The sequence below is a fragment of the Nitrosomonas europaea genome (assembly GCF_900167395.1).
Classification (GTDB): domain Bacteria; phylum Pseudomonadota; class Gammaproteobacteria; order Burkholderiales; family Nitrosomonadaceae; genus Nitrosomonas; species Nitrosomonas europaea.
In genome coordinates this window covers 1-56,145 of sequence record NZ_FUWK01000012.1, presented here as the reverse complement: position 1 = coordinate 56,145, position 56,145 = coordinate 1, and the positions used below count along the sequence as shown (strand labels likewise).

Annotated in this window: 50 protein-coding genes, 2 tRNA genes and 2 pseudogenes; 29 read left to right on the top strand and 25 right to left on the bottom strand. The window is 51.9% G+C overall.

What is annotated here, in order from left to right:
* From B5D58_RS05750 to B5D58_RS14550, 3 genes and pseudogenes are all read right to left on the bottom strand, one after another.
* Positions 1-265, bottom strand: a pseudogene (locus B5D58_RS05750) (IS481 family transposase); the annotation flags it as partial.
* Positions 266-422: 157 nt separating this feature from the next.
* On the bottom strand, positions 423-557 hold the full coding sequence (locus tag B5D58_RS14555) for a tyrosine-type recombinase/integrase (protein WP_425595638.1): 135 nt from the start codon (positions 555-557) through the stop codon (positions 423-425).
* 268 nt (positions 558-825) lie between these two features.
* A complete protein-coding gene (locus tag B5D58_RS14550; protein WP_050731268.1) occupies positions 826-1,062 on the bottom strand; it encodes a phage integrase N-terminal SAM-like domain-containing protein in 237 nt (78 codons plus the stop codon).
* A 208-nt stretch (positions 1,063-1,270) separates the two neighbouring features.
* Between B5D58_RS14550 and B5D58_RS05735 the strand changes: the two genes are divergently transcribed.
* The 5 genes from B5D58_RS05735 (at position 1,271) to B5D58_RS05715 (ending at position 8,341) form a co-directional block, all read left to right on the top strand.
* Positions 1,271-1,924, top strand: a complete 654-nt coding sequence (locus B5D58_RS05735) for a GrpB family protein (RefSeq protein ID WP_011112475.1) — start codon at positions 1,271-1,273, stop codon at positions 1,922-1,924.
* 344 nt (positions 1,925-2,268) lie between these two features.
* Positions 2,269-2,811 (top strand): OsmC family protein, encoded by a 543-nt coding sequence (locus B5D58_RS05730; RefSeq protein ID WP_011112476.1) that lies wholly within the window; start codon positions 2,269-2,271, stop codon positions 2,809-2,811.
* Positions 2,812-2,873: 62 nt separating this feature from the next.
* Positions 2,874-4,058, top strand: a complete 1,185-nt coding sequence (locus B5D58_RS05725; protein WP_011112477.1) for a flavin-containing monooxygenase — start codon at positions 2,874-2,876, stop codon at positions 4,056-4,058.
* 99 nt (positions 4,059-4,157) lie between these two features.
* Positions 4,158-4,724: a TetR/AcrR family transcriptional regulator gene (locus B5D58_RS05720; RefSeq protein ID WP_041357255.1), complete on the top strand. Its 567-nt coding sequence runs from the start codon at positions 4,158-4,160 to the stop codon at positions 4,722-4,724.
* Positions 4,725-5,068: 344 nt separating this feature from the next.
* Complete coding sequence (locus B5D58_RS05715) at positions 5,069-8,341, top strand: mechanosensitive ion channel domain-containing protein (protein WP_011112479.1); 3,273 nt, start codon at positions 5,069-5,071, stop codon at positions 8,339-8,341.
* 142 nt (positions 8,342-8,483) lie between these two features.
* Here B5D58_RS05715 and dnaJ read toward each other — a convergent pair whose 3' ends face one another.
* The 4 genes from dnaJ to purB all read right to left on the bottom strand — a co-directional run bounded on the left by dnaJ (position 8,484) and on the right by purB (position 13,892).
* A complete protein-coding gene (gene dnaJ, locus B5D58_RS05710) occupies positions 8,484-9,593 on the bottom strand; it encodes a molecular chaperone DnaJ (protein WP_011112480.1) in 1,110 nt (369 codons plus the stop codon).
* Positions 9,594-9,796: 203 nt separating this feature from the next.
* Complete coding sequence (dnaK, locus tag B5D58_RS05705; protein WP_011112481.1) at positions 9,797-11,731, bottom strand: molecular chaperone DnaK; 1,935 nt, start codon at positions 11,729-11,731, stop codon at positions 9,797-9,799.
* A gap of 61 nt (positions 11,732-11,792) precedes the next feature.
* Positions 11,793-12,380, bottom strand: a complete 588-nt coding sequence (gene grpE / locus B5D58_RS05700; RefSeq protein WP_011112482.1) for a nucleotide exchange factor GrpE — start codon at positions 12,378-12,380, stop codon at positions 11,793-11,795.
* A gap of 135 nt (positions 12,381-12,515) precedes the next feature.
* Entirely contained in the window at positions 12,516-13,892 is a 1,377-nt protein-coding gene (purB, locus tag B5D58_RS05695) for an adenylosuccinate lyase (RefSeq protein ID WP_011112483.1), read from the bottom strand.
* A 126-nt stretch (positions 13,893-14,018) separates the two neighbouring features.
* On the opposite strand from purB, the gene B5D58_RS05690 reads away from it, so the two are divergent.
* Positions 14,019-14,633 (top strand): glutathione S-transferase, encoded by a 615-nt coding sequence (locus tag B5D58_RS05690; protein ID WP_011112484.1) that lies wholly within the window; start codon positions 14,019-14,021, stop codon positions 14,631-14,633.
* An 85-nt stretch (positions 14,634-14,718) separates the two neighbouring features.
* Here the strand turns inward: B5D58_RS05690 and B5D58_RS05685 are convergent, their stop codons facing one another.
* Positions 14,719-15,459 carry an RNA methyltransferase gene (locus B5D58_RS05685; protein ID WP_011112485.1) on the bottom strand — a complete coding sequence of 247 codons (741 nt, stop codon included), beginning with the start codon at positions 15,457-15,459 and terminating at the stop codon, positions 14,719-14,721.
* A 44-nt stretch (positions 15,460-15,503) separates the two neighbouring features.
* On the opposite strand from B5D58_RS05685, the gene B5D58_RS05680 reads away from it, so the two are divergent.
* The 6 genes from B5D58_RS05680 to B5D58_RS05660 all read left to right on the top strand — a co-directional run bounded on the left by B5D58_RS05680 (position 15,504) and on the right by B5D58_RS05660 (position 20,412).
* On the top strand, positions 15,504-16,331 hold the full coding sequence (locus B5D58_RS05680; RefSeq protein ID WP_011112486.1) for an inositol monophosphatase family protein: 828 nt from the start codon (positions 15,504-15,506) through the stop codon (positions 16,329-16,331).
* A 30-nt stretch (positions 16,332-16,361) separates the two neighbouring features.
* Positions 16,362-17,267, top strand: a complete 906-nt coding sequence (locus B5D58_RS05675) for an MlaD family protein (protein WP_011112487.1) — start codon at positions 16,362-16,364, stop codon at positions 17,265-17,267.
* On the top strand, positions 17,267-17,884 hold the full coding sequence (locus B5D58_RS05670) for an ABC-type transport auxiliary lipoprotein family protein (protein WP_011112488.1): 618 nt from the start codon (positions 17,267-17,269) through the stop codon (positions 17,882-17,884). The genes B5D58_RS05675 and B5D58_RS05670 overlap by 1 nt, the downstream gene beginning before the upstream one ends.
* 90 nt (positions 17,885-17,974) lie before the next feature.
* Positions 17,975-18,100, top strand: a complete 126-nt coding sequence (lptM, locus tag B5D58_RS14420) for an LPS translocon maturation chaperone LptM (RefSeq protein ID WP_143023718.1) — start codon at positions 17,975-17,977, stop codon at positions 18,098-18,100.
* On the top strand, positions 18,097-19,350 hold the full coding sequence (gene lysA, locus B5D58_RS05665; protein WP_011112489.1) for a diaminopimelate decarboxylase: 1,254 nt from the start codon (positions 18,097-18,099) through the stop codon (positions 19,348-19,350). Before lptM ends, lysA begins: the two co-directional genes overlap by 4 nt.
* 9 nt (positions 19,351-19,359) lie before the next feature.
* The gene (locus tag B5D58_RS05660) at positions 19,360-20,412 is read left to right on the top strand and encodes a phytoene/squalene synthase family protein (RefSeq protein ID WP_011112490.1); all 1,053 of its coding nucleotides are present in this window, start codon (positions 19,360-19,362) and stop codon (positions 20,410-20,412) included.
* Here B5D58_RS05660 and pyrF read toward each other — a convergent pair.
* The 6 genes from pyrF to aroA all read right to left on the bottom strand — a co-directional run bounded on the left by pyrF (position 20,407) and on the right by aroA (position 25,765).
* Positions 20,407-21,102 carry an orotidine-5'-phosphate decarboxylase gene (gene pyrF, locus B5D58_RS05655; protein ID WP_011112491.1) on the bottom strand — a complete coding sequence of 232 codons (696 nt, stop codon included), beginning with the start codon at positions 21,100-21,102 and terminating at the stop codon, positions 20,407-20,409. The two genes, B5D58_RS05660 and pyrF, sit on opposite strands and share 6 nt — an antisense overlap.
* 13 nt (positions 21,103-21,115) lie before the next feature.
* Positions 21,116-21,250 (bottom strand): lipopolysaccharide assembly protein LapA domain-containing protein, encoded by a 135-nt coding sequence (locus tag B5D58_RS14415; RefSeq protein ID WP_353681462.1) that lies wholly within the window; start codon positions 21,248-21,250, stop codon positions 21,116-21,118.
* Between the two features lie 217 nt (positions 21,251-21,467).
* Positions 21,468-21,785, bottom strand: a complete 318-nt coding sequence (locus tag B5D58_RS05645) for an integration host factor subunit beta (protein WP_011112492.1) — start codon at positions 21,783-21,785, stop codon at positions 21,468-21,470.
* 8 nt (positions 21,786-21,793) lie between these two features.
* Positions 21,794-23,512 (bottom strand): 30S ribosomal protein S1, encoded by a 1,719-nt coding sequence (gene rpsA, locus B5D58_RS05640; protein ID WP_011112493.1) that lies wholly within the window; start codon positions 23,510-23,512, stop codon positions 21,794-21,796.
* 105 nt (positions 23,513-23,617) lie between these two features.
* Positions 23,618-24,289 (bottom strand): (d)CMP kinase, encoded by a 672-nt coding sequence (gene cmk, locus B5D58_RS05635; RefSeq protein WP_011112494.1) that lies wholly within the window; start codon positions 24,287-24,289, stop codon positions 23,618-23,620.
* A 180-nt stretch (positions 24,290-24,469) separates the two neighbouring features.
* Positions 24,470-25,765, bottom strand: coding sequence for a 3-phosphoshikimate 1-carboxyvinyltransferase (gene aroA, locus B5D58_RS05630; protein WP_011112495.1), 1,296 nt, complete (start codon positions 25,763-25,765; stop codon positions 24,470-24,472).
* Positions 25,766-26,123: 358 nt separating this feature from the next.
* Here aroA and B5D58_RS05620 point away from each other — a divergent pair, with 358 nt between their 5' ends.
* On the top strand, positions 26,124-26,375 hold the full coding sequence (locus B5D58_RS05620) for a hypothetical protein (RefSeq protein ID WP_011112496.1): 252 nt from the start codon (positions 26,124-26,126) through the stop codon (positions 26,373-26,375).
* Positions 26,376-26,419: 44 nt separating this feature from the next.
* On the opposite strand, the gene B5D58_RS05615 is transcribed toward B5D58_RS05620, so the two are convergent.
* From B5D58_RS05615 to B5D58_RS05600, 4 genes are all read right to left on the bottom strand, one after another.
* Entirely contained in the window at positions 26,420-28,918 is a 2,499-nt protein-coding gene (locus tag B5D58_RS05615) for a DNA topoisomerase III (protein ID WP_011112497.1), read from the bottom strand.
* Positions 28,919-29,045: 127 nt separating this feature from the next.
* Entirely contained in the window at positions 29,046-29,504 is a 459-nt protein-coding gene (locus tag B5D58_RS05610; RefSeq protein ID WP_011112498.1) for a Smg family protein, read from the bottom strand.
* An 80-nt stretch (positions 29,505-29,584) separates the two neighbouring features.
* Positions 29,585-30,700 carry a DNA-processing protein DprA gene (dprA, locus tag B5D58_RS05605; protein WP_011112499.1) on the bottom strand — a complete coding sequence of 372 codons (1,116 nt, stop codon included), beginning with the start codon at positions 30,698-30,700 and terminating at the stop codon, positions 29,585-29,587.
* Between the two features lie 105 nt (positions 30,701-30,805).
* Positions 30,806-31,834 (bottom strand): LysM peptidoglycan-binding domain-containing protein, encoded by a 1,029-nt coding sequence (locus tag B5D58_RS05600; RefSeq protein WP_011112500.1) that lies wholly within the window; start codon positions 31,832-31,834, stop codon positions 30,806-30,808.
* Between the two features lie 161 nt (positions 31,835-31,995).
* Here B5D58_RS05600 and def point away from each other — a divergent pair, with 161 nt between their 5' ends.
* The 8 genes from def to B5D58_RS05560 all read left to right on the top strand — a co-directional run bounded on the left by def (position 31,996) and on the right by B5D58_RS05560 (position 39,433).
* The gene (gene def, locus B5D58_RS05595) at positions 31,996-32,502 is read left to right on the top strand and encodes a peptide deformylase (RefSeq protein WP_041356817.1); all 507 of its coding nucleotides are present in this window, start codon (positions 31,996-31,998) and stop codon (positions 32,500-32,502) included.
* A 61-nt stretch (positions 32,503-32,563) separates the two neighbouring features.
* A complete protein-coding gene (fmt, locus tag B5D58_RS05590; protein WP_011112502.1) occupies positions 32,564-33,538 on the top strand; it encodes a methionyl-tRNA formyltransferase in 975 nt (324 codons plus the stop codon).
* Positions 33,535-34,815, top strand: a complete 1,281-nt coding sequence (rsmB, locus tag B5D58_RS05585; RefSeq protein WP_011112503.1) for a 16S rRNA (cytosine(967)-C(5))-methyltransferase RsmB — start codon at positions 33,535-33,537, stop codon at positions 34,813-34,815. The genes fmt and rsmB overlap by 4 nt, the downstream gene beginning before the upstream one ends.
* Positions 34,778-35,428 carry a DUF4390 domain-containing protein gene (locus B5D58_RS05580; RefSeq protein WP_234989009.1) on the top strand — a complete coding sequence of 217 codons (651 nt, stop codon included), beginning with the start codon at positions 34,778-34,780 and terminating at the stop codon, positions 35,426-35,428. Before rsmB ends, B5D58_RS05580 begins: the two co-directional genes overlap by 38 nt.
* Before the next feature lie 11 nt (positions 35,429-35,439).
* The gene (locus B5D58_RS05575; RefSeq protein WP_041356818.1) at positions 35,440-37,611 is read left to right on the top strand and encodes a sensor histidine kinase; all 2,172 of its coding nucleotides are present in this window, start codon (positions 35,440-35,442) and stop codon (positions 37,609-37,611) included.
* Positions 37,612-37,852: 241 nt separating this feature from the next.
* Positions 37,853-39,118 (top strand): sigma-54-dependent transcriptional regulator, encoded by a 1,266-nt coding sequence (locus B5D58_RS05570; RefSeq protein ID WP_011112506.1) that lies wholly within the window; start codon positions 37,853-37,855, stop codon positions 39,116-39,118.
* A 136-nt stretch (positions 39,119-39,254) separates the two neighbouring features.
* Positions 39,255-39,330: transfer RNA gene (locus tag B5D58_RS05565), tRNA-Ala, on the top strand.
* Between the two features lie 27 nt (positions 39,331-39,357).
* A tRNA-Glu gene (locus tag B5D58_RS05560) sits at positions 39,358-39,433 on the top strand.
* Positions 39,434-39,584: 151 nt separating this feature from the next.
* Here the strand turns inward: B5D58_RS05560 and miaA are convergent.
* Positions 39,585-40,538, bottom strand: a complete 954-nt coding sequence (gene miaA / locus B5D58_RS05555) for a tRNA (adenosine(37)-N6)-dimethylallyltransferase MiaA (protein ID WP_011112507.1) — start codon at positions 40,536-40,538, stop codon at positions 39,585-39,587.
* Between the two features lie 156 nt (positions 40,539-40,694).
* On the opposite strand from miaA, the gene B5D58_RS05550 reads away from it, so the two are divergent.
* Positions 40,695-40,886 (top strand): twin transmembrane helix small protein, encoded by a 192-nt coding sequence (locus tag B5D58_RS05550; protein WP_011112508.1) that lies wholly within the window; start codon positions 40,695-40,697, stop codon positions 40,884-40,886.
* Positions 40,887-40,954: 68 nt separating this feature from the next.
* Here B5D58_RS05550 and dnaE read toward each other — a convergent pair whose 3' ends face one another.
* On the bottom strand, positions 40,955-44,464 hold the full coding sequence (gene dnaE, locus B5D58_RS05545; RefSeq protein WP_011112509.1) for a DNA polymerase III subunit alpha: 3,510 nt from the start codon (positions 44,462-44,464) through the stop codon (positions 40,955-40,957).
* Positions 44,465-44,570: 106 nt separating this feature from the next.
* On the opposite strand from dnaE, the gene trhP reads away from it, so the two are divergent.
* The 5 genes from trhP to B5D58_RS05520 all read left to right on the top strand — a co-directional run bounded on the left by trhP (position 44,571) and on the right by B5D58_RS05520 (position 49,855).
* On the top strand, positions 44,571-45,932 hold the full coding sequence (trhP, locus tag B5D58_RS05540) for a prephenate-dependent tRNA uridine(34) hydroxylase TrhP (RefSeq protein WP_011112510.1): 1,362 nt from the start codon (positions 44,571-44,573) through the stop codon (positions 45,930-45,932).
* Between the two features lie 155 nt (positions 45,933-46,087).
* Positions 46,088-46,699, top strand: coding sequence for a shikimate kinase (locus B5D58_RS05535; RefSeq protein WP_050731313.1), 612 nt, complete (start codon positions 46,088-46,090; stop codon positions 46,697-46,699).
* Positions 46,700-46,801: 102 nt separating this feature from the next.
* Entirely contained in the window at positions 46,802-47,911 is a 1,110-nt protein-coding gene (aroB, locus tag B5D58_RS05530; RefSeq protein ID WP_011112512.1) for a 3-dehydroquinate synthase, read from the top strand.
* Positions 47,904-49,028, top strand: a complete 1,125-nt coding sequence (locus B5D58_RS05525) for a deoxyguanosinetriphosphate triphosphohydrolase (RefSeq protein WP_011112513.1) — start codon at positions 47,904-47,906, stop codon at positions 49,026-49,028. Before aroB ends, B5D58_RS05525 begins: the two co-directional genes overlap by 8 nt.
* A 128-nt stretch (positions 49,029-49,156) precedes the next feature.
* Positions 49,157-49,855, top strand: a complete 699-nt coding sequence (locus B5D58_RS05520) for a tetratricopeptide repeat protein (RefSeq protein WP_011112514.1) — start codon at positions 49,157-49,159, stop codon at positions 49,853-49,855.
* A gap of 52 nt (positions 49,856-49,907) precedes the next feature.
* Here the strand turns inward: B5D58_RS05520 and B5D58_RS05515 are convergent, their stop codons facing one another.
* Both B5D58_RS05515 and B5D58_RS05510 read right to left on the bottom strand, forming a co-directional pair.
* Positions 49,908-51,563: a PepSY-associated TM helix domain-containing protein gene (locus B5D58_RS05515; RefSeq protein WP_011112515.1), complete on the bottom strand. Its 1,656-nt coding sequence runs from the start codon at positions 51,561-51,563 to the stop codon at positions 49,908-49,910.
* 7 nt (positions 51,564-51,570) lie between these two features.
* Complete coding sequence (locus B5D58_RS05510) at positions 51,571-51,864, bottom strand: hypothetical protein (RefSeq protein ID WP_011112516.1); 294 nt, start codon at positions 51,862-51,864, stop codon at positions 51,571-51,573.
* On the opposite strand from B5D58_RS05510, the gene B5D58_RS13855 reads away from it, so the two are divergent.
* Positions 51,863-52,009, top strand: coding sequence for a hypothetical protein (locus B5D58_RS13855; RefSeq protein WP_158297469.1), 147 nt, complete (start codon positions 51,863-51,865; stop codon positions 52,007-52,009). The genes B5D58_RS05510 and B5D58_RS13855 overlap by 2 nt on opposite strands.
* 126 nt (positions 52,010-52,135) lie before the next feature.
* Here the strand turns inward: B5D58_RS13855 and B5D58_RS05500 are convergent, their stop codons facing one another.
* The 3 genes and pseudogenes from B5D58_RS05500 to B5D58_RS05490 all read right to left on the bottom strand — a co-directional run bounded on the left by B5D58_RS05500 (position 52,136) and on the right by B5D58_RS05490 (position 55,756).
* Positions 52,136-53,548, bottom strand: a complete 1,413-nt coding sequence (locus tag B5D58_RS05500; protein ID WP_234989010.1) for a TonB-dependent receptor — start codon at positions 53,546-53,548, stop codon at positions 52,136-52,138.
* A gap of 272 nt (positions 53,549-53,820) precedes the next feature.
* Positions 53,821-54,618: pseudogene (locus B5D58_RS14055) on the bottom strand (STN domain-containing protein); the annotation flags it as partial.
* Positions 54,619-54,745: 127 nt separating this feature from the next.
* Positions 54,746-55,756: a FecR family protein gene (locus tag B5D58_RS05490; protein ID WP_011112518.1), complete on the bottom strand. Its 1,011-nt coding sequence runs from the start codon at positions 55,754-55,756 to the stop codon at positions 54,746-54,748.
* Positions 55,757-55,866: 110 nt separating this feature from the next.
* Between B5D58_RS05490 and B5D58_RS05485 the strand changes: the two genes are divergently transcribed.
* A partial coding sequence (locus tag B5D58_RS05485) for a transposase (RefSeq protein WP_078737653.1) occupies positions 55,867-56,145 on the top strand: 279 nt, incomplete at its 3' end.

The following is a 56,145-nucleotide window of genomic DNA, read 5'->3' as shown; positions in this document are numbered from 1 at the left end:
CGTAAAGGCAGTCATCCAACGGCAGCAGCGTATGTTTGCGGAAGGCTACGCAAGCGGCTTCCTGCTCTGGTGTCAGAACCGTGGAACGCGGCTCTTTCGGACCCATCCTGGCATCGTGCGTAAAGTTGCGCTTCTTCCATTTCGCCACCGTCTTGGGATTGATGGCGTAGCGCCTGGCCAGCACATTCAGGCTCTCTTCACTATGTTGTATCGCTCGACGCACCGCCGCTGTCGTGCGGGCGCTCCCGTGTAATATCTGTCCCATAATTCCTCCTGTGTCGGTAGCAAATCATACAATACACCATCACAATGCGGGACCAAACACCTAATTTGGTAACTTCACCAATCATCCAGAACCTGATGCCCCCATGGCAAACGCTAACTGACCAATACCGGCAAAACCAAGCCGAATGAACTTTGCTTCATAAATGATCCAAAGGGCTGATGACGCCTTTGCCACCTTTATTCAAAACATGCGTATAAATCATCGTCGTTGAAACATCACTGTGCCCCAGCAATTCCCGCACTGTGCGAATATCATAACCCGCCTGCAAAATATGCGTGGCAAAGGAATGACGCAGTGTATGAGGTGATGTTGGCTGGCTATCCTCGCCAGCAATGCTGCTTTCTTGACATAGCGCTGTACCTGTTTCTCATCGACATGATGACGTCACTCAGCTCGACTTCGTTGCGCTCCTGGCGATCATCATGATTTTGCCCGCAATGTGGCTCATGAAGGATTCGTGCAGAGGCTCCTTAATACCACAGGCAAGCGTTTTTTTTGATCGTTCAAAGCCATCCCATCCATCCATGGCAGTTTTAGCTCTAAAACCTCTCGATATAAAAAAGGATAGCCAATAATGCCTGATTTTGCGTGGCACTGGACACATACCGTTCATTGGCAAGATAAGACAAAAATTGTTCTACCTCGATTGAACCCATTTCAGTCGGATGACGTTTGCCATGAAAAACAATATAGTGCTTAATCCATGAAATATAAGTTCTTTCTGTACTCAAACTGTAGTGTTTGTACCTTACTTTCTCACGTACCGGATTAAGCATTTTTTATGCTGGTTGCATTGTCGTATCTGCCTGTGAAAATTGTCTTGTTCAACTCACTATTTATTATTAAATACATAATGTTAACTAACCCATCCCAAAGTTATACGGCATCAAACTCAAGATTATTAGATAAAATGTCTTATATATTACGTTAGACGCACAGCCGATCCCGCGAACCTAGAAGAGAGCTGAGCACTGAGATCGAAAAATGAATCGCAAGAGGAAATGGCAGATTCCACCGCCTTCAGAACCTGTGACCGATGAATATCTCACCTCAGTCACAATTGGTGAGCGCAAACCGCTGAACGATCGAATTCAGCTTGCCGAATACGATCTCCGTTGGCCATCAATGTTTTCGGTGGCTGCAGATAAGATTCGGTCAGCCCTCTCGGAAAAGGCATTGTTGGTCGAGCATGTCGGGTCGACGTCTGTCCCAGGTCTTGCCGCCAAGCTGATCATCGATATGCTGCTCGGAGTCACCGATTCAGCGGACGAAAAGTCCTATGTTCTACCGCTTGAACAACAGGGATTTGTGCTGCAGGCGCGCGAGCCTGGCTGGTATGAGCACCGCTTTTTTCGGTTGAAGTCAGGCGATATGGAATGGCATCTCCATGTATTCTCCGCTGAGTGTGAAGAAATCGATCGTATGTTGGCCTTTCGTAACTGGCTTCGGGTGCACGACGACGATCGGCAGCGGTATGAGAATGTGAAGCGCACTTTAGCAGCGCGCACTTGGAAGCACATGCAGAACTACGCTGATGCAAAGTCGGACATAGTTCGGGAGATTTTGGGTCGTGCCCAGGATGATCACGTCGTCGGCATAACGAGCGAAGCGGTGTCCGCGGCGTTCCGATTTCGCTGAGTTGAGGGTGCTCCCCCATCAGCACCCCGGCGCACCCTGGTTGGACTTGACCCGGCACCACACCTGCACCAGGTTATCCCTGGCCCACCCGAGCTTCACTGGCTGGATCAAGGTCAGTCACGTCTGCTCCTTGTGTTTTGTTGCTCGGCCCTTTGGCGGCCCGACACCTGGCCGCCTACTATAGCTTCTGCTGACTTTGTTCAGTTCTTCCCACCAATCTTTTCGGCCTTGTCATTCGATTATTCACGGTATATCATCCGGCCAGAAGAGAACGAACAGTCTACTTCTGATCTGCTGCTTTTGATCTGCTTTTTGACTGCAACATGCTACCTGGAGATTTAACAATGGCTGCCCCGGATATCAAAACGATTGTCAATGGAATCAACATCAAGCAATCCTTTGCAATACAGAACCAGATCAGAGATGGAGGCGACGGTGAGCTTGCAAAACCGCGGTATCAGGCAACGGTTGTATGGGATAGCGGTTATCACACTACCTCAAATGTCACTGATGGACAGATAATTATCGGCGATGAACCTGTGCACTACGGGGGCGAAGGCATGGGAATCACTCCGCAGGATCTTCTGCTGACCGCTGTCGGCCACTGCCTGGCTGCTTCTTATATTGGTGGACTATCTGCCGCCCACATCAATGTCGAATCTCTTCACGTGCATGTTTCCGGACGGGTTAATTTTCGTGCAGCTTTTGCAGTAGAGCCTGGCAATCCCGGGTTCGAGGATATCAGTGTGATCGTTGAAATACAGACCGATGCACCGCAGGAACAAGTAACGGCACTTCTGGAGAAATTGAAGCATATGGCCCCCATACCGGATACCATCATGCGCCCGGTACCGGTCAATATCGAGATCCGTCACCAGCTGAAATGAATACACCCGGCGATCCACGTGCCTGCAACGCTTTTCTGATTGAAATCGTGAGGAGATAAAAGATGAAAACCAGCGATATCCATGATGTGGCAATAGTGGGTGCCGGTCCGGCTGGCCTGTCGGCCGCGTATGAATTGATCAGGACAGGATTCACCCCGCTGGTGCTGGAACGCACTCCTGCAGTAGGAGATGTCTGGCGGAACCATTATGATGGCTTGCGCCTGAATTCGGGCCGTTTTTTCTCGGCTTTACCCGGCAGCAAATTCCCGTTGTCAGCCGGCGGATGGCCTTCACGTGATGAAGTCGTATCGCTGCTCGAAACTTTTCCTGCACGCGGAGGTTTCACGGTACAAACTGGTATCGAGGTTGAAAAAGTCAGTCATGACCGTGAACGTGATATCTGGTTGATCACGAGCAACGATAATCGGCAGTTTGAATCCCGCGCGGTTGTCATTGCAGCAGGCGCCAATCGCATCCCGATCATTCCTGAATGGGAAGGTAAAAATACCTTCACCGGAACAATCATCCATTCCTCACAATTCAAGAGCGCCCAGGATTATGCAGGCAAACATGTGCTGGTAGTCGGCAGTGGCAATTCAGCTGCCGAAATTGCCAGCAGACTGGCGAAATATGCCGATTCAGTAACCATGTCCGTCAGAACGCCCCCCCAAATCCTGCCCAAAAGTATTTACGGCATACCCCTCATTGGGATCGGAGTATGGACGAGATACCTGCCGAGGGCACTGGTAGACGGTCTGCTCAATTTTTTGCGGCGTACCATGATCGGTGACCTGTCCGTTTACGGATTACCCTCCCCCACTATATCAATGTCGAAACAGTACGCCATCAATAATGTAGTACCGATTCTTTATGGTCCTTTTATCGACGATGTCCGCAGCGGCCGCATCAAAATCGTCGGTCCGGTGCAGAAAATATCAGGCGGAACAGTAGAAGTACTCAGCACGGTTGAAAGCGCACTGAACGGTGACCAGGCCACCACAACTCTGCAGCCTGATATCATCGTCGCGGGAACCGGATTCCGCACTGGTTTTCCCGAACTGATCCAGGTACCCGGCATTACGGATGAGAAAGGCAGATCAAAAATTTCAGGTGATCAGGAATTCAAAGGAGCGCCGCGCCTTTATTTCATTGGGCAGATCAATCCGCTCAGTGGCCAATTGCGTGAAATCCGACTGGAAGCCGGTAGAATTGCCAGAAAACTTGATAAACAACTGAGAGCAAAATAAAGAATCTGTGGAAATCTTTCTGTTACCCCCATTGCCCGGTAAAGCACTGATTGACTGCTCCGGCAGTAAACACCCGCCTTGCCAATTATGCTGACAACCATGGCCGAAAAAATTTCAGTTGAGGAAAAAATCCTGCAAACGGCACGTCGCCTGTTCTGTCAGGTGGGCATTCATGCTACAGGAATCGCAAGAATCATCGAGGAATCCGGTGTATCCCGGCGCAGCCTCTATACCCACTACGGTTCGAAGGAGAATCTGCTCAAGGCCGTATTTGAGGCGGAGGCAAATATATGGTTTCGCTGGTTCGACTGTGATCTCCCACAAATGGAATGCTCACCAACCGAGCGTATTCTGGCACTGTTCGATTTAATGCGTGACTGGTTCGACAGTAAAAATTTTTACGGCTGTGTATTCATCAATGCCGTCGCCGAACATGAAAAGAGCAATGGCTGGATACAGGAAGTCGCCAACAGCCACAGAGAGAAAATCACTGCCAAGCTTCAGGCAATGGTAGCAGCAAGTGGTGCACAGAATCCTGAAATGGTCACGGAAAAACTGAACCTGCTGATCGATGGCACGATTGTAACAGCCATGGTTACCGCCAACAGTGAAATTGCCCATATAGGCAAACTGGCTGCGGGGGATATTCTGCGCAACGCTCAATAAATTTGTACTCCTGGTCAAATATCAGGTCATATATCTACCTTCGAATCGAGCAGTTGACTGTTAAATTCCAGCCTCCATAGCTCCGGCCAGTATTGCCGAGCAAGACACCGGCTGATTCTGATGTGTTATCCGGCAATACCCGGAAATAGGATTCCTGCCCTTCCAGATACTGTTTGGCCATAAGTTGGTATCATCGGAATCCGCAACCCGGAATGCCCTGTCAAAAAACATGGGGCTTGAAATTACTCTCCTGCAGCAAAAGAACCTAAACTTCAGCAACTGATCAGAAGAAATCAGTCTGATGAATTTTTGTCACAAACCTGACACATAAGCCCAACTATTACATGAACGGATTGATTCGCATCATTGTTTTCACTGTACTGGTCGTGATGAGCATGGGATCGAGTCATGCCAGCGAGCTGGATGAGGAACTCCAGGCGATTCAGGCCAAACTCGAATCGCTGAACAAAGGTGAAGAAACACCCCAGAAAAAGCGTCTGCGGGAAATTTTCAATGATCACCAGCAGGTATTGCTCGACCACCAGGAATACCTGAAGAAAACAGCAAATTATTCCCAGCAGTTGGAAAAATATCCTAAACAACTGGAAAGTCTGAAAAAAAGCGCCCCTCCTACTATTACTACAGTTGATCCGGAAAAACTGACCAAATTATCTCCGGAAGAACTGGAACGACGTTATGTCACCACCCAGGCCACTCTCTCGGATCTGCAGAATCAGCAGCAGAAACTGACGACCGAGATCTCCAAACTGCGGCAACGTGCAGTCACCGTACGGGAAGAACTGGCATCCATCAATACTTTGCGAGCAGAACTGACGGAAAATTCTCCCGAAACCCGCAAAACGACGGACAAAAAAATACTTGCTGCGCTGGAGAACTACCAGGAAGCACAATTACAGGCACTGACTGACAAAACGCGCATGCTGGAACTGGAAGCACTGGTACTGCCCAATGCCATAGAAATCACCACACTCCAGGAAAAACTCTCTCTACAACCCAAAATTCAGGCGCTGGAACAGGAAACCGAGTTACTCGCCGAAGAAATCAACCGGCAAAAGCGTGCTGAAACCGAACAGGTAGTCGAAAAATCCCAGCAATTACTGGTTGAGAAAGCATGGCAATATCCGGGGCTGGAGAAATATGCCCAAGACAATCAGTCACTGGCCAAGAAACTAAGCAACTATGCCGAACTTTCAACCCGGTTGATCAACCAGAAAACCGGCAGTGAAAAGCGCCTTGCTCTCATTACACAAAGCTATGCCGCACTGCAGCAACGGCTCGAACTCAAGGGAGAAGATACTGCGCTGGGAACAGAAGTCAGAAAGCAGTTCAAGGAAATCATGGTCGAGCCAGCCATAGCACAAACCGAAAAAGACTTGAGCAGCGCCAGACTGGATCTGTTCCGCCTCGAACAGGAAAAGTTGCAAATGCTGAACGAGACCGGCTATTTCAAGCAGATCATGAATGGGGAGGAAATACCGGCAAATGACACTTCTGCTTATCAGCAGATCATGAATGCGTTCCATGAACTGAAACAATCTCGCGAGCAGATGATCGATCAGTTCACCCAGGTGCTGCATGGCTATACCAAGGAACTGCAACTCCATCTCGCCATCCAGCAGCAGCTTATCGAAAAAATCAGTCAGCACAAATTGCTGCTGAAAGAGAACCTGCTGGTAACGCGCAGCGCAGAACCCATTTCTCTGGATGTCGTGCAGGACATCCAGGATGCCATCACCTGGTTAACCTCGCGTAAAACACAGACGGCGACCGGAAAAGCAATCAATGCGGCCTGGAAAAATATCCTGATCGTTTATGCGGTATTTGGGTTGATATTCATTATCTTCCGGTATACATACTGGCCCGTTTATCGCATCTGGACCCGGACCGGAAACAGTTTACTGGGCAAGGTCAATCAGGACAGACTGTTATACCCTATGGGCATGCTGCTGGCCACACTGCTGATATCAGGATGTATTTACCTGCCTTTCCAGTTGTCATCGGTGATTCTGCGCTACGGCACCAATACCGAAATCAACCATGCATTCTCGGTAAGCCTGCATGTAGCAGCAATTGCCGCCTTTATCTGGTCGTTCATATTGTTGCTGTTTCATCCGGAAGGGCTGCTGATCGGGCAGTTCAAGTGTTCTGAGAAACTGGTCAGCAAAATGTACCAGGACATCAAACGCTTTGCGCCTGTCGTAACGTTGTTGTGCATCATCATCGCCTTCACCGATGCACTGGATGATGATCTCGTTCGTAACGGCTTTGGCCGGCTGACTTTCATCCTGTTATGCCTGGTACTCGCAGTGTTCGCTTTCGGCTGGATGGCAGTCACGCGTTCTGGCAAAGCACTTTATCAGGGGGAATCATTCTATCTGATGCTCAATCCCCGATTCTGGATGACGCTCCTGTTTATGTTACAGATCGGCATGATCATCATGGCAGCCATTGGCTACTATTTTGCTGCCATTTATCAGTATCTGCTCGTATTCCAGTCGATAAGCTGGATCATATTCTGTGCGCTGACCTTTTTTATCAGCTTTCGCAGCCTGCTGATCATCCAGCGCAGAATCGCATTTGAGCGCGCAGTCGAGAAACGGGAAGAGATACTGGCTCAGCGTATCACGACAGGCAAAAGTGAGGCTGATCTGCTGGATGACAACTATATCGACGTCAAAACCATCAGCAAACAGTCGGCTACTGTATTAAAAATCAGCATCTGGGCATTGCTGATCACCGGACTTGGTTTTATCTGGATCGATGTACTGCCTGCACTCAGTTTTCTGGAGAAAATCACCATCTGGCGCACATCAGTGGAAACCGATGGTGAGGTCATCATGCGGCCCATTACATTGCAAACCCTGCTGGTTGCGCTCATTGTCCTGAGTTTGGCCATGATTGCCGCACACAATCTGCCTGGTACACTCGAGCTGCTGGTGTTGCGACATTTGTCGCTCAATCCCGGCACGGGTTATGCCATTACCACGCTGCTCAAATACTCGATTGTGATCATCGGCATCATGGTGACGCTACAGAAGCTGGGAATGGAATGGTCAAATATACAATGGCTGGTAGCGGCGCTGAGTGTCGGGCTGGGATTCGGTCTGCAGGAAGTGTTCGCCAATTTCGTATCCGGCCTGATTCTGCTGTTCGAGCGCCCTATCAGAATCGGTGACATGATTACGCTGAACAATACCAGCGGCACTGTCAGTAAAATCCATATTCGTGCCACCACGCTGATCGACAGTGACCGCAAGGAAATCGTGGTACCCAACAAGATATTCATCACCCAGCAGTTGACCAACTGGACATTGAGCGATCAGATTACCCGCCTGATCATCCCTGTACGTATTGCTCGCGGCTCAGATAGTAACAAGGTCAGTGCGCTATTGCTGGAAATTGCAAAAAATAATCCCATGGTTTTGCGTGACCCGGAACCCGCAGCGCTATTTCTGGAATTTGGCAGTAATGCTTTGAACTTCGAACTACGGGTTTTCGTTGGCCAGATCTCGGACAGGGTAAAACTCACCCATCAACTGCATCTGGAAATCAACCGTCGTTTTGCAGAGGAAGGAATCGACCTTGTATCACCATAAACCTATTGACACAGGTAAACAAGTTCTGCCCGGCCATCACAATGAAAATCGGAAATACCGGCTCTTGCTATCGTTGTACTCCAATATCCCGGAGCAACGCCGGGCAGAAATCACAATACACCCCATAAAACAGATATCTCTGTCATTCAGCGAAAAATTCACGTGCCTTTTCCATCCAGGATTTTGCACGCGGATGGTGACGTGAACCATCTTTCTGGCTGATCGATTCGAATTCCTCCAGCAGCTCTTTCTGACGCGCCGTCAAATCGACTGGTGTTTCCACCGCAACATGACAAAGCAGATCACCCGTGGATTGGTTGCGTACACCGGTTATTCCCTTGCTGCGCAAACGGAAAATTTTTCCGGTCTGGGTTCCGGCCGGCACCTTGATGCGGGCATGACCATCGAGCGTAGGTACTTCGATTTCTCCACCCAAAGCGGCTACTGTAAAACTGATCGGTATTTCGCAATGTAAATGATTGCCTTCCCTCTGAAAGACCGGATGGCTGGCAAGATGAATGACGATATACAGATCGCCAGCCTGCCCGCCATTTGCTCCTGCTTCACCTTCTCCTGTCAGCCGGATGCTGTCGCCTTCATCCACACCAGCAGGAATCCTGACTGACAGTGTTTTCTGGCGTTTGACCCATCCCGCCCCATGACAATCCCCGCAAGGGTCTGAGACGACCTTACCGCTACCCTGACAATGTGAACAGGTCTGCTGAATCGAGAAAAAGCCTTGTTGCATGCGAATCTGACCATGCCCATTACAAGTAGGACAGGTTTTAGGAGAAGTACCAGGTTTTGCACCACTGCCATGACAGGTATCACACACTTCCTGCCTGGGGATACGAATCTGGGTTTCGGCACCACGGGCTGCCTGTTCCAGTGTAATTTCCAGGTTATAGCGCAGATCGGCTCCGCGATGAACACTGGAGCGTCCTCCTCCACGCATTCCGAAAAGATCGCTGAAAATATCGCTGAAGGCATCACTGAATCCCTGTGCACCCGCCCCGCCCATCCCGCCATTCAAACCAGCGTGGCCAAACTGATCGTAGGCAGCCCGTTTATTCGGATCGGACAGGATTTCATAAGCTTCTTTGATGTTCTTGAATCGTTCCTCCGCCTTGGTATCACCGGCGTTCCGGTCGGGATGATATTTCATCGCCAGTTTCCGGTATGCCTTTTTCAGCTCGTTCTCATCCGCATCCCGGCCTACACCGAGCACTTCATAATAATCACTCTGACTCATAAAAAATTCCCGCTGGTAGAAATTACCCGGATACTTCTGGCATTCGTTGTCCGGGTTACCCGGCCCACTCTGGCCAAATTTACAGTGTTAAACGTATAACGCAGAGGCAAAGAGAAGAACTTTTCTCCCCTTTTCCTCTGCGTTTATTTTTCTTTCGGCAGGGTGGTCAGCTTATGCCGCAACCAGACCTGCGATCCGGGGAATCATTTTTTATCTTTGACTTCCTCGAATTCGGCATCGACGACTTCGCCTTCAACCGGCTTATCCTGAGACTGATCGGATGCAGTCCCGGCACCTGCCTGCTGACCAGCCTGCGCCTGCTCCTGGGCGTACATCTTCTCAGCCAGTTTATGCGAAGCTTCGGTCAACGCCTGGGTTTTGGCATCGATCGTCTGTTTATCGCCGGATTTGAGTGCTTCCTCGGCCTCTTTCAACGCTGCCTCGATTCTGGATTTTTCATCCCCTTCCAGTTTGTCACCGTATTCAGCCAGTGATTTTCTGACTGAATGAATCATGGCGTCACACTGGTTACGACTGTTGACCAGATCCAGTGCTTTTTTGTCTTCTTCCGCATGCGCTTCGGCATCTTTTACCATTTTCTGGATTTCATCTTCAGACAGCCCGGAGCTTGCCTGGATCTTGATCTTGTTTTCCTTGCCGGTTGCCTTGTCTTTAGCTGAAACATGCAGAATACCGTTGGCATCGATATCGAAAATCACCTCGATCTGAGGCATTCCGCGGGGTGCTGACGGAATATCGGTCAGGTTGAACTGGCCTAGACTTTTATTGCCGGAGGCCACTTCCCGCTCACCCTGCAATACGTGAATGGTCACCGCTGTCTGGTTATCGTCCGCTGTCGAGAACACCTGCTGCGCCTTGGTCGGAATGGTGGTGTTCTTCTGGATCAACTTGGTCATGACGCCACCCAGTGTTTCGATTCCCAACGACAGTGGAGTCACATCCAGCAGCAGCACATCCTTGACATCTCCTTTCAGCACCCCGCCCTGGATCGCAGCACCGATGGCAACTGCCTCGTCAGGATTGACATCTTTGCGCGGCTCTTTGCCGAAGATTTCCTTGACCTTCTCCTGGACTTTCGGCATACGGGTCTGTCCACCGACCAGAATGACGTCATTGATGTCAGAAACCGACAAACCCGCATCTTTAAGCGCAGTCCGGCAAGGGCCTGCAGTACGCTCGATCAGTTCTTCGACCAGACTCTCCAGCTTGGCACGGGTGATCTTGACAGCCAGGTGTTTTGGGCCTGATGCATCTGCCGTGATATAGGGTAGATTCACTTCGGTCTGTTGGCTGGATGACAGCTCGATTTTGGCTTTTTCCGCTGCATCTTTGAGCCGTTGCAATGCCAGCATATCTTTTTTCAGATCGATACCACTCTCTTTCCTGAATTCATCCACCAGATATTCGATCACTCTGGAGTCGAAATCCTCACCGCCGAGGAAAGTGTCACCATTGGTTGCCAGCACTTCGAACTGGTGTTCGCCTTCGACTTCTGCGATTTCGATGATCGAAATATCAAACGTACCTCCGCCCAGATCGTATACCGCAATTTTGCGATCACCTTCCTTCTTATCTAAACCGAATGCAAGTGCGGCAGCAGTTGGTTCATTGATGATACGTTTGACTTCCAGCCCTGCGATACGGCCTGCATCCTTGGTAGCCTGACGCTGAGAATCGTTGAAATACGCTGGAACGGTGATGACGGCTTCTGTAACCGGCTCACCCAGATAATCTTCAGCCGTTTTTTTCATTTTTATCAGCACCTGTGCAGAAACCTCCGGCGGTGCGATTTTCCTTCCGCGTGCTTCTATCCATGCATCGTTGTTATCGGCACGCACGATTTTGTAGGGCGTTACACTGATATCCTTTTGCACCACTTCTTCATCGAAACGACGGCCAATCAACCGTTTGATCGCAAACAGGGTATTTTCCGGATTGGTGACTGCCTGACGCTTGGCCGATGCCCCTACCAGAATTTCATTGTCTTCCGCATAGGCGACAATCGACGGCGTCGTCCTTGCACCTTCAGCATTTTCAATGACCTTGGGTTTGTTGCCTTCCATGACGGCAACGCATGAGTTGGTAGTCCCAAGGTCGATGCCAATTATTTTTGCCATAGTATGTCCTTTATGAATTGAAATTTATCCTGTAGCGTAAATGGGGGCTCTCCTGAAAATCTCAAGTACCCTTGGCCTTTGAAACAGTCACCATAGCGGGACGAATTACCCGATCGTGCAACATATAACCTTTTTGCATGACTTGTATGACTGTGTTAGGTGCAAAATCCGATTCAACTGCACACATGGCCTCGTGCTGATGTGGATCGAATTTTTCTCCTTGCGGATCAATGGTGTGGATATTGAATTTCTCAAAAACTGCCGCAAGCTGCTTGCGTGTCAGCTCCACACCGTCCCGCAGATTTTCAAGGGTGGAATTCTCCGTTGCCAGTGCGGCGTCCAGACTATCCATCACAGCCAGTAACTGGACAGAAAAATTATCGATAGCATACTTGTGTGCGCTGGCAATATCTGTCTGCGCCCGTTTGCGGATATTTTCGGTTTCCGCTTTGGCGCGCAACCAGGCATCGTGATGCTCGGCTGCCCTGATTTCTGCTTCTTTCAGTTGCTGCTCAAGACTGGGTGCGGCATCTTCTCCCGCACGCTCTGTATTCCCTGCCACTGTACCGGAATGCTCTGTTTCCAGCACATCATCCATTCCCGGCAGTTTCTGTTTCTCGATAGGTTCTTGATCGTGTGGCTCCTGCATAGATTCCTCCTGTTACGGTGCCGGTGATATTGGGGCCGATATTTCTTTTTCAACCCCTGATCCGAAAAAAGATATTTGAGTCGTACTCAAACCCAATGGGTGCAAATGAGTGGCAGAAATGATGCGATACCGAGGTCAGTCTCCGATATCCCTTGCCAGGTGCGCTGCCAGGCCGATATAACCCCAGGGTGTAAGTTGCAGCAGGCGATCTCTCTCGGCAGCAGGAATATCGAGTTGCTCGATGAATTGTTGAAGTGTCGTACGGTCGATTCCTGTTTTTCCGCGCGTCAATGCCTTGAGCTGTTCGTAGGGATTGGCTACCCCATAACGGCGCATTACTGTCTGAATCGGTTCGGCCAGGACTTCCCAGGCATTCTGCAAATCCTCCGACAGACGTGCCGGATCCGCCTGCAGCTTTCCGAGCCCTTTGAGACATGAATCATAAGCCAGCAGAGTATGACCAAGCGCCACACCCATATTGCGCAACACGGTCGAATCGGTGAGATCGCGCTGCCAGCGTGAGACAGGAAGTTTTTCACTCAAATGTTTGAGCAGCGCATTGGCAATACCGAGATTCCCTTCCGAATTTTCAAAATCGATTGGATTCACTTTATGTGGCATGGTGGAAGAACCGACTTCATCAGCTCTGGTTTTCTGCCTGAAGTAACCGAGCGAAACATAGCCCCAGATATCGCGGTTCAGGTCGAGAAGAATCGTATTGATACGGACATGGGCATCGAACAGCTCTGCCATGGTGTCATGCGGTTCGATCTGGGTGGTATATGGATTGAAACTCAGGCCGAGCTTCTCGACGAAAGATCGCGCAAAAGATTCCCAGTCGAAATCAGGAAAAGCAATCATGTGCGCATTGTAGTTACCCACTGCTCCATTGATTTTTCCGGTAATGACCACGGCTGCAAGCCGCTCGCGCGCCCCGCGTAACCGATAAACAAAATTGGCCATTTCCTTACCCATGGTCGTGGGGGTGGCTGCCTGCCCATGGGTACGAGCAAGCATCGGGAGATCCGCCAGATCTCTGGCCAGGACAGCAAGCCTTTTGATGACTTCATCGAGCGCGGGGAGCATGACCTGGTCCCGACTGTGTTTGAGCATCAGGCCATGTGAAAGATTATTGATATCCTCGGATGTACAGGCAAAATGCACGAATTCAGAAATTGCCGCCGTCTCCTGATCTCCGGTCAGTTTTTCCTTCAACCAGTATTCCACAGCCTTCACGTCATGATTGGTTCGCGTCTCGATCGATTTGACGGCTTCTGCATCCGTTACGGAAAAATTCTCCACGAGCTGATCCAGTTGCACGACAGCGCCGGTAGATAAAGAGGACGCCCCTGTCAAGGCCGGAGTATTGCCCAATGCCTTGAACCATTCAATTTCCACATGAATCCGGTTGCGAATCAATGCATATTCACTGAAAAAGGGTCGCAAGGCTGCCACCTTCTGCTGATACCGCCCATCCAGCGGAGAAAGTGCAAGAAGTGTCGAGATTTCCATAAATTATTGTTTAAATTCAGGCATTCTTCATCAATCGGGAGCGCGCATTCTAACACAGCTCGCTATCGCTCCCCGGCTGGGATAGAATCGCACAGTCAATATTTCAAAAACAAAAAGGACAGCATAATGAAACTCATTGGATCACTGACCAGCCCGTATGTGCGCAAGGTGCGCATCGTGCTGGGTGAAAAAAGCATCGACCATGAATTTACCAATGACCCGCCATTCAGCCCCGATACCCGGGTCGCACAGGTCAATCCTCTGGGTAAAGTGCCCGCTCTGATCATGGATGATGGATACATTTTGTTTGATTCTCGCGTAATCGTTGAATATCTGGATGATCTGAATGGCCCCGAGTCAGGCCGTCTAATCCCAACAGCCGGACCACAGCGACTCCGCGTCAAACGCTGGGAGGCACTCGCAGACGGCATTATCGATGCCTGTGTGGCCATTTATCTTGAACGGAAGCGGCCGGAATCACAGCAAAGTCAGGAATGGATCGAACGCCAACAGAAAAAGATCGATCAGGGATTACAAGCTGTAGCCGCCGAACTGGGTGACAAACCATGGTGTGAAGGTGAATCCATGACGCTGGCTGATATTGCGTTGGGCTGCGCATTCGGTTATCTGGATGCCCGCTTCCCTGCAGTCAAATGGCGCGATACTTATCCCAATCTCGTCCGTCTGGCAGACAAGCTGGCAGAACGCCAGTCGTTCAAAACGACTATTGCACCCAACTAACCAATTGAAACAGAGAGGAATGCTTCAGGTTGAGGTCATCCGGGCATTCCGCATCTTCCTCCGCTGCAACAGGATGAACTAGCCTTCAGGTCGGCTTATGCGGGTTGACTGCAGTCAGCAAGCCTCGCAGAATATTCACTTCTTCCTTTTCCAGCCGGGTGCGCGCAAACAGGCGGCGCATCCGGCGCATCAGACGTTTTGGTTGAGTCGGATCAAGAAATCCACTTTGAACCATGACCTGCTCCAGATGGTGGTGTAAACCCTCGATTTCCTGCAGACTGGCCGGTTCAGGCAACTGCGGATCAGGTTCATCTGCAACCACCCCTTCTTCAAGAACCATGCGCAGCTCATAAGCCATAATCTGTACCGCAGCCGCCAGATTGAGCGAGGAATAGGCAGAATTGGCCGGAATCTGTACAGTCAACTGGCAATGACTGATTTCTGCAGAGGTGAGTCCGGCACTTTCCCGGCCGAACAGCAACGCCACCGGGTGATGATGTGCATACCGGATCAGTTCACCGGCGGCCTGTCTGGCATTGCGGGTTGGATGCGACAGATCTCGCGAACGTGCCGTCAGCGCAGCAGCCAGGAAAGTATCACCCATCGCTTCCTCCAGGCTGGTGCATACACACGCGGATTCAAGGATATCGCGTGCATTGGAAGCCCTGGCATCCGCTTCACTGTCAGGAAAAGATTTCGGATTGACGAGATAGAGCCGACTTAGGCCCATGGTTTTCATCGCCCGGGCAGTTGCACCAATATTACCCGGATGGCTGGTATGGCTGAGCACGATCCGGACATTATCGAGCGGTGAGGCTGGATTCATATTAGAATAGCGGCTTTCCAGTCATTGTTTCTCAAGTTTTTGCCATGCATCCCATGCTTACTATTGCGGTCAAGGCTGCCCGCCGTGCCGGCAGTATCATCAACCGCGCTTCGATGGATCTGGAACGATTGACTATCTCACGTAAAGCGCACAGTGATTTTGTGAGCGAGGTGGATAAAGCTGCCGAAGATGCCATTATCAAAATCCTGCTGGACGCATACCCAGACCACTCGATTCTAGCAGAAGAAAGCGGCTCCAGAGGAAATACCCGTAAACCGGAATATCAGTGGATCATCGACCCGCTGGACGGTACTACCAATTTTTTACATGGATTTCCCAAATACAGTGTCTCGATTGCACTGCTGCACCGGGGAATTCTGACACAAGCGGTCGTCTACGACCCGGTGAAAGATGAGTTGTTTACCGCCACACGCGGCAGTGGTGCGTTTCTAAATGATCATCGCATTCGTGTCAGCAAGCGCGTACAACTGGGGGAATGCCTGATCGGTACTGGATTTCCGTTCCGGGACTTTACTCATATGGAAGCCTACCTGGCCATATTCAGGGACATGATTCCCAAAACAGCGGGTATACGCCGTCCAGGCTCTGCGGCACTGGATCTCGCCTATGTTGCAGCAGGACGTTACGATGGTTTCTGGGAAACCGGGCTGGCGCCATGGGATATCGCCGCCGGCTGCCTGCTCATTCTGGAAGCGGGTGGTATGGTTGGCGATTTTGAAGGTAACGGGAGCTATATGCAAAGTGGACAGATTGTTGCGGGTAATCCCAAAATCTTTACCCAGCTGTTGCAGATCATTGCCCCGCATCTGACCGAACGACTCATCGCTGAAAATCGCGAGCCGGTCGAATAGTTTCGCAGTCGAACTACCCCTGAAAATCTGATGGAGAATCGAGCACACGCATTAGCTGCCGGTCTGTTCATACTCCTGCTGGGAGTAGCAACAGTCATGGCAGTCAAATGGTTCAGTCGCGACAGCGTCAGCTATAACCATTATTTTCTGGTTTCTGCGGGTGGCGCGGTATCCGGGCTGAACCCGGAAGCATCAGTCCGTTACCGCGGTGTCAATGTCGGGAAAGTTGAGGAAATTTACTTCGACAGGGAGAATATTCGCAATATCATTGTACGTATCGCCGTCAATCATAATGTAGTTCTTCCGGGAGATATCTATGCGCAACTGGCAAGCCAGGGTATTACCGGATTGACTTATATCGAACTGAATGATGATGTAGCCGACGCAGAAACCAAACCTCTGCAAAATGAGGCGCGCATCCCGCTCAGATCCTCACTTATCAAGACACTCTCCGATTCTCTGGAAGAGATCCTGAAAAATTCGAATATGGCCATCAGACAGATAAGCAATCTGTTAAATGAACAGAATCAGACGCATATAAGCAGTATTCTGAGCCACCTGGAACAGGCCGTCCAGCACTACGACACATTGACCGGGCAGCTTCAGAAAGGATTACAAACATTACCGCAGTTGAGCAGCGAACTCACTTCGACATTCAAACAAACCCGTCAGGTCATGGAAAATACCAGCCAGGTTCTGCAAAAACTCAATCAGCAGCAGGGGCTGGTAGATAACCTGACTCAGGGTTCTCTGGAAATGACCCGCACCCTCACCAGCCTGAACGAAACAGGCGTGGCCATTACACAAAGTGCTCACAAACTGGATCAATTGCTGAATCTGCTGGAAGATCATCCACAGAGCCTGGTATTTGGCAAGCCGCCTGCCTTGCCTGGCCCGGGTGAACCAGGATTTTCGCCGCCTCAACCGGGAAAATGATGACAAAATTTTCTGCCGTGTTTTTAGCCGTTCTACTGACGGGGTGTACATTGACACCCAAAACACTGGCACCCGTCTCGATTTACGATCTTGGCCCGGCGACGTCCGTAACGGTTACCGACTCATCCCGGCTCTCACAAGCGATCATCCAGGTAATGGATGTCACTGCACCCGTCTGGCTGGATACTCAATCAATCCATTACCGGCTTGCCTATCATGATCCTGCCCGCATCTATGCTTATGCCGGCAGCCGCTGGGCGGCACCACCAGCAAAACTGTTAACCGAACGCTTCAGACAGTATTTTGCAAGCCATGCCATCGACTCGCAGAAAGACGATAAAAACAAAGAAAGCCATGTACCCGCACACTACCTGTTAAAAATCGAACTGGGCGAATTCACTCAGATCTTCCATGCACAAAATGACAGCCGGATCATCATCCGGTTGAGAGCCTCTTTATACGAACCCAACACACGCTTACCGGTTGCACAACGGAGTTTCACGGGAGAACGGCCAGCGCAGACTGCTGATGCAGCAGGCGCCGTTGCTGCTTTCATACTGGTGAGTGACAACTTGCTGGATGAGCTGGTACAGTGGCTATTCAGCATTCACTCATGATGATATTTCCGGCATCATGATCGCTGACCTGATATTTACTCGACCTTTCATAAAACCCGCCGGTTTCCCGTTTATATCCCCAGCCATTCCATGATGCGCATACTTGGCCTGATCCTTTCATTACACTTGTTCCTGTCGGCCTGTGGCCATAAGGGACCTCTTTATCTTCCGCAAAATCCACCTCCCGTCAAAAACGATACACAGGAAAAACCATGAGCAGCTTCAGCTCATTTGAATACCGTGATAGCCAGCTTTTTGTGGAATCGGTACCACTGGCAGAGATTGCCGCTAAATTTGGTACCCCCTGCTATGTTTATTCGAGCGCAGCAATCCGCACGACTTACCAGATTTTTGATCATGCATTCGGACAACGGGATCATCTGATCTGCTACGCGGTAAAAGCCAATTCGAATCTTGCCATACTGAATCTGCTTGCTCGCCTTGGCAGCGGTTTCGATATCGTCTCTGGTGGAGAATTGCAGCGCGTATTGAAAGCAGGTGGCGATCCGCAAAAAACGGTTTTCTCCGGGGTGGGCAAAACACCTGAGGAAATTCGTGCCGCACTGGCTGCCAATATTCTCTGTTTCAATGTGGAATCGGAAATGGAGTTGATGGTACTGAATGAAATCGCCGGACAGATGGGGAAAATTGCACCAGTCAGTTTGCGCGTCAACCCGGACGTGGATGCCAATACCCACCCTTATATTTCGACAGGAATGAAGGAAAACAAATTTGGCATCCCGGCCGCTGAGGCTGGACGAATCTATTCACTGGCGCACCAGCTTCCCCATATTCAGGTCTCCGGGCTGGATTGCCACATCGGTTCGCAATTGACTGAAATTGCACCCTTCATTGAAGCAGCCGATAAAATGCTCGATTTACTGGCACGCCTGCAAACAATGGGCGTCACTATCAAACATCTTGATCTGGGTGGAGGACTGGGAATTCGTTATGATCGGGAATCACCACCTTCGATAGAAGCCTACATCAAAGCACTGTGTACGATCGCAGAAAACCATCCGCAGCAATTGCTCATTGAACCCGGTCGTTCAATGGTGGGCAACGCCGGGCTGCTGTTGACCCGGGTACACTACCTCAAACATACGTCACACCGCAATTTTGCCATTGTTGATGCGGCCATGAACGACATGCTGAGACCAGCTTTATATCAGGCTTACCACTCAATCCTGCCGGTCACCAAACGAACCGGGGAAACGAAAACCTACCAGATCGTCGGGCCTGTTTGCGAAACCGGTGATTTTCTCGGCCATGATCGTAACTTGGCACTGACAAAAAACGATTTGCTGGCAGTCATGTCCGCCGGAGCCTATGGTATGAGCATGAGTTCCAATTACAATACCCGCCCACGCGCAGCTGAAGTCATGGTGGATGGCAGCACGGTGCATCTCATCCGCGCGCGTGAAACGGTGGAAGATCTGTATGCTCTGGAAAAGCTGCCCATCTGAAATTTGCATATGACTCCGACCATGTCGAACATTGCCACACTCGATGATGTGCGCTATCAGGAACACATACTACAGGGCGTATCGCGTACTTTTGCACTGACCATCCCGCAACTGCCGCCAGCGTTGCGTGAGGTGGTAGGAAACGCCTACCTGTTATGTCGTATAGTCGATACCGTTGAAGATGACAGCGCCCTGACACTGGAGCAAACACGCGAACTGGCCGAGATGTTCATTGAGGTCGTCAGCGGAACAGTCGAGGCAGAAACATTTGCCCGAGCCCTGTATCCCCTGCTTTCGGAACATACCATTCCAGCGGAACACGATCTCATCAAACATACTCCGTCTGTCATACGCATGACTCACAGCTTCAACCCGGTGCAACGCCAGGCACTGGAACGCTGCATACGTATCATGGGGCAGGGAATGGCCGCATACCAGGAAAGCGAATCTCTGTCGGGACTCGAGAATCTGGCCGAGATGGATCGCTATTGCTACCATGTTGCTGGTGTCGTCGGTGAAATGCTGACCGAACTGTTTTGTGACTACTCCCCGGAAATCAACCAGCACAAACCGGCGCTGATGCAATTATCAGTCTCTTTCGGACAGGGATTGCAAATGACCAATATCCTGAAAGATATCTGGGAAGACAGAAAACGGGGTGCCTGCTGGCTGCCAAGAGATATTTTCCTGCAAGAAGGATTTGATCTGAACGATTTACAGCCAGGTTGCCCCGAGCGAGGTTTCCATGCCGGTCTGGGCACTCTGATCGGGATCGCCAAGACACACTTGCAGAACGCCCTGGCCTACACCTGCCTGATTCCGTCACATGAAGCCGGGGTACGCCGATTCTGCCTGTGGGCGATCGGCATGGCAGTATTGACCCTAAACAAAATCAACCACAAACGGGATTTTATAACGGGAAGAGAAGTAAAAATCTCTCGCCGGAGTGTTAGAGCAACCGTCCTGATTACCAGCCTCTTAGCCAGTCAGGATTGGGCACTCAAGAAAATTTTTGCAATATCATCCAGGAATCTGCCAGAAGTACAGATTGCCCGATCATAAAACTGAAGCGACCTCGTCATTGAATCGACGGAGTGCTCCGAGCGGATCCGGTGATCGGGTGATGGGTCTGCCGATCACAAGATAGCTGGCCCCACTACGTATTGCCATTGCCGGTGTTGCAATCCTCGCCTGATCATCGTTACCGTCACCGAATGATCGGATACCCGGAGTGACCAGACAAAAATCCTCACCAGTCACTTCTCTCAGACTCACCGCTTCCAGCGCTGAACAAACCACACCGTCCAGGCCACAACGCTGGGCAAGCAAAGCCAGTCGCTGCACCATTGTTTCCGGTGTATCAGCTATACCCAACTCACTCAAATCATTCTGATTCAGGCTGGTGAGCAGGGTAACGGCAATGAGTCTGGTTCTTTTCCCATCCAGGGCCTGTCGGGCTGCAAGCAGCATTTTACTCCCTCCCAGCGCGTGTACATTGACCATCCATACACCAAGGCTTGATGCAGCACTGCAAGCTGCAGCAACCGTATTGGGAATATCATGGAATTTCAGATCGAGAAATACATCGAAACCCAGTTTCATCAATTTCTCGACCAATTGCGGACCCGCCAGAGTAAACAGCTCTTTCCCGACCTTGACCCGGCAAAGCGTACTATCCAGCCCGGCAGCAAAATTCAATGCTGTACACTGATCGGGAAAATCCAGTGCGACGATGATACGCGGGTCATTCATACCACTGAGGATATCAGGATTTCTTACGGATTTTTTTGATGAAGCAGGACAGATACCCGAATAAGGTGCCTGCAGTAAAACAGAGGAAAAGCACTACTACCAGAGGGATTTCCCATTCCATCCCCAGGTAGTAGTGTATTGTCACCATCCCGGAATTCTTGACAGCGACACTGAGCAGAAACAAAAAGACAATCAGGCGTAGAAGGGTCATAAACATGCGTATTTCATCTGATTCGGCTCAGAAAGGTAAAACAGAAAAATAGAATCGTCAAAATACACTGATAACCGCACTATATCGAACAGGGAAAGTATAAAACCAGCTCCCTCAAACCATACTTTCCCAATCCACACGACGAGAAAAGTGCTCAACCCGTAACGCGATCGAGCACTTTGTGCTGTTTAGGGCCGGAATCTATCAGTTCACGCATCTTCTTACCCGCCTTGAAATGTGGAACGTATTTTTCCGGAACATGAACCTTCTCACCCGATTTCGGGTTACGGCCAACACGCGAAGGTCTGTAATTCAGGTCAAAACTGCCAAATCCACGAATCTCGATACGCTCTCCCCTGGAAAGACTCTTGGCCATCGCATCCAGAATGATCTTGACGACCAGTTCAGCATCTTTTGCCAGCAACTGAGGAAAGCGTTCTGCCAGCTTGGAAATCAGTTCAGACTTCGTCATAACCGGCCTTATTCTTCTGACGATTTGCTGTCTATCTTGGCTTTGAGTAACGCACCCAGGTTAGTCGTACCGGCACTGGCAGGGTTGGACACCGAGGCCAGTGATTTGACGGCTTTATCTTCCTCATCCTGAATTCTTGCCTTGACTGACAGACTGATGCTCCGGTTCTTGCGATCAATATTGATGATCATCGCTTCGATCTCATCTCCTTCATTGACACGGGAACGAATATCCTCGATCTTGTCGCGCGAGAACTCGGAAGCACGCAAATAACCCTCTACCTCGTCAGTCAGCGCAATAACAGCACCTTTGGCGTCAACAGATTTGACGGTACCCTTGACGATACTGTTCTTATCATGCGAGGCAACATAAATATTGAAAGGATCGCCTTCCAGTTGTTTAATGCCCAGAGAAATACGTTCTTTCTCTACATCAATGGATAACACCACTGCTTCAACTTCATCCCCTTTCTTGAATTCGCTGATTGCTTTTTCGCCAGGCTGATTCCAGGAAAGATCAGACAAATGTACCAAACCGTCGATGTTGCCTGGTAATCCGATGAACAAACCGAAGTCTGTAATCGATTTGATTTGCCCGGTAACTTTGTCACCTTTCTCATGACTAAGTGAGAACTCTTCCCAGGGATTGGGTCTGCACTGTTTCATCCCCAGAGAAATACGTCGACGATCCTCGTCGATTTCAAGAATCATGACTTCGACTTCATCGCCCAACTGCACAATTTTGGATGGATAGACATTTTTGTTGGTCCAGTCCATTTCCGAAACATGCACCAGACCTTCGATCCCCTGTTCGATTTCGACGAAGGCACCGTAATCGGTCATATTGGTAACTTTACCGAAGATACGTGTACCCTGGGGATAACGTCTCGAAAGACCAATCCACGGATCTTCCGTAAGCTGTTTCAATCCCAGAGAAACACGGTTTTTCTCCTGATCGAATTTCAGAACCTTGGCAGTCACTTCATCGCCCACATTGATGACTTCGGTCGGATGTTTCACACGGCGCCAGGCAAGGTCGGTAATGTGCAGCAGGCCATCGATCCCGCCCAGATCCACAAATGCACCATAATCCGTAATATTCTTGACGATTCCCTGAACGACCGCACCATCCTGCAGACTGGCCAGTAACTCATCCCGATCTGCACCCTGGGTTTCTTCCAGTACGGCACGTCTGGATACGACCACATTATTACGTTTGCGATCAAGCTTGATTACCTTGAATTCCATTTCCTTATTTTCATAAGGCGTCATATCCTTGACCGGGCGAATATCCACCAGAGAACCTGGCAGAAAAGCACGAATACCGTTAATCGTGGCCGTCAGTCCACCTTTTACCTTCCCGTTGACCATGCCGGTAACGATCTTGCCTTTTTCCATGGCTTCTTCCAGTTCATACCAGGCATTCAGGCGTTTTGCCTTGTCTCTCGACAAACGGGTTTCACCAAATCCGTTTTCAAGTGCTTCGATAGCCACACTGACAAAATCACCTTCGCGGGCTTCAATCTCACCTCTGTCATTTTTGAATTCTTCAATCGGGATATAGCTCTCGGATTTAAGCCCTGCATTGACCACGACGAAGTTGTAATCAACACGAATGATCTCGGCAGTAATCACTTCGCCCACACGCATTTCTTTATGCGAAAGGCTTTCATTGAAAAGTTCGGCAAAATTTTCCGAAGAGCCCGCTACACTGGTTGCAATAGTCATTTAAAAAATATCCGATCGTAAACAATTCCCCGAAAAACAGAGGGGACAGGTTGGTTGGTTAATAAAAAAGAAAAAAACGGCTTAAAAACTCAAACTCCAAGCAGCTCAAGCTTTCCGGGCTTCAGCATACATATTCAATACCCTGCTGACAACCTGATCTATACTGAGGCCGGTAGTATCCAGCAGACACGCATCTTCGCACTGCTGCAACGGCGACGTGGAACGACTACTGTCACGCTCATCGCGCGCCCGAAGCGCCTGGATCAGGTCTGCGATACTAGCATTTATTCCCTTCTCCATCAACTGCTTATGGCGCCTGAGCGCACGCTCCTCCTCACTTGCCGTGAGATAGATTTTCAAAGTGGCGTCAGGAAAAATGACCGAGCCCATATCACGCCCATCAGTCACCAGACCCGGCGATTTGCGAAAATCCCGCTGGTACCCCAGCAGCTCCACTCTGAGCGCAGAATACTGAGCGATTCTGGAAGCATACTCCCCGCACGCCTCTGCCCGTACTTCATCACTGACATCCTTTCCCTCCAGCCAGATCGATGAATCTCTGAAAGAGACATTCAAATGCCGGGCAATATCGACCATGCTGTGTTCATCACTGACATCCGTATTGCGCTTCATGGCTGCCAGCGCTACCAGACGGTAGAGTGCGCCACTGTCAAGATAGTGGAATCCAAGTGCCTGTGATACGAGGCGGGCAATTGTGCCTTTTCCTGATGCGGAAGGGCCATCCAGCGTAATTACCGGTACATTCTGTTTATCCATAATCTGTTGACCCCGGCCAAATGACAGGCTCTGGGATTCTGTTTGCTCCCTTAAAATACTGATGTTATTTATTATTTTACAAAGATCACCGGATACCTGAAAACATTCGTCCAGAACCATCCTCCACGGACATCATCCGTGGTTTCTTCCAGTATCGATCATTCCTGACTCAATGTACTCTCAGAAAGGAGTATGGGTAATGGCTGCAAATTTCTCGAAATAATCCGGGAAAGTTTTAGCCACACACCCCGGGTCATTGATACGCACCGGCACACTCAATGACACCAGGGAAAAACACATGGCCATCCGGTGATCATCGTAAGTATCGATAACGGCATCCGCAGTAAGCGGACCATCGGGTGGCGTAATTCGCAGAAAATCATCTCCTGCCTCGACCCGGGCACCCAGTTTGCGCAGTTCCGCAGACATCGCTGCAATCCGGTCGGTTTCCTTGACCCGCCAGCTCGCAATATTCCTGAGCGTGGTAGTACCTCGTGCAAACAAGGCCATTGTCGCCAATGTCATGGCTGCATCAGGAATATGGTTACAGTCGAAATCAATCGCCTTCAAGGCCCCACCATCAGGAGCGCCAGATTCTATCCAGTCACTCCCCATGCTGATACGTGCTCCCATCGCCTCGAGTGCTTCAACGAAGCGGATATCTCCCTGACAGCTGTCACTCCCCGCACCCTCGATCCGTACCGGACCACCCGCAATGGCCCCAGCCGCAAGAAAGTAAGAAGCAGAGGATGCATCTCCCTCGACTGCAATCTTTCCCGGACTGCGATAAGTCTGATTTTCGGGCAGCATAAAGCGCTGCCAGGATTCCTGTTTAACCTGCACGCCGAAACGTGCCATTTGTGCAATCGTGAGTGCCACATAAGGCTGTGAAATAAGCGTACCACTGACAACGATGGTTACCGGCTCGCCCGTCAGCGGCAGCGCCATCAGCAATCCGCTGAGAAACTGGCTGGAAATATTCCCTTTGATGGAGATATTACCTGGACGAATTACCGCCGGGTGGATCTCCAGCGGCGGGAAACCTTCATGCTCAAGACAGGTGATTACAGCCCCGATCTGGCGTAATGCATCCACCAGATCTCCGATCGGACGCTCGTGCATTCGTGGCACACCGGAAAGACGATAATGACCCTGCATCAGTGCCAGCACTGCAGTCAGCGGACGAAAAGCCGTCCCGGCATTTCCCAGAAACAGTTCGGCTTCTCTTACCGGGAATTTCCCTTTACATCCTGCCACCCGGTATTTGCCATCATCGGTGCGAACGATCGCCACCCCGAGCAGCCTTAATGCATCCAGCATCCGCCCGGTATCGTCGGACTCCAGCAGGTTGCTGACCATCGTAGTGCCTTCAGCCAGCGCAGACAGCAAAAGAATGCGGTTGGAAATACTTTTCGAACCCGGCAGGCGTACATTACCTTGTGCACGCTGTACATGCGGAAGATCAAGCCATTGCATAAACTAGCGATCTCCTGCAGGCATAAAACAAAGGCCAGCTACTGCATGAAAATTTCCTTTCACCGGCCCAACAATTTTGAGGATGTTGATGAATCTGATTTCGCAGATCATGTTCTGGATAAAAAAGTATATTCAATCTGGCAAACCCGTTCTCATGTCGTTCAACGCCGCTCTTCAGCAACACATCCAAAAAATTCCTTATTACAACACTTCTTATTGAACAGCTTTGTCGGTAAACCAACCTGTTTTTCCAGGGATACCGGACATTGACGCAACCGTCTACTAAAGCTACCGCAGATCAAATACAATACCCCCCTTTTCTTATACTCATTTCATTCATATTCAACGAGGTCAACAGATGGAAGATACCGCACCGATAACTACCCTGCTTTACTCAATTCTGGCCCTTCCAATCGCTTTCATGATTCTCTACTGGACCAAGGTTCGCAAGGATCGGAGACGTAATGAGACGGGAGAAATAGAATACAAAAGCCTTGGTCATGCACTGACTTTCTTCATTATCGAAGGACTCGCACTGGTAGGCAGTTTGTCCATCCTCATTACTGCCGTGTCAGGTATTGTACGTTACCTTATCTACGTCTATGCCTGACCCGATCACTATTCCGGAAATACGCAAGAAAACTGCCAACCAGATCAGGAAGCAGCTTTACCGGTTTCCGGAACAGTATCCGCAGGTTTGCTCTTTGTTTTTTTCTGTTCAAACTCGAACCCGATCTTTCCTGCCGGCCCTACGACCAGATAAGCAGAAAATGGCCGCCCTTTCCTGGAAACAAATCCGGCCAGCAGATCCGTTCTTCCTGTCTGTAGCAACTTGACTACCTGTTCCGCCTCAATAGCACGATTCAAGATAATTTTCCCGGTTCTGAAACTGCAGGGAGCGCCCGCTCCAACCGACTTTTCACAAACATAAAGCAATTTGTGCTCATAAACAGAGTGACCGCACTGAGGACATTTTCCAAGTGGTTGCTGCGCTGAAAAATCGACTTTTTCCTGTGCCTGATCAGCCTCATTGCCAAAATCAAACTTCATTTCATAGTCGTCCGTCAGCCTGACAATTGCGTTGAACGCACGCCCCATTTTGCTGCGGAAACCCGATAAAGGGCCAATCTCACGAGTAGAGATCAATGTCTCCATTTCCGCTGCCTCGAATTGTCGCCCCGCCAGAATTTTCCACAATGCAAAATCACATTGCTGACACTGAAATTTTTTGTACGTTTCTTTTATCACCCCACCACATCCGGGACAAGGTACCTGAAGTGTCGCAAAATCCCCGCTGATGGTTTTATCACGATGATTCTTGGCCTGTTCGACGATATGACGCGTCATCGCCGCAATCTTTTCCATGAAAACATCACGCTTGAGCTGACCCTGCTCGATCTGGCGCAATTTGAATTCCCAGTCGCCGGTCAACTCGGGAGAAATCAGCTCTGGAATTTTGAGCCCCCGCAACAGCGTCACCAGCGAAAATGCTTTGGCTGTCGGCTGTAACTCTCTTCCTGAACGCTCGACATAGTTTTCGTGAATCAATCCCTCTATGATGGCGGCACGCGTAGCAGGCGTACCCAACCCCTTGGCACTCATGGCTGCACGTAATTCTTCATCTTCCACCAGTTTTCCGGCACCTTCCATCGCTGACAGCAACGTAGACTCGTTATATCTGGCAGGAGGACGTGTCTTACCGGCCACGACTGCCACTTCCTGTGCCAGTACTGTCTCGCCCGGTGTGACTGCCACCAGTACCGATTCCTCTTCCTGCCCCTGGGCGGATTCCACCTTGCCATAAACCGTCTGCCAGCCGGCATGTACCAACACCTTGCCTTCTGTTTTGAAAGGTTCATTTTCCACGCGCGTGATACGGGTCGTGATCAGAAATTCTGCTGCCGGATAAAAAATCGCCAGAAAACGTTTGGTGACCAGATCGTAGAGTTTCTCCTCCGCTTCATTGAGTTTCTTTGGCACCAGGGCAGTAGGTATGATTGCAAAGTGATCGGAAACCTTGGCATTATTGAAGATTCGCTTGTTCGGCTTTACCCAGTCTGATTCCAGAATCTGGCTGGCAAATCGGTCGTAACGTGATCCCTTCAGCACTTGCAACGTATCTTTGACGATCGCCGGATAATCCTCCGGAAGCGCACGCGAATCAGTACGGGGATAAGTCAGCACCTTATGTTTTTCATACAGCGCCTGCGCAAGCCCCAATGTCACCTTGGCGGAAAAACCGAAACGGCTGTTGGCATCACGTTGCAGACTGGTCAGATCGTACAGCAGAGGACAATTTTCCCGGGATGGCTTGCTTTCTTCGGTAACGACCCCGGTTCGTCCTGCACATTTATCACGGATTACTTCTGCCTTGGCATGGTCCCAAATTCGATCTGCTCTGGATTCAGATTCATCCTTACGCTTACTGAAACCTTCATCAAACCACTTTCCTTTATAAACACCACTTTCTGCCTGGAAAGTAGCATGAACTTCCCAGTAATCCCGCACCACGAACTTTTTGATCGCTTCTTCCCGTTCGACCAGTATGGCAAGTGTCGGTGTCTGTACCCGACCGACCGTAGTTTTATGGAATCCACCTTCCTGTGAATTGAATGCGGTCATGACACGTGTGCCATTGATTCCCACCAGCCAGTCCGCCTCTGATCGGCTGACAGCCGCATCTGCCAGAGACTGTACTTCAGCATCATTCAACAGATTTGCAAAAGCTTCGCGTATGGCTGACGGGGTCATGGATTGCAGCCACAAGCGCTTGATAGGTTTCTTGCTGCCGACATGGCGCACGATGTAACGGAAAATCAGTTCACCTTCACGCCCAGCATCACAAGCATTGATCAGCATATCGACATCCTTTCGCTTGATCAGTTTGCTGAGCAGCTTCAGACGATCTGTCGTCTTTTCGATCGGAGCAAGATCAAAACGCGGAGGAATAACAGGCAAATGGTCAAAACTCCATTTTCCCCGTTTGACTTCATATTCTTCCGGGACGATCAGCTCCAGCAAATGCCCGATTGCCGAGGACACCACAAACTCATCGCTCTCAAAATAATCCTTCTGCTTGACAAACCCACCCAGGGCACGCGCAATGTCACTGGCAACAGAAGGCTTTTCGGCAATGATCAGTTTTTTACTCATAGATATTTACATGCTACTGCAGACGCAGCGGGCAACTGACGAGCAGGCTGCGTCAGTCGATCAAACTACCCGGCTTACCGGGAATCAATTATTTATTAATGGATCAGGAAGGAATGTCTGCGAGGGATCAGTGCCGCTGGTGAGAATCACTGACTACGAACAACCCCTCAACGATACTGCGGTCAGTCAACTGGTTCTGAATCCAAAGATCAAACAGTACCACCAGTTTTATTTTTTCTATACTGGCAGTATCGCCATCCATACGGATGACCCGATCAATCAGTAATTCACGCTGTAAAGGATTGATGACACCCGCCTGTTCAAGGAAGAAAATGAACCCGCGCCCTTCCGTATCGATGATCTCCATTTCCTCTTCAGTAAAATGGCGCATTGAATCACTTTCTGCCAACCCGGCCAGATAGCCTTCTTCATCATGGCGGGAAAGATCAGACAACCAGTCGAGCGCCAGCGTGATTTCCTCGTCATCAAAGCCAGCCATGGTCAGTTTTCGTGTCAGCGTGGCAGAATCCGGACAATTTCCGGCATCGAAATAATTTTCAAATAAATAAACGAGAATATCGAACATAGTTTCTGCACTGTGATTCTGGATTAAAACCACTATAAGACACTTAACAGGGCGGTGATTATAGCCTGATACCCACTGAATCAACGGATACGCTGATACTTCCCCCCAGGAAGGCTGCCTATCCTGCCTTCCAGCTCCAAGCCCAATAGCATGGCGGATACTGTTTCAACCGTCAAGCCACTGCGCGCGCAAAGTGTATCAATATCGGTGGAATCGTAGCTAAAATACATCAGTAGCCCGGTATCATCGCCCTCCCCCGTTAGTACACCTGTCCCGCCACCCTCATCCGCAACAGATTCAAATCGCGGCACAGGCTGGGGCTGGTAGTGCAGCTCATCCAGAATATCCTGAATATTCTCGACCAGTTTTGCCCCCTGTTTGATCAGTGCATGACAGCCCTTTGACAAAGGGGAATGAATGGAACCGGGTATCGCCATCACTTCGCGCCCCTGTTCCAGTGCCAGTCTGGCGGTAATCAGCGATCCGCTGTACAGCGTGGCTTCCACAACCAGACAGGCATGACACATGCCACTGATGATACGGTTTCTGCGTGGAAAATTCCGGCTTATGGCTGGCGTCCCCAGCGGAAACTCTGAAATCAACCCGCCTTCATTTGCCAGTTTATGAGCAAGCTCATGGTTTCTCGATGGATAGACAAGATCAAGTCCGGTTCCGACAATGGCCATACTGGAAGATGCGCCACGCAATCCTCCCTGATGGGCGGCCGTATCGATACCCTGCGCCAGACCGCTGATGATGCAAAATCCTGCGTTACTGGCAGCCTCGGCAAAGGCATCGGCATTTGCAAGCCCCTGTGGTGTCGCATTACGACTGCCGACCATTGCCATTGCCGGCTGCGCCAGGAATTGCCGTTGACCCTTGAAATAAAGTATGGGAGGAGGATCGGATATATTGAGCAGAAGCTTCGGGTAATCCGAATCTGCCAGTGTAATCAGTGAATTGAGAGGATCTTCCAGCCATTTGATGGTCCTGGCCAGTCTCTCTTCATCCACCTTGCGGAGAAAAATGCTGGTGGCAACCGGTTTTTTTACGACGCCTTCGAGCGCAGGCCGACTGGCAGCGAGTACCCTGGCCGGATCACCAAAGGCAATCAGCAGCCGGCGCAAAGCACCTCCTCCCACGCCTTCAGTCAGGCCAAGGCGCAGCCAGGATTCGATATCCTGATCGATCTGCATAGAAGAAAAACTCACCTGATGACTACCTGGCTTCCGGAATCCGAAGGTTGATTTTCTGAGTAACGGTAGACAAAAGGGCGAGTATAGTAACTTTGCTGTACCTTGTCAGGGAGTTTTCACGGCATCCATCACCTTGATCGCCTGAGTGCTCTGCATGATCAGCGCGTAGGAAACTGTATCGAATACACGAAAAACCAGCGCCAGGCCAATACGTTCATCCGGGAGACTGACCGGCTTTCCCTCGTGCGACCGTATATCATTCTTGCGATAAACAGCAAGCACGTGTCCAGGCTCGATCCGGTCGTGACTACCCTGATTGAGCGTCACAATCATATTTTCCCCGATCTCGTTCACACCGCCATAGACTGAAATGATCCGGGCCGTTACCGGAAAATCAGGTGCATGCGGCAGATAATCATCGATTCTGGCAGATGAAAGCGGCAACAGGCGATCACCTTTCAGGATCTCCTGCACGGAACGGGAAATCTTCGCCGTACTGATCACTGCAAAATCGGTGATTTCGACCGTTCCCAGATAAACGGCTTCGTAACCAAGGATACGGTTATCGTAGTCAGGGTCGGTCAGTGCTTTCCCATTGCGAAATACCTGCCAGATCACGCCCTGATCGGCAGGCAGGTCACCCACATAAACCTTGTCACCGGTACTCAGAATCACACGATCGTCACTCGCCCCGAGTATCACAGGTGCTCTATCCAGTTTGCCTTTTTCGATGACCAGTGGCTGATTCAGAAAAGGCTCGATTTTTGCAGCCGGAATAACGGGAATAGCCCGCATAGCCGATTCCTCGGCACGAATCCGAGGGGAGAGCCTGACGACACCCTTCTCACTCGCCATTCTCAGGCGCTTACCATACCGGGTGTTTTCGATGATGATGACATCTCCAGGATAAATCCGATGCGGATTCCTGATCTGCCCCCGGTTCATCTGCCAGATTTCCGGCCAGCGCCAGGGCTCCTTGAGAAAGCGGGAGGCTATTCCCCAGAGCGTATCACCAGGAACGACCTGGTAGCGATCCGGAATGTCATCCCGCAATCCGATTTCGCCAGCTGAGAAAGACAGACCAGAAAACAGACTGGTAAACAAAATCACGGATATAATTGTCAAAGTGCGCATAAGGGTTCTTCATCTCCATCGAAATACCCGAAAAGTAAGGCAATCTGTCATCACAAGCCTTACCGGACTGGACAGAACACCGGGTTAGTCAGAAAATCGGCCGGTGCACAATGATAGAACCGCTTCCCAGAATCCTAGTATCCGAATTATGCAAATTTGTTATGGCAATTCTGAACATACTCCGCTACCCCGATGAACGATTGCACAAGATTGCAACCGAAGTGCCCTCCATCACCCGGGAAATACGCACTCTGGTCAGTAACATGGCCGAAACCATGTACGCCGCACCAGGTATAGGTTTGGCGGCTACCCAGGTGGATGTCCACCAGCGGATAATCGTCATCGATGTCTCCGAAACCCGCGATGAGCTGCTGGTGCTGATCAATCCGGAGATCATCGCCAGCAGCGGAAACGCGGAAACACAGGAAGGGTGCCTCTCGGTACCCGGTATTTTTGACAAGGTCACCCGTGCCGAGGAAGTTACCGTCCGGGCAACCGGCATTGATGGAAAATCCTTTGAAATGGACGCATCCGGGCTGCTGGCAGTTTGTATCCAGCACGAAATGGATCATCTCATGGGAAAAGTATTTGTCGAATACCTGTCACCCTTCAAGCAATCCCGCATTCTGAGCAAGCTGAAAAAACAGGCGCGCAGGCAAATTGCCTGATCGGATTCAGCCAGTGTTCCTGCTCCGGTAACTCACATTCATCCAGCGAACACCGTCACGCATGAGAATCATTTTTGCAGGTACACCGGACTTCGCGGCCAGAGCGCTGGAGGAGTTGCAGAAAGCAGGACTCGATATCGTCCTCACCCTGACTCAACCGGACCGGCCAGCCGGACGCGGCATGAAAATGCAGGCAAGCCCGGTCAAAATACTGGCACAGCAATATGATATCCCGCTGTTACAGCCGGAAACGCTGAAATCGTCAGACATACAGGCACAACTCGCCACATTCAAACCTGATGTAATGATCGTCGCAGCCTACGGATTGCTGCTGCCGGAGGCGGTATTGCGCATCCCCCGTCATGGCTGTATCAACATTCATGCATCCCTGCTGCCGCGCTGGCGGGGCGCTGCGCCCATTCAGCGCGCCCTGCTGGAAGGTGATACAGAAACCGGCATCTCCATCATGCAGATGAATCAGGGACTGGATACCGGAGCAGTCCTGCTGAAACGGTCGCTCCCCATTGAACCGTACGATACGACGGCGACCCTGCATGACAAACTGGCTGACCTCGGTGGCAAATGTATCGTCGAAGCCTTGACATTACTGGATCAGGGCAGACTCATCTCTGAGCCGCAGAATGAGGTGGACGCCTGTTACGCGGCAAAAATACGGAAAATTGAGGCCGAAATCGACTGGACATGCGATGCGGCATATATCGACCGGATGATCCGGACATTCGACCCGCACCCCGGTGCATTTACCCATCTGCAGGGAAACACGATCAAACTGTGGCAAGCTCGTATCGTCAGCCACGTCAATCACAATAGCTCTCATCAGGCTGGGAAAATCATCACTGTCGATCCTGATGGCATCGTGGTTGCATGCGGCCGTGATGCTTTATCCATCGATATCCTGCAAAAAGCAGGCGGAAAAAAACTGACCGCTGCACAATTCCTTGCCGGACACCCGCTACACCCCGGGGAAAGTTTCCATAAGGCGACACAGGATAACCAGGGCGCCTCTGAAACATGATCGAAGTTCAATTACTGGCTGTGCAGGCGATCAGGGAAGTTTTCGCTGGTGCCAATCTGACCGAAGTATTACGCAATATCTGGCAGACCGGTTCCCATCTCACCCCTCAGCAGCGTGGTGCCATTCAGGATATTGCTTATGGCGTGCTCCGCCATTACGGGCAACTCGATGCCATTCTCCACAAATTACTGAACAAACCGGTGCAGGACAAACAGCTTCATTACCTGCTGGCCGTCGCTCTGTATCAGCTTCGTTACAGCAAGGCACCGGCACATGCCATCGTCGATCATGCAGTTTCATCTTCGCGGAAAATCACACGCAATCCCGCGGTATCAGGACTGGTCAATGCCGTACTGCGCAATTTCATGCGTAAGCGCACTTCTCTGCCGGATCAGATCAGAAACGACGACATCGCCCGCTATTCCTATCCGCAATGGTGGATCGACAAACTGCGTCAGCAATACCCACAGGATTACGAGGCCATACTGCTCGCGGGCAATGAACACCCCGCCATGATTTTGCGTGTCAACCGGTTGCGCACTTCGGTCGACCACTATCAGGCAATGCTGGATGCGCAGAATATCGACTCCGAATGGCTGTGGGATACTGCCTTGCGGCTTTCCAGACCGGTCGCCGTGGAGAAATTACCGGGATTCTCCGAAGGACTGGTCACCGTGCAGGATGCCGGTGCACAATTTGCCGCTCCCCTGCTGGATGTCGAAGCAGGTATGCGTGTACTGGATGCCTGTGCAGCGCCGGGCGGCAAAAGCACTCATCTCGCCGAACTGGCCGAGAACATTGAATTAACCGTACTGGATAAACAGGAAGACCGGCTCGCCAGGTTGAAAGAAAATTTCTCCCGCTTGAAAATAGCCGGTTACCAGCTGGTATGTGGTGACGCAATGAGTCCGTCACACTGGTGGGATGGTCAACTGTATGATCGAATCCTGGCCGATGTTCCGTGCTCGGCTTCGGGCGTGATCAGCCGCCACCCGGACATCAAATGGCTCAGAAGACCTGAAGATATCGATCACTTCGCTCAGACACAAACGGCGATATTGAATGGGCTGTGGCCACTACTGCAACGTGGAGGAAAGCTGTTGTACGTCACCTGCTCAGTGTTCAATGAAGAAAACGATGCAGTTGCCGACAAATTCCTCACGACTCACGAGGATGCCAGCAGATTGCCCTGTTCTCACGGGATGCTCGGCCGTGGCCAGTTACTGCCGGGATCACATCATGATGGCTTCTTTTATGCTTTATTCCGGAAAAACTGACCTGTTTGCCACTATCAGGCGCCCCTGGCGCAACCTGATATTTTTATTGCTGGTCATGCTGCTGTCGCCTGCCACCCTTGCCGCCGAAAAAGGACATATAGAAATCGAATCCTTCCATGTCAGAAAATCCGGCGAAAGTTTTCAGATCGATGTCGAAGCCAACATCGATCTGAGCAGAACGATGAAGCAGGCTCTTAAAAAAGGAGTCGATCTTTATTTCGTCACCCGGCTTCTGATCATGAAACCACGCTGGTACTGGCTGGATGAAGAAGTCGCCCGTTCCAAGGAAAGAATCGAACTCAGCTATCAGGCACTGACCAGACAGTATCGGTTGACTCAGCACGGGCAGCCACGCAATTTTCCAACACTGAAAGCCGCATTACAGGCGTTGGGACACCAGCCGGATATGCTGATCAGGGAGAATCAACCCCTCCTGCCCGACACCACCTATACGGCTATTCTACAGATATGGCTGGACATCTCACGTTTATCCAAACCTTTTCAACTGGAGTGGCTCGATACCGAGGACTGGAGTCTCAGCTCCCAAAGAAAAATCTGGCAGATCAAATTTCCGCCTGCATCTGATGCCGGCAATGAGTCTGGCCTTCATTAGAAAACCGGTTTATGAAATACGTTATTTTCGTAGTCGCAGGGTTGAGTGCCGTCATGCTGTACCTGTTGGCTTCAGCCGGAGCCAATACTGAATTCTTCGAGCGTCATTATCGCTGGCTGATCGTCAGCATCACAATTTTCCTGCTGCTCCTGATCGGGGTCGTGGGGTTCCTGCTCGGGCGGTTACGACGCCGTCTCAAAACGGGTGAATTCGGTTCTAAACTGGCGCTGCGGCTTCTGATGGTGTTTTCACTGATGGCAATCCTTCCCGGTGTGCTGATTTACAGTATCTCAGTACAGTTTCTGGAAAAAAGTATCGAATCCTGGTTCGACGTCAAGGTGGATCGAGCGCTGGAAGGTGGCCTGACACTGGGTCAAACGGTACTGGACAACCTGCTGGAAGAATTGCAGAAAAAAGCACAGGTAGCCGCACTCGATCTGGCAGAACCGGCATCGTTCCCTCTGACTGTCCTGAATCAGCTTCTGATCCAGTCCCAGATCCAGGAAGCCACCCTGTTCAATCAGGAGGGAAAAGTCATTGCCTTCACCAGCCTGGATGATGCCGTACTGTTTCCTGAGATCCCCAATACGGAAGCAATGCGGCATATCCGGATGCAGAAAAACTACAGCGCAGTCGAAACGCTCGCCGATAATACCCTGTACTTGCGGGTACTCGTTCCGGTCAATGTACTGAGCGCTGAAGAAGATATCCGGGTATTACAGGTGCTGCAGCGTGTACCCCCCTCCATTGCACGCAATGCCGAGATAGTTCAGGCCGGTTTCAGTGATTATCAGGAATTGATGTTGTCCCGCCAGGGACTGACACGGCTGTACAGCGCCACGCTGACCCTCGCTTTGCTGCTGGCATTGTTTTCGGCACTCGCCTGTGCTTTCCTGATCAGTGAAAAACTGAGTGCTCCACTGGGGTTGCTGGCCGAAGGAACCCGTGCGGTGGCGCAGGGCGATTTCAGCCGGCGACACCAGGTTCACAGTACGGATGAATTCGGTATCCTGACGGAATCGTTCAACCTCATGACCGAGCAACTGGCAGCCGCACGTACAATCGCACAGCAGCACCAGCAGGAAGTCGAGAACGCGCGCGCCTATCTTGAAAATATTCTGGCCAATCTGTCATCAGGTGTCATCGTCTTTGATAAAGCATTGAGAATACGTGCAGTCAACCAGAGCGCCGAGCAGATATTGCAGATTCCACTGATCAGTTTCGAAGGGCTGACCATGGAAGAATGTGCCGAGCAGGAATCAGGATTGAGGTTACTGGCCGCCGAAATAAGAGGTGGCTTCGATTCCGAGGAAGCCGGTGAATGGCAGCGACAGGTATTGCACTTCACTGCAGACAAGGAACAGGTTCTGTTGCTGCGTGGCTCCCGTCTGCCCCAGGCATCCGGTGGCGGTGGCGTGGTGGTATTCGATGACATTACCAGCCTGTTGCAGGTCCAGCGTACCGTGGCATGGGGAGAAGTAGCGCGGCGCCTGGCACACGAAATCAAAAACCCGCTCACTCCGATCCAGTTATCCGCCGAACGCCTGCAGCACAAGCTGGTCAGCAAACTTGACGAACCGGATGCAAAAATACTGAAACGTTCCACCGAAACGATCGTCAGCCAGGTCGAGGCACTAAAAAGAATGGTGAATGAATTCCGGGAGTATGCACGTGTGCCCGAGCTCGAACTGTGCCAGGTGGATGTCAATCGTTTGGTGCGGGAAGTACTGGCGCTTTACCAGATGAGCGACAATACTGAGAATGAATCACCGCAACCTCCCATTACCCTGGAACTGGCGGGAGAAATTTCTCCTGTTCGGGGAGATCCGGCAAGATTACGGCAGGTCATACATAACCTGTTACAGAATGCGCAGGACGCTCTGACCGGCATGGAAGATGCCAGAATTACCGTGCAGACCCGATCCGTGAGCAACGGTATCGAGCTGAGTGTGATCGACAACGGCAAGGGATTCCCGGAGCAAGTCAGAGCACATGCCTTTGAACCTTATGTCACGACCAAACCGAGAGGAACCGGCCTGGGGTTGCCAATCGTCAAGAAAATCGTGGATGAGCACAGCGGCACGATCAAAATACAAAACATCCAGCCTCATGGTGCCCAGATTTCAATTACCCTGCCTGCTTTACCCTGCAGTACCCCGCAACCCTCAACCAAAACTGCCTGAATCTGAAGGCCAGGTTGATCATTGCCGTATAGGGAGGAGCAAATCAATTGAATGGGTACAGTTACAAAGTTTTGCACACAGAAAACATGCAAGGCACAATGACAGAACCAGCCGTTCTGTCAGAAATACCCGATGATCGACAACAGAACCAAAGATCTCAAACGACGCAAATTTCAGGGTAACACTCCAGCTGAAATGTTGAAAACTCACATTCCGGTTATAGAAAAAGGACAAGGATCACATGGCCAATAACACGATTCTCGTTGTAGATGATGAGCTGGGAATACGCGAACTGTTATCCGAAATACTGGGAGATGAAGGCTATAACGTTGCGCTGGCGGAAAATGCGGAGCAGGCAAGAAATTATCGCAGCCAGACCCGCCCTGATCTGGTGCTGCTGGATATCTGGATGCCGGATACGGATGGCATTACACTGCTGAAAGACTGGGCAAACAACGGCCTCCTGACCATGCCGGTCGTCATGATGTCAGGACATGGCACGATCGATACGGCAGTAGAAGCCACACGCGTCGGTGCAGTCGGCTACCTGGAAAAACCGATCCCATTGCAGAAACTGCTGAATACCGTCGGGCAAGTCATGCGCGGTGGCAAGCAGCACAAATTCTCCCCCACCCTTTCCCTGTCCAATCTGGGGCACAGCGGACTGATCACGGAACTCAGAAAAAAACTCGAGCAGGTAGAGAATCTCAAAATCCCTGTCCTGCTGACGGGAGAACCCGGTGTCGGTGTAGAACATTGCGCACGATTCCTGCATCGCCCCAACACGGCCTGGATAGTACCGGAATCCTGCTCATTCCTCGCTGAAAGCCCCCTGACTCAACTGGAACAGGCAAAAGGCGGGTTGCTCTTCCTAGGAGAAGTCGGAGATCTGAGCAAGCTCGAACAAAAAGGCCTGCTGCTGCTGCTCGGCAAACTGGAACAATACGGCGTCCGGCTGGTGTGCGCCACGATACGTCCTTTGGCAGAGCTCACCGCACAAGGTACGTATCATCCCAGGTTGTTTGAGATACTGAGCAACCTCTGTATTACTATCCCGCCCTTGCGGGCCCATCGTGAAGACGTACCGGAAATGGCCAGTCAGCTGCTCTCAGGCTGGATCGAATCGGGAGAAATACCCCTCATGCACTTCAGCACAGCGGCACTGAATGCCCTGCGCAATTATGACTGGCCGGGAAATCTCGCACAGTTGACCAGCATCGTGCATTCGCTCGCACTGACCTGCACCGGCGATGAAATTTCCGTCGATGCTGTGCAGCAGGCCCTGACCCTTTCCTCACGAGAAGCGGTTTCCGTTGTTTCAGACATTCCGCTCAACATATCGCTGCGTGAAGCACGAGACATCTTTGAGAAAAATTATTTTGAAAAGCTGATCGAGCAGGAAGGTGGCAATATGACTCGTGTTGCTGAACGAGCCGGCCTGGAACGCACTCATCTTTACCGGAAAATCAAAACACTGGGCATCAAGCCACGCAGCCAGAACTATTAGCGAAAACGGATCTGCTATCGACCAGTACGTACGGGAGCAGCCTTCCCCTGCCAGAAATATAATTGCAGGTCGCGATTATGACACGCTGCTTTACAACAAAGGGGGTGGTCAGTATAATTGCCGACTTGTTTTGCTCGGGGGTATAGCTCAGCTGGGAGAGCGCTTGCATGGCATGCAAGAGGTCAGCGGTTCGATCCCGCTTATCTCCACCAGCTTGTTTGCCTCACCTGTCAATCTTGGTCCCCATCGTCTAGAGGCCTAGGACACCACCCTTTCACGGTGGGTACAGGGGTTCGAATCCCCTTGGGGACGCCATCATGATTCCGGCGTCAGCAGTATATTCATATAATCTGCCCGATATGTTCTGCCGAGCGGTCGCAAAATCAGGTTGTTACCTGTCATCCGCTTCCGTTACGTAATTCAGTCTGTATCCTCCATCAGTTACAATCAGTAACCGCCCGACCAATCAGGAGAAAAGGCGCTGCGCCTGGATAAGATCGATTATCTGTCGGGCCAGTCTATTTTCCAGACAGTCGAATATCTGCAGTCCGCTCATCGACCTCAGCCAGGTCAATTGGCGTTTAGCCAGCTGCCGGGTCGCAAAAACACCCGTTTCCTGCATTCTGGCAAAGCTGATTTCATTGTCCAGGTACATGCAAACCTGGCGATAACCCACACACCGCATCGAAGGCATATCGCCGTTGACATGGAACTGCTCCCGGATCAGGCGTACTTCATCGATCAGACCGGCTTCCAGCATGGTTGCAAACCGTTGACTGATACGGTCGTGTAAAACACTGCGGTCGCCCGGGAGCAGCGCGATATTGAAAACACGAAATGGAAAATCGGCATTTTGCTGCTGCTCCAGCATTTCCGACATGGGCTTGCCGGTCAGATAACAGACTTCCAGCGCACGCTGTATTCGCTGACTGTCATTCGGCTGGATACGACCCGCCGTTACAGGATCGAGTTGGCTCAAAACAGCATGCATGGCAGGCCATCCCTTATCGAGGGCCTGCTGCTCCAATGCTCTGCGCACGCTATCATCCGCTGGAGGCAATGCAGCGAGTCCCTGCCGCAACACTTTGAAATAAAGCATGGTACCTCCGACCAGTAACGGAACCCTGCCGCGTGCCGTAATCTCACGCATCACCGACAAAGCATCCTCCCTGAAGCGTGCAGCGGAATAATTTTCATCAGGGTCAATCAAATCGATCAGATGGTGAGGAATTTCCGACAGTATCAGTTTGTCCGGCTTGGCGCTGCCGATATCCATAAACCGGTAAACCTGGGCTGAGTCGACACCAATGATTTCCACCGGGAAACGTCGTGCAATCTCCAGAGCCATAGCAGATTTTCCGCTGGCAGTAGGTCCCATCAGGAAAATCGCCGGTGGGGATTCGATATCAGGATAGTTCACAGCCAACTGTTATCAGTTACAATAAAAAAAGCAGATGATCGGTTTCTGGGCCAATTCCTGATAAGCGGCCTAGACCATCGTCTGCTGGAGTTTCCAAACGGCAGTAAAAGCAGCGGAAACGGTGCAGGAACTGTCTGTCATCCATCGGGAGAACACTTGAAAATACTTGCCATTCTACTTCTGCTATCCATCCTCTACAGCCTGGGCTCTGCACTTTATTTCATGATCAAGGATAAAGGCGACAGTACACGCATGGTCAAATCGCTCACTATCCGGGTCACACTCTCACTGGTACTGTTCATGCTCATGATGCTATGGGTCTACATCGAATATATTCACGGCAATTGAAACAAGCTGAATTTCTGCAGTCCGGGTTGGTAACTTCACCCGGGGCACAGCATTACCCGAACCTACCATCAATAAACCACTTCCACCTTGTCACGACCGAGAATGTCCATAAGCGACTCGATCAGCCCTTCATGTAAATGAACACGCCAACGGCTGCTCAAATCAATTTCACAACTACCCACCTGGTTACGAAAATCGATCGATACCGCACAACCTGACGAAGGAATGACATTATTCACTCCATTTTCCGGTAGATTGGCAGCCAGCAACTCCTTCAATTGCGCGGGCGTGAGAAGCCCGGAGTCATCGATCATGATTCTCAGTTTTCTGGCATGCATCGAACGAGCAGTGACGTAATCATAAATCTCCTTCGCCACGATACGCCGATCAGCATTTTCCCCGTTACCATGGCTGACCAGGGCTCTGACAACCAGCAACTGATCTGCCTTCATGAAGTGTGAGCCCGTGCTCAGCAAATCACTGTAGACTACGACCTCGACTCTTGCCAGCCCGTCATCCAGCGTAACAATCGCCATCTTCCCGCGCCGGGACATTTGTGTCCGTATGGCATAGATCACGCCGGCGATGAGCTGCGGTTCACGTCCGGGAACGATACGGCTGAGGCGCACCGGGATGAAGCAGCTCAGCTCCCTGGCATAGCTGTCATAAGGATGGCCGCTCAGATAAAAACCCAGCGCCATTTTTTCGTTCTGCAGCTTCTCTCTCTCCGGCCATTGCGCAACACCTGTAATTGCTGGCGGCTGAATCAAATCTGTATTTTCATCGAACAAGCTCACCTGACTGGCAGCCAGGCTGCATTGCTCGGCATACTCCATGGCATTGCCCACGGATTCAAGGAGTGCTGCGCGATTGGTTTCAACCGAATCAAATGCACCCGCACGGATGAGCGCTTCAATAGTACGACGATTGACAATACGCCGGTCGACACGCCGGCAGAAATCGAACAAACCAGTGAATGTACTTCCCTGCTCCCTGACCTGAACGATAGCCGAGATAGCTGCCTCCCCCGACCCCTTTACGGCTCCCAGACCATAGCGAATAGTTTTATGATCGACCGGAACGAAGTAATACCCCGATTCATTGATATCCGGCGGCAGGATGACAATCCCGTTCAGTTTGCAATCCTCATAAAACACATTCACCTTATCCGTGTCATCCATATCCGATGACATACAGGCAGCCATGAACTCCGCCGGATAATGGGTCTTGAGATAGGCCGTCTGGTAAGCAATCAGCGCATACGCGGCCGCATGGGATTTATTGAAACCGTAACCAGCAAATTTTTCCATCAGGCCAAACAGCGTCACGGCATCCGCTTCGGCCATTTCGTTCCTGATTGCACCTTCAACGAACACGGCACGTTGCTGTGCCATTTCCTCCACTTTCTTTTTGCCCATGGCACGCCGCAGCAAATCAGCCCCGCCCAGGCTGTAACCGCCGATTACCTGGGCAATCTGCATCACTTGCTCCTGATAAATCATGATGCCGTAAGTAGGTCCAAGGATCGGCTGCAGGCGCGGATCCAGATAATCCACCCGCTTGCCGTGCTTGCGCTCGATGAAGTCAGGTATCAGATCCATCGGCCCCGGCCGGTAAAGCGCCACCAGCGCGATCAGATCCTCAAACCGGTCAGGTCTTGCCCGCTGCAGCAGATCTTTCATCCCGCGTGATTCAAACTGAAAAATCCCGACAGTATTGCCCTTCGCCATCAAAGAAAATGTGGCCGCATCCTCGAGGGAAATACTCTCCAGTGAAAAATGACTTTCTTCGGCAGATTGCACATCCGGTTCAGCCACCGCCGATCCGGGAGACGCTGCCCTATACTGCCGGATATCGGCAACTGCCCGATCGAGAATGGTCAATGTCCGCAACCCGAGGAAGTCAAACTTCACCAGGCCGACTTTCTCGACATCATCCTTGTCATACTGGCTAACAACCGCATCTCCCGAATCAGCACAGTAAACCGGACAGAAATCGGTGATCTTCCCCGGCGCAATCAGCACCCCCCCCGCGTGCATTCCCACGTTGCGCGTCAATCCTTCCAGTCGTTCTGCCAGTTCCAGCAGATTGCGCACATCTTCCTCTTCCTCCGCACGCTGGTTGAGCAATGGCTCGATTTCACGCGCCTTGCGCAAGGTCATACCCAGTTCGAACGGCACCAGCTTGGCCAGCTGATCAACAAAGTTATACGGCAGATCGAGCACTCGCCCGACATCACGCACTACCGCCTTGGCAGCCATGGTACCGAATGTTGCAATCTGCGCCACACTCTCCGCGCCGTAACGGTCGCGCACGTATTCGATCACCTGCTCACGCCGATCCTGACAAAAATCGATATCGAAATCCGGCATGGAAACGCGCTCCGGATTCAGGAATCGTTCGAACAGCAAATCGTAAAGCAGCGGATCCAGGTCAGTAATCCCCAGAGAATAGGCTACCAGCGATCCTGCGCCGGAACCGCGTCCCGGCCCGACCGGCACATCATGCTGCTTGGCCCAGCCGATAAAGTCGGCCACAATCAGAAAATAACCGGCAAACCCCATCTGGATGATGGTTTCCACTTCAAAATCCAGCCGCATCTGATAAATTGGCCGCCTTTCGTCACGTTGCAGTACCTGCGGGAACGATTGCAGCAAACGTGCTTCGAGCCCTGTCTGAGCCAGCTCGCGCAGATGCTGTTCGACACTGATTCCGGCAGGTGTCGGAAAATCCGGTAACCGGTTGACCCCCAGCTCCAGCATCAGCGAACAACGTCTGGCAATTTCCACACTGTTGGCCAGTGCTTCCGGCACATCACGGAACAGCTCGCCCATTTCTGCCGGCGTTTTGAAGTACTGTTGCCCGGTAAATTCCTTCGGACGCCGGCGATCTCCCAGTACATACCCCTGTGCGATACATACACGCGCTTCATGTGCCCTGAAATCCTCCGGCCGCATGAACTGCACCGGGTGAGTCGCCACTACCGGCAGTTTCAGGCTGGAAGCCAGATCCAGCAGGGCATATCCTGATGTTTCCTCATTAGGGCGGCCACAACGCTGAATTTCCAGATAAAACCTTCCGGGGAACAAATCTGCCCACTGCTGCGCAGCCGTTACTGCAGCAGGCGGGTCAGCCAGCAATAATTGCTCAACCTCCCCCTGGCCTCCGCCGGACAACGCAATCAACCCTTCTGTACCCGCATCCTCTTCCCGAAACCAGCTTTTTTTCAGCTCGGCACGACCGCGACACATATTCTCGCGATAAGCACGAGACAGCAGGCGGCTCAAAAGCAGATAACCGGAAAAAGACTGGCACAGCAGCAGCAAGCGAAAAGGCCGATCTGCATCGTTTTCATTCGTGACCCAGACATCGCAGCCGGCAATCGGCTTGATCCCGGCCTTGAAGGCACACTGATAAAATTTGACCAGACCAAAGAGATTGGAAAGATCCGTCAATGCCAACGCTGGCATCCCGACATCGCGCGCTTTTGCAACCGCTTCTTCAACCCGCACGATACCGTCCACGACAGAATACTCGCTGTGCAACCGCAAATGGATGAAAACAGGGTCAATCGGCATGGTGATACAATGGCAACATTCACTGAAACTTTGAAAAACAACCGGATAGCGAAGGAAAGAGCTGAAGCAGCTTTATTTCCTCAGCCCATTTGCCTCATTTTACATCATGCTGAAAGCCCCTGAATTACTCCTGCCCGCCGGCTCTCTGGAAAAAATGCGTGCTGCCTACGCTTTTGGAGCAGATGCGGTCTATGCCGGCCAGCCGCGCTACTCGCTGCGCGCCCGCAACAATGAATTTACCCTACCACAGTTGTGCACAGGAATCACTGAAGCGCATCAGCTCGGCAAGAAATTTTTTGTGGCAAGTAACCTGATGCCGCACAACAGCAAGGTCAAGACCTACCTGCGTGATATGGCGCCTGTCATTGAACTGCAGCCCGATGCACTGATTATGGCCGACCCCGGCCTCATCATGATGGTACGGGAAACATGGCCGGATGTGCCAATTCATCTGTCCGTCCAGGCCAATACCGTCAACTATGCCGCTGTCAAATTCTGGCAATCACTCGGCCTGACGCGTGTCATCCTGTCGCGTGAACTGTCGCTGGAAGAAATCAGTGAGATCCGCACACTCTGCCCGGACATGGAACTCGAAGTATTCGTGCATGGCGCCTTATGTATCGCCTACTCCGGACGATGCCTGCTGTCCGGCTATTTCAACCATCGCGACCCCAATCAGGGTACCTGCACCAATTCCTGCCGCTGGGATTACAAGGTCAAGGCCGCTGAAGAAAATGCCAGTGGCGATATCGAACTGCCACAAAAAATCGACTTTGATTTCAATGAAGCACTCCAATCGACTGAATCCATTTCTTTCAGCAACACTGCCATAAAACGTCACCCGGCAGCCGATCAGGTTTATCTGATCGAGGAAAGCCAGCGACCGGGGCAACTGATGCCTGTGATGGAAGACGAGCATGGCACCTACATCATGAACTCGAAGGATTTGCGCGCGGTCGAGCATGTGGCGCACCTGACCGAAATCGGTATCGACTCACTCAAGGTCGAAGGACGAACCAAATCAGCCTACTATGTCGCACGTACCGCACAGGTTTATCGTCAGGCAGTCGATGATGCCGTTCATCAGCGCCCTTTCGATCCGGCACTGTTAGGCCAGCTGGAAGGCCTGGCCAATCGCGGCTATACCGATGGCTTCTATCAGCGCCATCACAGCCAGGAAACGCAGAATTATCTGCGTGGCCATTCTGAATCCTCCCGCAGCCAGTATGTGGGCGACATCGAACATGTGGATGCCACCACCGGCATGGCCGAAATCCTGGTCAAGAATCGCTTCCAGACCGGTGATCGCCTGGAAATCGTTCACCCTTCCGGTAATCGCGTCATCCAGCTCGAACAAATGCAGGATCTTGAAGGCAATGCCGTCAGCGTTGCACCCGGCAGCGGCCATCGTGTCAGAATCCCACTAAGCGGGGATATCGAAAAAGCATTCGTTGCCAGATTTTTATAAATTCACCTCGATAATCGATCCTGCTTCTCGCTGTATTTTCTTACCTGGTTCAAGCGGGATTCAGGCAAATACCCAGGAAAAACCATCCCGGCGCCTTCAAAGGTCCCTTCAGGGAAATCCATAGGCGGGTTATGCATTTCCGGTACAATTACCGCATGCAACGCAGCAAAACGCCAAACACAAAAAATTCTGATACCGGGTCGATACCAGGCAACATCATCCTGATCGGTATGATGGGCTCCGGTAAAACCACGGTTGGCAAGTTACTAGCAAATCTCGTCGGCAAGACTTTCATCGACATCGATCATGAAATCCAGCGACGCACAGGGGTCGGAATACCCGTGATCTTCGAAATAGAAGGAGAAGCCGGTTTTCGCAAACGTGAAAGCGAAGTACTGCGGGATATCGTCAGGCAGCAGAACATCGTACTCGCTACCGGAGGGGGAGCAATATTACACCCCGATAATCGTGCCTTACTGCGGCAGCATGGTACGGTGGTTTATCTGTGTGCACCCGTCACGGAATTGCGCCGCCGTACTTATCTGGATAAAAACCGGCCTCTGCTGCAAACCGGAAACGTGCATGCCAAACTGATTGAGCTATTTACCCAACGCGATCCGCTGTATCGCGAAACCGCACATATCATCATGGACAGCGGTCGGCAAAGTGCCCGTGCTTTCGTCCAGAAACTGATACAGAAATTACGCCAGTCCAATCAGGAATTCACTGCTGCCGGATCTCCTCCTTGCGTTAAACCGTCTGAATAACCGCAAACCGCCTTATACCCGGCAATATGATTTACACACGGATTCTGATAAACCCCGATCAGGCTTTGCTTCCGCTGAACGATAATCTTGAAAGAATGTGATATGAATGCAATAGAATCAATCGAAGTTGCGCTTGACACCCTCCCGGAAAACCGCAGTTACTCCATTCATATCGGACAGGGGTTGCTCTCCAGAATGGATCTGCTGCTTCCCCATCTGCCTGGTAAAAAGGCTGCAATCGTCACCAATACCACCATAGCACCGCTCTACCTGGAAAAACTGCGTAGCGCGCTTGCCGAGCATCACGTGGAAACCTTCGCGATCACCCTGCCCGACGGCGAACGGTACAAACACTGGGAAACGCTGAATCTGATCTTTGATGCACTGCTGGAACACCGCTGCGAGCGCAGGACACCGCTGATTGCACTGGGAGGCGGAGTCATCGGCGACCTGACCGGTTTTGCGGCCGCCACCTATTTGCGCGGCGTACCGTTCATCCAGATTCCCACCACCCTGCTCGCGCAAGTAGATTCGTCCGTAGGCGGAAAGACCGGGATCAACCATCCGCTTGGCAAAAACATGATTGGCGCCTTTTACCAGCCGCAACTGGTTCTGACTGATTCAGCCACCCTCACCACCCTGCCGGACAGGGAACTGCGCGCCGGCATCGCAGAAATCATCAAATACGGTCTGATCTATGACGCAGATTTCTTCGACTGGCTGGAACAGCACATGAACTCACTGCTGGCGCGTGATCCTGCAGCAGTGAATTACGCAATCCGCCGCAGTTGTGAAATCAAGGCTGAAATCGTTTCGCTGGATGAACGTGAAAGCGGTTTGCGGGCGCTGCTCAATCTGGGCCATACTTTTGGCCATGCAATCGAGAATGCCATGGGTTACGGCGCATGGCTGCACGGTGAGGCTGTTGCCGCCGGCACCCTCATGGCGGCTGATCTCTCCCGGCGTTTGCAGCGCATTACCTCTCAGGAGGTCGATCGTATCCGGTACTTGTTCGAAAATACCGGATTACCGGTAAAAGGCCCGCGCATCTCGCCTGAACGCTACCTGGAATCGATGCAGCTCGATAAAAAAGTAAAGGAGGGCGCCATCCGTTTCATCCTGCTCGATAGTATCGGCAAAGCATCACCGGGCGATACCGTCCCCACTCCCCTGCTGCTTGAAACATTGTCAGCCTGCGTTGCCGATGCGTAGCAATCTGGCACCCTACGCCGTATCCGACACCAACTCACGCGGCCGCCGTATCCATGAAGAATTACCGGCCGGACGCAGTCAGTTTCAGCGCGACCGCGATCGCGTCATTCATTCCACTGCTTTTCGCCGGCTGGAATACAAAACCCAGGTATTCGTCAATCATGAGGGCGATTTGTTTCGCACCCGTCTGACTCACAGCCTGGAAGTCGCCCAGATCGGTCGTTCCATTGCACGTAATCTGAATCTCAACGAAGAGCTGGTGGAAGCGATTACGCTCTCACACGATCTGGGACACACACCTTTCGGCCACGCCGGCCAGGATGCCCTGAACGACTGCATGAAAACTTACGGAGGTTTTGAGCACAACTTGCAATCGCTCCGTGTGGTAGATGTGCTGGAAGAACGTTATGCCACGTTCAATGGGCTGAATCTGTGTTTCGAAACCCGCGAAGGTATCCTGAAAAGAGTCCCAAAATCCAAAGCTGCGGCGCTGGACGAACTGGGAACACGTTTTCTGCATGGCCACAGTGCTTCACTGGAAGCACAGCTCGCCAACCTGGCAGATGAAATTGCCTACAACAATCACGATGTGGATGATGGCTTACGCTCCGGCCTGATTACCCTGGCACAGCTCGAAGAAATCGAAATCTTCGCGCGCCACCTACACCAGGTAAAACAGCATTATCCGGATATTACCGGACGGCGTTTGATTCATGAAACCGTGCGCGGCATGATCAATACACTGGTAGTCGACCTGACCGTGCAAAGCGGCACCCGCATCAGGGATGCCAGCCCGGACAGCCCGGACAGCGTGCGCGAAAAACCGGTTCTGATCGGTTTCAGCGATACGATCAAACGACAGCAGCAGGAACTGAAACGTTTTCTGCACAAAAATCTCTACAAGCATTACCAGGTCATGCGTATGAGCAACAAGGCACGGCATACGATTGAAAAATTGTTTACCACGTTTGAAACTGAACCTGCATTATTGCCCTATGAATATCAGCAAAAATTTCAGGAATACGGGCATCAGGCTATCGCCGATTACATCGCCGGCATGACCGACCGCTATGCCATCAGGGAATACCAGCGTCTGTTTGCCATCACCGAAAATTGAGCGAAACTCGCAAATACCTATATACCCGGTTCTTCAGTATGTACAGCAATCATATCAACCAATCAGTAAAACAAGACCGATACCACTGGATGGGTCAAATCATCAATCAAACAGAAAAGGAAAAAAGCATGAAGACAATCGCAGTTCTTTTGACAGCCCTCCTGCTGGCCACCGGCTGCGGGAATAAGGAATCCACCGGTGAAACAGCATCTGATGAACCAGAAATCGTAATGATGGATGAATCCACTTCCGTCGGCGAACTCCCCTCGATTCTGAAAGAAGGTTTGTCGAATAAAGAACAGGATGAGCTGAAGAAACAGATCATGCCGATACTGGATGATGGCCTCACACCGGAACAACGTTTCCTGAACCTGCGCAAGGATGCGGAGGCTGGCAACGCAGAAGCGCAGAACAGCCTCGGTTCCATGTATTTCTCCGGAGAAGCCATTTCCCGCGATGCACAAGGGAAGGTGAAGGATAAAGATCCAGAAACAGCTGCAGGATGGTTCTTCCGGGCGGCTGAACAAGGCCATGCCGGCGCTCAGTTCAACCTCGGGCTACTGTATTTCAGTGGCGAGGGTGTTACCAGGGACACTGCCAAAGCAGTCGAACTATTTACCAAATCTGCCGAACAGGGAAATATCGACGCGCAGAACAACCTTGGCGTCATCTATCTGATGGGCGAAGGTGTCAAGCAGAATACCGACAAAGCTATCGAATGGTTTGAGAAAGCGGCCGAACAGGGCAATGAAGAAGCTATCAAAAACCTTGAAGCAGTCCGCGCATCACAGCAAGATTCCAAAGAAGCTGCGGACAAACAAAAATAACAGAATCCTCCAATTTGATGGCTCCCACGCTCCGCGTGAGAACCATCAATGGTCATTCGGCCGGGGTCGCCGCAGGCTTATGCGGCACTGTGTCGCCATCGGCTTTGCGAATGGACCAGATGCTATCAGTAGGACCGTTCCTGATCCGGCGCGTGGTCGCGACTGCCATCCAGGCAAAGCACAGCGCGCCGATGAAGGCGACCACATCGACCCCGATAGTTGCCGCACTGCCATGCGCCCACATGCCCAACGCCGGGAATAGCACCGCCAACAATGTAGTCAGCGGAATCGCCATCGTCGCAGCGGCACAAAGCCACAACAGATGCACGGCAGAACGCGCCGCGCCCCATGCAAAGGCCCATACGACCGAGCCAAAAAACACAGCGTAATAGATATATTCGTGCCAGTGGTTGAGGTCGTCCACGCGGCCATACAGCCACTTGGCCGCAACAATGGTAAGCGAAAGGCCTGCGACGCAGCCGAGGCACACGCCCACGGTTCCAGCACCCAGCCAGTAGGTATCGCGGCGCTGCTCAGGTAGCTCGCCACCCTTGCACGCCTTCTTGCGGCGTGTCTCGATCCACAGCAAGTTGCCCGAATAGAACAACCATGCCCCGGAAAATCCGAGGAAGAAATAGGCCCACGTAATCGTCGCACCCTCATACTGTCCGCTATGCAGGCCGTAGAATGTCTCTGACGCGCGCCGATCCGGATCCTGACGCGATGGACGTGTGCTGTCTTTGAGCAATTCGCCTGTCACAGCGCTGAGCATCACGCCTCCAAGATGCGTATCTCCGACATAGCCGCGCTCGGCACCGGCAACTCTCACCGAAGCGGCCTTGTCTCCGATATTCTTGAAAATCATGACTTTGGGCTCGAAATCGGGCACCTGTGCCTTGAGTCTTTGAAGCAACTGTGAGGGGGCCATCATTGCACCCGCCTCGCCGATCGGCTTTGGTGCTCTAAATGGCTCATTATCGCGTTCGTCCAGGATTGCTTGCTTGCCGCCAAAAATAACGGCTTCTTGCAACGACCAGAGTTCGTGGCTAAGACTCAATGCGGTCGCGGTGATCGCCATCGCAATGTGAAATGGGAGTGCTGTAATTCCGACGACATTGTGGGCGTCCAGCCACATGCGTTTAAGGTTCCTGCCGACACGCAGCGCAAGGAAATCCTTTACGAGCGACGGCAGCAGTACGATCACGCCGGCGATCAGCGCCACGCCGTAGAGCAGCGAGACCACACCCATGAAGTACGATCCCCAAGGTTCTGGAATCCCGATGCGCATGTGGATTGTATTGATGAACTCCGCCAGTTCGGACGGCTCCTCCTGTTTTGCCAGCAGCGAGCCGTCCGGCTTGAGCGTCGCCCACCAGTGGACGTGTCCATGCGGTTGACCCGCCTCATGTGACTCGTCCTCCTCCCACGTCACCCGGGCGGGCTCGTTCTCGTATCCCCGCAGATGCAGCTTGATCCCCTCCTCCCGCGCTTCAGGATGCGCGGCGGCAACTAATTCGAGGAGACGGGGCGCATCGTCCAAAGGAACCGCTGCCACCCCCACAGCAGGCGGTGACGCCCAGCGTGCGATGGGCTCCTGAAACATCGTGAGCGCGCCCGCATAGAAGGCGATGAACAGCGCAAAGCCGCAAGTAATGCCGGTCCATGTGTGAACAGTCTTGTAGAGCTTGATGATATCAGCGCGGATCATATTGCCCTCACACGAAGAAATAGAAGCGGCAGGCAAACAGCGTCGTGAAGGCGATCAGGTTCGCCGCGCCGAGCCACGCCCAAGCCGCGCGTCCACTGCGAAACAGGAAGCAGAAGCCGAACACCGCGACCCAGACGAACACTTCCAGATAGCGCATCAGCGAGTAGCGCCCACCCGGCGCATCGATGCCCCCCGGCCCCAGATAAGCGTAGAGGCCGACCAGCGAGAGCGCGAGGCCAAGTCCCAGGATGGCGCCAGCGCTGGCCTTTCCCCACCAATCGAGGCAGATTTCGTTCGCCATGTCAGTTCCTCCGTCCTTTGCCGCGCAGCGCGGCGATGTAGGGGAAGGCGAACAGGCAGACCATCGCAACATGCAACGTTACGAAGAAGCCAGCCAAGGGCCGCAATACCGTGATCCATGCGGCAAGACCAGCCGCCAGCAGTAGGCCGCCCGCCACAAGGGCAGGTCTTCCCGGCAAAGCCTGCACCAGCCACTTTTGATTAGGGCTGGCGAGGTAAAGGTACACACAACCTGCTATAGTCAGCGCCAGCGCCGCAAAAACCAACATGTCTCAGAAGCCGAATGTCGCGGAAAGCCAGAAGGTGCGCGGCGCGCCGAGCTGGACATACCTGAAGTTCGATGACGACCAATAGTCCTTGTTGAACACGTTATCGACATTAAAGCGGACCGTGATCGGTTTGTTGGTCCATCCCGCGTTGACGACATAACGCGCGCCGAGATCGACGACGGTCCATGAAGGGATCTTCAAGGTGTTGTTGCTGCTGACCAATTGATCGCCGGTGTAGGTGAAGCGGCCGGTCAGCGTCAGGCCTCGCAGGAACGGCGTATCCCACTCACCGCCGACCACGGTCCGCACGACGGGAATGCCAGCTTCCCTGTTGCCGTCAAAGAGACCACCCTGGGTCTTCGTCTGCTGGCCGTCGATGTAGGTGAGCCCGCCCATCAGGCGAACGCCGGGCATGAGCTCGCCATAGGCGTTCAGCTCGATACCGCGATTGCGCTGCTCGCCGTCGAGCTTTTGCGTCGGCAGCGGCGTGCCGGCAACGCTGATCAGGTTGGGCTTGGCGATCTGGAACACCGCCAGCGTCGTCGTCACCGTTCCCCAATCGACCTTGACGCCCGCTTCGTGCTGCTTGGCGACATAGGGTGCAAGTATCTCGCCGGCATTCGAAAATGCCGTGCCGACAATGGTTCCCCGCTCCAGATTTTCTATGTAGTTGGCGTAGAGCAAGACGTTCTGCCACGGCTTGACGACTAACCCGAGAGCCGGAGTCCATGCGTCGCTTTCATACCTGGAGGTCAGGGCGCCGGTCGCCCCGTTGAAACTTTTGGCATCCACTTCCTGGTAGCGGATGCCTGCGGTGAACTGGATCTGCTCGTCGAGGATAGACAAGGTGTCGGCGATGCCGGTGCTGAAAACGCGGGTTTCGCTTAATTTCCTCGGATCGCCGGGATCACCGGCGAACACGGCGGCGCCAAATACCGGATTGTAGATGTTCGTGGTGTAGGTGAACGGGGTTGTCCTTTGCGCCTCTCCGGTCTCCATCGTGGACTGCGACAGGTTGAGGCTGACGACATGGTTCACCGGCCCGGTCACCGCCTTCGCCCTCAATCCACCCTGCATGGACAGCACGTCCCAGGAAAGATTCGTGTGCTCGACGTTAGCCCACCCATAAGTCCCGCTCGTATCGAGCAGCCTCGGTTGGTTCGGGCCCATGAGTGTGAGTTCCAGTTTCTGCTTGCCGATGGCGCCATAGGCCTGACAGTCTCGGTAATGTCGACTTCGCCACGCAGCATAGCCCCCGTCAATCTGCTGGGTTGTTTGCTCCATGTGGGATTCAGGCTGGTTCTGGCGTCGGGGGCTTTCGGAACGTGAACGATGCCGCCGCCGACACCGCTGACAACGAGCTGCTGTACGATCTGAGGATTGGCATGATTCGACTGATGCGCGATATCGGCGGATACCCGGACACGCTCGCCGCGATAGTCCAGATTGAGCGCCCCCAAACCCACTTCTGCGGAGACAGGTGCCACCGGCGTATCGCCCTTGCGGTATGCGCCGTTGAAGCGGATACCGAACTGATTCCCTGCGCCGAAGCGGCGGCCGACATCGAGATGAGCGCCAAGCTGAGAGCGGGAGCCATACCGCGCGGTCAGCTGGGTCAGCGGTTCGTCGCCGGCCTGCTTGGTGACGAGATTATACGAGCCGCCGATACCGCCTGCCCCGGACGCCGCCATGCCGTTCAGCAGGGCGCTCGGCCCCAACAGCACTTCGACGCGCTCCATGTAATCCATGTCCGGCGTCCGCAACGGGGCCATGCCCGCCAACCCGTTCAGACTACCGGTGCCAGCTGACAGGGTGTTCGAGAAACCCCGAATAGTTAATGAGCCGTCTTCATCGCTTGCGCTGTTTTGTTTCGTCAGTATCGACGGAACATTCGCTAGAACATCCTGAACGGTCCGCGCCTGTTGATCCTGGATCGTCTTGTTCGTGTAGTTGATGACGCTGAACGGCGTATCCATCACGTCCTTGTTGCCGAGCATCCCGACTTGCCCACCGCGGGCGACCTGACCACCTGCATAGGCCGGAGGCAATTCACCAGGTACAGCGTCAGCAGTCACGGTCATCAGTGGCAATGTCATGGCCCCACTCTCAGACGGTGCCAGCTCGATCGTTACAGAATTGCTGCCGGTAAAACGCGCAGCCAGTCCGCTACCGTCGAGCAGTCGTCGCAATGCTTCACGAACGGAGTAATTCCCTTTGAGCGCAGGTGCGGTATGGTTGAAGGTAGATTGTTCGGTATAGAGTACCTGCAAGCCTGTGACTGCTGAAAGATCGGCAATAGCCTGAGGCAGAGGTTTGGCAGGAATATTGAATGGATAGATCTGTTCTGTCTGCGATGTTGCGGATGACGAGTTTGGGTTATCGGTCTGAGCCAGTACGGATGTTGTTTGTGTCGGTACTGCGGTGATAATAGCCGTCAATATGCAGTGTTTTATCTGAGTATTTATCTTTTTTATATTGAATTTCATTGGTGCTCCCTGTCATTACGTCTTATCCATAAATGCGTTTGATTCACATTTATGGATAAGACGTAATGACAGAGGGGAATCCCCCAGTCCGGGAGAAAATTTTTTGGAGCAGTGGGTGAGCCGCCCGTCAGTGGATCAGTACCAAATAATCGGTCAGGCGAAGCAAATGTATAGGCAGGGTGTTGATCATGACATCCAGTGCTGTATCAGGTTCGTCGGTGGAAAATACACCACTGACCTTCAAGGCTTTCAGTTTCTGATTGGTGATAAAAATACGGCCGTGACGATGGCGATTGAGGGTGTCCACGACCTCGGCGAGAGGCGTGTCGTAGAACACGAGCTGATTTCTGAGCCAGGCGGTGATGGCAGTATGATCGAAGGGCGATGGTGAGGAGATACCCTGGGGCGATAGCGTAGCCTGCTGGCCAGGGAAAAGAACAATCGGTGAGCCGTTCGGGTTATTGGAGTGGTCAGGCGTACTTAACTCCACTTGCCCCTCGTCCAGACTGACTATAGCGGTATCCTGATGCAAACGGATATTGAAGCGAGTGCCGGTGACTCGCACGGAACCCGCGCTGGTCGCTACGATGAAAGGGCGATTATCAGCTGATGTCACTTCAAACCAGGCTTCTCCCTTGAGCAGGCGTACCTGTCGTCGTTCCGCCGTGAAATCAACTGCCAAGGCACTGTCGGTATTGAGCGTGATGCGGCTGTTGTCTGCCATCAGAAAAGACGTTTCTTGACCAATGACAGTCATGTAATCGCTTTGCCAGCGGGTAACCCAGTCCTGTTGCCAGCCAATGACAATGGCCAGTACCAGGCAGGCAGCCAGAGCCAGACACTGGAACCCGCGTCCCAAGGATCGCTGCCGCAACTTGTGGAGGGGAACGGTTTTTGCGGCAAAGGTATGATCAGACTGTTCAGCCATGAGCTGTGTTACCGGGGTCTCCAGCGCTCCCCAGAGTGATTCCATTTCCTCATAGGCCTGCCGATGGCGTGCATCAGCCGCAAGCCAGATGTTGAAGGCTTTCTGAAGTTCGATATCCGTTTCACCATGCTGCAGCCGTGCTTGCCAGATCGCCGCTTCTTCCAGAATGGTTTCCGGTAGTTCTTCTGTGATGTTGCGTGTCGAGTTCATCAATATTGGTCGTTGCCCAAAGGATGAAAGTTCTGAGAGGGCTTCTGTACCATGAGAAGAAACAACCATTTCTTAGGGTCTGTTAACACTATTTGTATTAAAATTACCGAATGGAAATATCCGCATCGCAATTCAAGCTTATTGAAAATCTACTGCCGATACAACGGGGTAACGTCACACTTTCGAATTTGGAAGTGCTCAACGCGATTCTGTATGTTGCAGAGCACGGCTGTAAGTGGCGTGGTCTGCCTGTGAAATTCGGCAATTGGCACAGCATTTACACGCGCGCCAACCGTTGGGCCAGGAATGGCGTCCTGGATCGGGTTTTCCTCGCGCTTCAGCAAAACAAGCTGATACAGCTGGAAGTGGATCACATGTCGCTGGATAGT

What these genes read in the sequence shown, in the direction of transcription:
- B5D58_RS14550 (WP_050731268.1), bottom strand. Translation starts at nt 1,062, where the DNA reads ATGCTTAATCCGGTACGTGAGAAAGTAAGGTACAAACACTACAGTTTG.
- B5D58_RS05735 (WP_011112475.1), top strand. Translation starts at nt 1,271, where the DNA reads ATGAATCGCAAGAGGAAATGGCAGATTCCACCGCCTTCAGAACCTGTG.
- B5D58_RS05730 (WP_011112476.1), top strand. Translation starts at nt 2,269, where the DNA reads ATGGCTGCCCCGGATATCAAAACGATTGTCAATGGAATCAACATCAAG.
- B5D58_RS05725 (WP_011112477.1), top strand. Translation starts at nt 2,874, where the DNA reads ATGAAAACCAGCGATATCCATGATGTGGCAATAGTGGGTGCCGGTCCG.
- B5D58_RS05720 (WP_041357255.1), top strand. Translation starts at nt 4,158, where the DNA reads ATGGCCGAAAAAATTTCAGTTGAGGAAAAAATCCTGCAAACGGCACGT.
- B5D58_RS05715 (WP_011112479.1), top strand. Translation starts at nt 5,069, where the DNA reads ATGAACGGATTGATTCGCATCATTGTTTTCACTGTACTGGTCGTGATG.
- dnaJ (WP_011112480.1), bottom strand. Translation starts at nt 9,593, where the DNA reads ATGAGTCAGAGTGATTATTATGAAGTGCTCGGTGTAGGCCGGGATGCG.
- dnaK (WP_011112481.1), bottom strand. Translation starts at nt 11,731, where the DNA reads ATGGCAAAAATAATTGGCATCGACCTTGGGACTACCAACTCATGCGTT.
- grpE (WP_011112482.1), bottom strand. Translation starts at nt 12,380, where the DNA reads ATGCAGGAGCCACACGATCAAGAACCTATCGAGAAACAGAAACTGCCG.
- purB (WP_011112483.1), bottom strand. Translation starts at nt 13,892, where the DNA reads ATGGAAATCTCGACACTTCTTGCACTTTCTCCGCTGGATGGGCGGTAT.
- B5D58_RS05690 (WP_011112484.1), top strand. Translation starts at nt 14,019, where the DNA reads ATGAAACTCATTGGATCACTGACCAGCCCGTATGTGCGCAAGGTGCGC.
- B5D58_RS05685 (WP_011112485.1), bottom strand. Translation starts at nt 15,459, where the DNA reads ATGAATCCAGCCTCACCGCTCGATAATGTCCGGATCGTGCTCAGCCAT.
- B5D58_RS05680 (WP_011112486.1), top strand. Translation starts at nt 15,504, where the DNA reads ATGCATCCCATGCTTACTATTGCGGTCAAGGCTGCCCGCCGTGCCGGC.
- B5D58_RS05675 (WP_011112487.1), top strand. Translation starts at nt 16,362, where the DNA reads ATGGAGAATCGAGCACACGCATTAGCTGCCGGTCTGTTCATACTCCTG.
- B5D58_RS05670 (WP_011112488.1), top strand. Translation starts at nt 17,267, where the DNA reads ATGACAAAATTTTCTGCCGTGTTTTTAGCCGTTCTACTGACGGGGTGT.
- lptM (WP_143023718.1), top strand. Translation starts at nt 17,975, where the DNA reads ATGATGCGCATACTTGGCCTGATCCTTTCATTACACTTGTTCCTGTCG.
- lysA (WP_011112489.1), top strand. Translation starts at nt 18,097, where the DNA reads ATGAGCAGCTTCAGCTCATTTGAATACCGTGATAGCCAGCTTTTTGTG.
- B5D58_RS05660 (WP_011112490.1), top strand. Translation starts at nt 19,360, where the DNA reads ATGACTCCGACCATGTCGAACATTGCCACACTCGATGATGTGCGCTAT.
- pyrF (WP_011112491.1), bottom strand. Translation starts at nt 21,102, where the DNA reads ATGAATGACCCGCGTATCATCGTCGCACTGGATTTTCCCGATCAGTGT.
- B5D58_RS14415 (WP_353681462.1), bottom strand. Translation starts at nt 21,250, where the DNA reads ATGGTGACAATACACTACTACCTGGGGATGGAATGGGAAATCCCTCTG.
- B5D58_RS05645 (WP_011112492.1), bottom strand. Translation starts at nt 21,785, where the DNA reads ATGACGAAGTCTGAACTGATTTCCAAGCTGGCAGAACGCTTTCCTCAG.
- rpsA (WP_011112493.1), bottom strand. Translation starts at nt 23,512, where the DNA reads ATGACTATTGCAACCAGTGTAGCGGGCTCTTCGGAAAATTTTGCCGAA.
- cmk (WP_011112494.1), bottom strand. Translation starts at nt 24,289, where the DNA reads ATGGATAAACAGAATGTACCGGTAATTACGCTGGATGGCCCTTCCGCA.
- aroA (WP_011112495.1), bottom strand. Translation starts at nt 25,765, where the DNA reads ATGCAATGGCTTGATCTTCCGCATGTACAGCGTGCACAAGGTAATGTA.
- B5D58_RS05620 (WP_011112496.1), top strand. Translation starts at nt 26,124, where the DNA reads ATGGAAGATACCGCACCGATAACTACCCTGCTTTACTCAATTCTGGCC.
- B5D58_RS05615 (WP_011112497.1), bottom strand. Translation starts at nt 28,918, where the DNA reads ATGAGTAAAAAACTGATCATTGCCGAAAAGCCTTCTGTTGCCAGTGAC.
- B5D58_RS05610 (WP_011112498.1), bottom strand. Translation starts at nt 29,504, where the DNA reads ATGTTCGATATTCTCGTTTATTTATTTGAAAATTATTTCGATGCCGGA.
- dprA (WP_011112499.1), bottom strand. Translation starts at nt 30,700, where the DNA reads ATGCAGATCGATCAGGATATCGAATCCTGGCTGCGCCTTGGCCTGACT.
- B5D58_RS05600 (WP_011112500.1), bottom strand. Translation starts at nt 31,834, where the DNA reads ATGCGCACTTTGACAATTATATCCGTGATTTTGTTTACCAGTCTGTTT.
- def (WP_041356817.1), top strand. Translation starts at nt 31,996, where the DNA reads ATGGCAATTCTGAACATACTCCGCTACCCCGATGAACGATTGCACAAG.
- fmt (WP_011112502.1), top strand. Translation starts at nt 32,564, where the DNA reads ATGAGAATCATTTTTGCAGGTACACCGGACTTCGCGGCCAGAGCGCTG.
- rsmB (WP_011112503.1), top strand. Translation starts at nt 33,535, where the DNA reads ATGATCGAAGTTCAATTACTGGCTGTGCAGGCGATCAGGGAAGTTTTC.
- B5D58_RS05580 (WP_234989009.1), top strand. Translation starts at nt 34,778, where the DNA reads ATGATGGCTTCTTTTATGCTTTATTCCGGAAAAACTGACCTGTTTGCC.
- B5D58_RS05575 (WP_041356818.1), top strand. Translation starts at nt 35,440, where the DNA reads ATGAAATACGTTATTTTCGTAGTCGCAGGGTTGAGTGCCGTCATGCTG.
- B5D58_RS05570 (WP_011112506.1), top strand. Translation starts at nt 37,853, where the DNA reads ATGGCCAATAACACGATTCTCGTTGTAGATGATGAGCTGGGAATACGC.
- dnaE (WP_011112509.1), bottom strand. Translation starts at nt 44,464, where the DNA reads ATGCCGATTGACCCTGTTTTCATCCATTTGCGGTTGCACAGCGAGTAT.
- trhP (WP_011112510.1), top strand. Translation starts at nt 44,571, where the DNA reads ATGCTGAAAGCCCCTGAATTACTCCTGCCCGCCGGCTCTCTGGAAAAA.
- B5D58_RS05535 (WP_050731313.1), top strand. Translation starts at nt 46,088, where the DNA reads ATGCAACGCAGCAAAACGCCAAACACAAAAAATTCTGATACCGGGTCG.
- aroB (WP_011112512.1), top strand. Translation starts at nt 46,802, where the DNA reads ATGAATGCAATAGAATCAATCGAAGTTGCGCTTGACACCCTCCCGGAA.
- B5D58_RS05525 (WP_011112513.1), top strand. Translation starts at nt 47,904, where the DNA reads ATGCGTAGCAATCTGGCACCCTACGCCGTATCCGACACCAACTCACGC.
- B5D58_RS05520 (WP_011112514.1), top strand. Translation starts at nt 49,157, where the DNA reads ATGAAGACAATCGCAGTTCTTTTGACAGCCCTCCTGCTGGCCACCGGC.
- B5D58_RS05515 (WP_011112515.1), bottom strand. Translation starts at nt 51,563, where the DNA reads ATGATCCGCGCTGATATCATCAAGCTCTACAAGACTGTTCACACATGG.
- B5D58_RS13855 (WP_158297469.1), top strand. Translation starts at nt 51,863, where the DNA reads ATGTCAGTTCCTCCGTCCTTTGCCGCGCAGCGCGGCGATGTAGGGGAA.
- B5D58_RS05510 (WP_011112516.1), bottom strand. Translation starts at nt 51,864, where the DNA reads ATGGCGAACGAAATCTGCCTCGATTGGTGGGGAAAGGCCAGCGCTGGC.
- B5D58_RS05490 (WP_011112518.1), bottom strand. Translation starts at nt 55,756, where the DNA reads ATGAACTCGACACGCAACATCACAGAAGAACTACCGGAAACCATTCTG.